Below are 57,671 nucleotides of genomic sequence, written 5' to 3'. Positions count from 1 at the left end.
GAGCTGAGGAGCGAGGGTGACGGCACTTCCGGAACCAGGGCAGCTGCTGACGATTGCCGACTACATGGCGCTCGGAGAAGACGACGAGCGTTGCCGTAGGGAGCTGCAGGAGGGGGTACTCACCATTTCGCCGTCGCCGACGCCGCGACACAACTTGGTTCTTCCCAGGCTCCATGCCCAAGTTGACGCGCAGCTTCCCCCGGAATTGGTTGCCGTGGTCGACATCGACCTCGACCTGCAACTGGTTCCGGCGGATGGCCCCGCCACGGTACGACAGCCCGACCTGTTGGTTGTCGACAACGCCGAGTACGAGCGAGTCGAGGCCGAGCGCGGAATTCTTCGCGCATCCGCTGCCCAGCTCGTCGTCGAAATCGTCTCGCCGGGCTCTCGGCGAACCGATTACGTCATGAAGCGCAGCGAGTACGAAGACGCCGGAATTCCGCACTACTGGATCATCGACTTGAGTCCGCCGCTCAGCTTGGTGGCTTTCCGGCTCACCGAGGAACTCGGCTACGTCGACAACGGCGAGGTGACCGATGTATTCACCACCAACTCCCCATGCCCGCTGACCATCCAGTTGGGTCGATTGGGCTGACCTCGGCTACCGCCGTCATTTCGGTGTTGGACCGCGCACCGTGCGGCAGCCGAGCTTCCGCGCTCAATCCTTCTTCGGCAATTCCTGTACGGCCCACTGGTTCCCGTCGGGATCGGCGAAGTAGGTGAAGTTGCCCCAGCTCAGGGTTTCCACCGGTGTCGCGTCGACACCGACGGCGACCAGCTGCTGGTAGGCCTCCTCAGCACTGGAGACGACGATCTGCATGCCGCGCACGCTGCCCGGCGCGGCGTCGGTGATGCCCTCGCCGATGCAGATCGAGCAGCCGGACCCGGGCGGCGTGAGCTGGACGAAACGCAGATTCTCGTTCACCCGGTGATCGTGGTCGGCGTTGAATCCGATCTTGGTGTAGAAGTCCTTCGCGCGATCCACGTCGGTGACGGGAATCGCGATGAGCTCGATTTTCCAATCCATCGCCCGAGCATCTCATCGGTCGCCGACAAAGTCCGGGGTTCCGGCCTACCCTGGGGACATGCCTGGTAAGGACGTCAACCGGATCAGGGCCCGCTCGGCCCTGGCAACGGTCAAGGAAAGCCCGGTGATCACCGCCATCGCGGTGGCGCCGGTGGTACTCGCACTGGCCGTCGTGTGGTGGCTGCTCGGCGGGTTCGCCGCGTTCGTGCTGCTGGTCGTGCTCGGCGCGGTCGTGGTGGTCGGCGGCAAGTTGCTGCGCTGACCGCGCGCTCAGCGGGGGATGTGGAAACGCACCAGCTCTCCGGTTCCCGGATCGACCTGTGCCCACGGCCGGTCGAACTCGAGCACGGCCAGCGCCGAGGTCGGGAACTTGCGACTGAGCTCGATGGCGGGCGTCGAACTGCGATTGCTCGCCAATTCCCATGCCGTCCACGGCATTCCGGGCGCATGCCCGATCACCAGCAGCGTCGCCACGTCGTCGTCGCTGAGCTGGACCAGCTCGATCAGGCTCTGCGGGGACGCCTCGTAGATGCCCGGCTCGTAGACCACCGGCGCGTCGATCCCGGTGGCGGCGAGCGTTTCCCTGGTGCGCGTCGCGGTGGAACACCGCACCGCATCGATCGGTGGTTGCGTCGTGCGCAACCATTCGCCGGCCAGCCCGGCCTCGCGTTGTCCGCGCGGCGCGAGCGGCCGTTCGTGGTCGCCGACACCGTCGGGATAGGCCGACTTGCCGTGCCGCATGAGGATCAGAGTCCGCACCATGGAGATACCGTAAGGCCTCCGGTCGCATGGCCTCGAACACACTCGAGGCAAACTGAAAGCGGCGTCACATCGCGGTGGTTCCGCGTCGTGCCGTTTTTGTCCACCTCTGCCCACCGGGTGGCCTACAGCCCACGTACATCTTCGAGGATCTGCACAATATGGCCTACGTAATCACGCAGCGTTGTTGCAACGACGCCAGCTGCGTTTCCGAGTGCCCTGTCGATTGCATCCGTCCGACCCCGGATCAGCCGGAGTTCGCGACGACCGAGATGCTCTACATCGACCCTGACACCTGTATCGACTGCGGTGCGTGCGTCGATGCGTGCCCGGTCGAGGCGATCTTCTCCGAAGACGACCTGACCGCATCGCTGGCCAGATACCGCGAGATCAATGCCGCCTATTTCGAACGGCATCCGCTCGAGTCGAACTTCGACCCGATCGTCACCCCGCCCCGGCCGCCGAAGGAACTCGGCACCCTGCGGGTCGCGATCGTCGGGGCTGGCCCGGCGGCCTGCTATGCCGCCGACGAGCTGCTCCGCCGGGCGGACGTGGAGATCGAGATGTTCGACCGGGTGCCGACCCCGTGGGGTCTGGTCCGGGCGGGCGTTGCCCCCGATCACCCCGGCACGAAGACGGTGTCGAGCCTGTTCGAGTCCGCGTTCCGGCGCGAGACCCTGCAGTACTACCTGAATGTCGAGGTGGGCACGCACATCTCGCACGAGGAGCTGCTGAAGCATCACCACGCGGTGATCTACGCGGTCGGCGCGTCGACCGACCGTCGGCTCGACGTGCCGGGCGAGGATCTGCCGGGCAGCCACTCGGCCACCGAGTTCGTCGCCTGGTACAACGGCCACCCCGACTTCGCGGACCGGCAGTTCGACCTGTCCGGCGAGCGGGCGGTGATCGTCGGCAACGGCAACGTCGCGTTGGACGTCGCCCGCGTGCTGACCGTCCACCCGGACCAGCTGGCCAAGACCGACATCGCCGACCACGCGCTGGACGCCCTGCGGCACAGCAATATTCGCGAGGTGGTCGTGCTCGGCCGGCGCGGCCCGCTGCAGGCGGCGTACACGTCGTCGGAGTTCCTGGCGCTGGCTCACCTGGAGGGCATCGACGTCGTCGTGGACGAGTCCGACCTCGCGCTCGATCATGCCAGCCAGGCGCTGCTCGACGACCCGGACATCGAACCGTCGCTGAAGCTCAAGTACACCCTCGCCGAGGAATACGCCGGCGCGCCGCGCGACCCGAGCCACAAGCGGATCGTCTTCCGCTACCTGGCCTCGCCGACCGCGCTCACCGGCACCGAGCACGTCGAGGCGATCGAGTTCGTGCACAACGAATTGTTCGAGGACAACGGCCAATTGGTGGCCCGGGCGACCGAACGCACCGAGCGGATCGAGACCTCGCTGGTGCTGCGTTCCATCGGCTACCGCGGCGCGGCCGTCGCCGACCTACCGTTCGACGAGCGACGCGGCGTCCTGCCCAACGAACACGGCCGGGTGCTCGACACCGACGGCACGCCGCTGCCGGGCGTGTACGCCAGCGGCTGGATCAAGCGCGGCCCGCGCGGCGTCATCGGCTCGAACCGGACCGACGCCGAGGAGACGGTGGAGAACCTGATCGCGGACTTCACCAGCGGCAAACTCGGTGCGCCCGAGGCGAACCGCGCGGCGCTGAAGGCGCTGCTCGGCGAGCGGCAGGCCGATCTGGTGGATCGGGACGGCTGGCGGGCGATCGATCAGGCGGAGAAGGCCGCGGGCAAGTCCGCGGGCCGCCCGCGGGTCAAGTTCACCACGCGGGAGGACCTGCTGAAGGCCGCGCGCGGCTGACCGAGCCGGGCCGACCGGATCCGCGAGGTTCCGGTCGGCCGCCGGCTATTCGGGCGGCAGCGGCATGATGCGGACGACGGTCGTGGTCGTCCCGCCGACCACGAACCACAGCCGAAGCACCGGCCGTCCCGTGCGATCGCCCGGCTCGTACCGGCTGCGGACGGTCACGTGCTGGCGCGCGAGCACCGGCGCGACGTATTCGATGACCGCTCGATGCGGGCCGGCCAGCAGCTTCGGGTACTCGACCATGAACTGTTCCACCGCCTGCCAGTAACAGGCGTTGTTGACGTGGTTGTACTGGTCGATGTCGGTCGCGCGCACCGGAAACGGCATGTCCGTGTCCGACTCGGACGGCGAGGTGTCGGTCAGGTACGGCCGCCAGCGCAGGCGGTGCTCCTGCGTCGTCTGCGCCAGGTAGGCCAGGCCCTCGTCGCTGATCCGCGCGGGCATCCCGGTCGACTCGCTGATATTGATCCAGAAGCCCTCGGTCTCGATCAACCCGCCGTTCGAGCTGGTCACCCGCACCCGCATATTCGTCCAGCGGGTCGACATCGCCGAGCACCAGCGCAGCAGTTGCACCTCGTCCGGCCACAGGATCGGCCGGATCACGTCGATCACCGTGCGCCGCACGATCCAGTTCGGGTCGCTCCGGCTCAGGAACGTCTTGTGCAGGTTTTCCCAGGCGATGTCCTGCAGGTAGCGGGCGACGGCGTCGAAGCGCAGCCGGTCGTAGGGGTCCACATCGCCAGCCCGGATGGGCCACGCCGAAGCAAAGCCCATGCCCTCCTGGGGAAGCGGGGCGAGTGGCTGATCGAGTGACACTGGTGCTCCTCGCGCTGCACGGTGTGCCGCGTTCTTCGTGTGGTGCTGTTGTGAGACGACTTTACGGGTCGTACGTCACACCATCGCGCCGAGTGCGTAGGTAGCCGCCGGTATGTCCGCGAACAACGCCCCTACCAGGCATCATGGACGCCATGAGCGATTCGGATCTGCCTGGCAAACTAGGCAAACCCGCTGAACGTGCCCTGGCCGCGGCGGGCATCCGCGACCTCGACGACCTCACCGCCTGGACCGAGCGCGATCTCGCCGCGCTGCACGGGGTGGGCCCGACCGCCGTCACCAAGCTCCGCGCCGCCCTCGCCGCGCGCAACCAAACCTTCGCCTGACGGCCGCACCGGATTCCGGTCACCGCCAAGACGTGTCACATGTGCACCGGTACGATCCCCCGGAACAGGCACGACAGGGGAGGAATACGGGTGAAGCCGCTCGGCCGACACGACCCGCGCGCGGCCGGCAGGCACCAGCTGATCGCGCTCATCGGTCAGGGGGCGATGGGGCGGGTGCTGCTCGGACGTGCGCCGGACGGGCGTCTGGTCGCGGTCAAGATGATTCACCGTCACCTGGCCGGGAATTCGGAGTTCCGGGCCCGCTTCCGGCTGGAAGTGCAAGCCTCCCAACGTGTTACCGGTGCCTACACCGCCGCCGTGATGGATGCCGACCCGGAGGCCCGAGAACCTTGGCTGGCTTCGGTTTTCGTGCCGGGGCCGTCGCTGCGCGCCGCCGTCGAGCAGTACGGTCCGCTGCCGCTCGCCGGATTGCGCCTGCTGACCGCTGGTCTCGGTTCCGCGCTCGTGGAGATCCACCGCGCGGGCATGATCCACCGGGACCTGAAACCGTCGAATGTTCTTCTCGCGGCGGACGGTCCGCGGGTCATCGACTTCGGCATCGCCCGTGCGCTGGCCGCCGACCCGCAGATCACGAGCACCGGAACTCTCGTCGGCTCGCCTGCCTTCATGTCGCCGGAGCAGGCGTCGGGGCACGAACTCGGCCCGGCCAGTGACGTTTTCTCGGTCGGCGCGATGCTGGTGCTGGCGGCGACCGGGGACAGCCCGTTCCTGGGCGCGTCGGCGCCGCAGACCTTGTACAACGTTGTGCACAACCACGCGGACACGAGTCGCGTGCCCGCGCCGCTGCGACCCCTCGTGGACGCCTGCCTGGACAAGAATCCCGCGCATCGCCCGGACCCGAGGCAGTTGATCGACGCGGTGGCCTCGAGCAGCGGCCGCTCCGGGTGGCCTGCGGACGTTCGGCAGCAGGTCGCCCGGGATCGAGCCGAGGCCGAGCGCTGGGTCGAGACCGGCGGCGTGGCGCCGGATGAATCGCCTCGGCGCACCGGGAGATGGATTGCCGCCGTGGCTGTGCTGGTGCTGGTGGTGGCCGGTTCGGTCACGGCCCTGCTGCTCGGCCGTGGCGACCCACCCGCTGATCCACTGGCGAACCGCACGCTGGAACTGACCGACGAACAGCTGCGGCTCGCCGACGCGTGCGCGTTGCTCGGCAATGATGTCGTCGGGAAACTGGGTCAGCCGGTCAAGCCGGAGCTGGCGGATTCGTCGGTGTGCGGCACGAAATTCGTCGCCGCGGACGGGCGGCAGGCGCGGCTGAGCGTCGCGGTCGGGACCGCGGTGGCCGGCAAGCCACTGGGCGAGCAGGTGGCGGGTCGATCGATGCTGGACACCACGGCCGGCGCGCGATCGTGCGGGCGGGCCGTCGCGGTACGCGATGCACCGGCGCTCGGCGTCGAGGTGCGGATCAGCGAGGCGGACGGGGACACCTGCGCGCAGGCCACCGACGCCCTGACCGCCATCGTCACCAGGCTCGTCACGAATCCGCCGGGCGTGAACCCGCCGAAACAGTCTGTCGTGCGGCTGATTCCGTGCGAGTCGACGGATCGGCGGGTGCTCGACCCGCAGGTGGGCGCGGATGTGCCCGCGGCACCGGTGGACGCGCACACCTGCGCGTGGGCCGGCGCCCCCTTCGCCATCACGGTGCACACCGCCGAGGGCAAACGCGTCGATCTGGACCCGAAATACACCAGATTCCTGGTGAACAGCGGCCCACTGGGTGACTTACCCGCGGCCCGCCGTATAGATTCCGACGGCACGTGTGCGACCTACCATTTGGTGCGGCCGACCATCGAAGATCGAGGAGAACAGATCGCCGTGACCGCGCGACCGACCGCCCCCGGCGCTGCCGAGGCAGCCTGCGCCGCTACCGAATCAGTCCTCGGCGGTGTCGTGGCCCGACTGAGGAGCCTGTGATGGTGACTCCCCTCGACCCCGCCGAGCCCAAGCAGATCGGCAGATACCGGCTGCTGGGCGAGCTCGGCTCCGGCGGCATGGGCCGGGTCCTGCTCGGCGTCGGCCCGGACGGCCGCCTGGTCGCGATCAAACAGGTGCACCAGCACCTGGTGACCGAGGAGGACTTCCTGCCTCGGTTCCGCCGCGAGGTGCGTACCTCGGCTCAGGTCTCGGGCGCCTTCACCGCCGCCGTGGTCGACTTCGACGTCGAATCGGAAAACCCCTGGCTCGCTTCCGTTTTCGTGCCCGGAGTGCCGCTGGACAAGGCGGTGAAGGAGTACGGCCCGCTCACCAAGGACGAACTGCACAAGCTGGCGATCGGACTCGCGTCGGCGCTGCGGGCCATTCACGGCGTCGGGCTCATCCACCGGGATCTCAAGCCCGCCAACGTGATTCTGGCCGAGGACGGCCCGCGGGTGATCGATTTCGGCATCGCGCGCGCGGTCGAGGGCCGCTCCGAACTCACGCACACCGGCTCGATCATCGGGTCGCCCGCGTTCATGTCCCCGGAACAGGCGCAGTCGCAGCCGCTGACCCCGGCCAGCGACATGTTCTCCCTCGGCGCCGTGCTCGCGATGGCGGCGGGCGGTGCGAGCCCGTTCGCCGGATCGTCGCTGCCGCACACCCTCTACAACATCGTGCACACCGATCCCGATCTGAGCGGATTGCCCTCCGAGGTAAGGGAATTGGTGTCGCCGTGCCTGAGCAAGGACCCGAAGGACCGCCCGACGCCCGCCCAGCTGCTCGACTTCCTCGGCCCGCTGCCGCCGCAGCATCGGCCCTGGTCGGCCCAGGTGCACAAGGCGATCGGCGAGCAGGAGGCGCAGATGTCGGCATTGCTCGCCGATCCGGACGCCACGCAGGTCATCGGCGCGGAACCGGCGCGCTTCGCGGAGTCGCCCAGCGTCGACGCCTTCGAGCGGCGGCTGCAAGCGCTCGTCGAGATCCAGCGGGAGAGTTCGCTGCGCAGGCGGCGCAAGCGTGCCCTGATCGGGGTCTCGGCGGTGGCGGCCCTGATCGTCGCCGTGGTCGCGGGAACGGCGCTGTTCGGCGGTGACGACGAGGAGCCGGCCGCGCCGGCGGTGAATCCGCTTGCCGCACTGAACCTCACGAAGCTCAGATCGATCGACCTGTGCGCCGCGGTGCAGGATCCGCTGGTCTCGTCGCCGGGGGAGTGGACGAAGGCGCCGAGCTCTACGCAATGGGGCACGTGCGCGGGCGAGTCGGGCGGATACCGGTTCGACGTCGAGATCAAGCGCCTCGAGGGCTACCGGGATAATGGTAAAAAGGCCGCGGGTGTCCCCGTCCTGGAGGACGTGACCAGCGGCAAAGACAGCTGTGGGCGAGCCTTGCTGCCCGCGAGAACCGATCCGCAATTCGGCATCGCGGTCCGGGTGCAGGGCGCGCAGTCCGACAAGCTGTGCGGCGTCGCGGACGAGGCGGCCACCGAACTCGCCCGTCGGATAGCCGAGGGGGCGCCGCAACTCCCGAACATTCGCAACTCGCTGGCCCGGCAGGACCCGTGCGCGCTGGTCGATTCGATCGTGGTGAAGCTGAATATCGGCGATCAGGTTCGCGGCGCCCCGGATCAGCTGCACACCTGCAAATGGATTTCGACCAGTACGGTCACCGTCGCGCTCGAACGCTCGAAGGCGTTGGCGCCGACCGAGAAGCCGATACCGTTCGACCTCGGCGGCGGCAACTTCGTCTTCCTGGACGAGGCGGAATTGGGCTCGCCGACGTGTGTGCGGCGCGGGCAGTACCGGAGCATCGACGGCGGCGACGCCGAGGTGGTGACGGTGCAGGTCGACAATCCCACCCTCGCCGAACATCCCGAATTCAGATGTCTGGCAGCACAAGTAGTGCTGCAGAACGTCCTGGACAACCTCCCACAGGTGAGTTGATGAACTGGAATCCACGAGTCGCCACGGCACTCCTCGTCGTCCTCGCCACCGTCGGAGCGGGCGGCTGCGCATCGGAAGTGCAGGGAACCAGCGTTTCCAGCGAGATCGACGTGCGCGCGTTGGACACCGGCAAGTTTCCGACCACGCCGCCGAAGATCGCATCGCGCCTGGACGACCTCGGGTACGCGCGTGTGGAGGCTGCGCGACTTGCTGACGCGGTCCTCAGTCCGCATGAGGTGGACGCGAAATACACCGCCGGGGCATCGGCTCGGGTACACACTGACGCCCAGTCGGTGGGCCAGTACCTCGCGGAGCCGGCCATTCCGGTGTTGCTGAATCACGGTTTCGTTCTCGGTTTCTCGACCGGTTCAGCGGACGACGTGCTGCCGCTCACCGAAGCCGCTGTCGGCACTCGCCAGCGCGATGGCCTAACCGTGACCGTGTCACGCTTCCCGGACGCGGCTGCGGCGAAGGCTGCGGCGGCCGAGCTCGATGCCGTCGATTTCGCCATCAACCCGGAAAATGTTGCCGTTACGCTGCCCAAATACCCGGACGCGCGGGCACATTGGCGCCCCGCCTTTCCGACCCTGGGTAGTACGACTCCTCACGGAAACTATGTGATCAGTGTGCTGGCGGATTCGCGGACTACGGATATCAATCGGTTGGTCGACGCGACCCAGAAGTATCTCGACGCAGAGGTAGTCGAACTCGACAAGTTCACCGCGACGCCGATCGGAAAGTTCAATACGTTGCGCCAGGACCCGGATGGCCTGTTGGTCCGAGTCATCCATGACAAGGGCGTCGTCCCTTCGCCGGATGGGCAAGGGGAGGTGGTACTCACATTGCGTGGGTACCTGAATTATGTGTTGGATCAATCGGGCCGCTTTCCCGTTTTACAGCGAGCTGGGGTTGATCGGATCGCGGTGACGCCCAATGCGTTCGGTTTCCGGACCGCGGATGACGCCGCCGCGGCACGATTCGTCACCGAGTCCGCCGAACTCGGCAATGCGGTGGATCGGCGCGCGGTCGATCCACCGGCGGACGTGCCCAGCGCGGCGTGCGTGCAGGACTATGTCGCGCCGAAGGAAGCGCAGTTCAGGTGCTTCGTTTCCTACCGGCGATACGCGGCCCTGGTGCTCGGCAGCCGCCTGTGGGAAACCCAGCAGCGAGCGGCCGCGCAGTACGCCTTGCTCGCCAACGAAAGCGGTGAGCGTTAGTAACCCTGGTATGCGCCACCGGAATTGACCGCGACTACACCGGGCACATTCTTGACCGATCCATACGTATCGATCGAATAGCGAACGCCCGCGATGATGTTGTCCACCGGGTTCCAGATGTCATCGTGACCCGGTGCCTTGTAGGCGTTGAAGGTGCTGTCGATCGTCTGCATCAGCCCCTTCGACGGATGCCCGGCGACCCAGTTACTGTCCCACTGGTTTTCCGCGTACGGGTTACCCGCGGATTCGTGCTCGATGATCATGGCGATGGCGCTCTCATCGATATCCTTGGGGTCGTAGCCCATTTCGATGAGTTTCTGTTTCGCCTCCGCGATCCATTTCGCCATATCCCCGCTTGGCATCGGCCCGGTAGGCGCGGACGAACTGGGACTGCCGGAACCGCTGTAACTTCCGCTGTTGTACGGCGTGCCCGATCCGGAGTTGTGATGGTTCCCCATCGCGTAATTGGGCTTGCTCGACGACGGGCTGTCGTTGCCGCTGTTCACCGCGGCCGGGGAACCGACGCCGGCGGGCACCGTGCTGGCCGGCGGCGCCACGTTCGCGCTCGGGTCGCCGAGCCCGTTGAACGCCTGTTCCAGCTTGGCGACCGCCGTGTCCACCTGCGTCTTCGCTTGGCCGGCCACGGTTTCCGCGGTCTTGAGCGCGTTGGTCAGTTCCCAGGTGCGCGACGCGGCCAGCAGGGACTCCTGGAAAACCAGCCCCTCCACGTTCGCCTTGTCCGAGTGTTCCCGCAGCGCCGCGATCCGGGTGGTGGCGTTGACCTTGCCGTTGGGCTCCACGTCGAACGGCGGCGTCTGGTTGATCGCGTCGTCGCGCAGCTGGATCACCTTGTTCTTCGCCTCGACCAGGTTCTGCGTCTGGGCGGTGAAGGCGGTCTTCAGTTCCAGCAGCGCGGCACTCACCGCGGACGACCGGGTCTTCTCGGTGTCCATCCGCGCGTTCGCGGCGGCGCCCGCCGTTCCGGACCACTTCTTGCCGTCGTCCAGCGACTTCGTCTGCGTGGCACCCTTGCCGACGGCGGCGTCGAGGCCCTGCGACATCGTCCCGGCCTGTTCGCCCGCGGCGGTGAGCTGTTCGGGCTTCCAGTTCTCCACGTCGGGAATGCTGAGGGTCATGCGGTCAATCCGATCGCGCGGAGTTTCGCGGCGAAATCGTCCTCGGCCAGTTCGTATTTCCCGGCGGCATTGTGCAGGTTGTCGGCGATCGTGGTCAGCCGGCCGCCGATCCGCTGCAGGCAGCGGTTGACCACGTCGTTGGCCTGGTTTGCCGCGGTGCCGAATTCGGTGCCGGGCAGGGCGCCCGCCGCGCCCGCCAGCGCACCCCCCGCGTTCAGCCCGGTCACCTCCCCGGCCTCGGTGCCGAGGGTTTGCGCGAACGATCGCAGTGCGCCCGGATCTACCTGCACACTTGTCGACGCCGGTTGATTTCGCTCGACCATGAGTCCCCCTTCACGCCCGACCATAGGTCGCGGTCAGCATAGCAAAACGGAGGCAGCCGAACCGGGGCGTCGGACCGGTCTGGCAGTGCGCGCAAACGTGGACAGAGTGCGCACGGCGAATCGATGCGGGTTACGTTGATCACGGCGGCGCCGGCGTGGACAAGCCGGTGCCACGACAGAGAGGTCGGCAGATGCGCGCAGCCCAGGTCAGCAAGCTGGAGGGACCGGAGTCGGTCGAGATCGTCGATCTCCCTGAGCCCGCGGGGTATCCCGGGGGTGTGGTGATCGACGTGCACGCGGCCGGTGTCGCGTTCCCGGATGTGCTGATGACCCGCGGGCTCTACCAGATGAAGCCGGAACTGCCCTTCGTCGTCGGCGGCGAGGTGGCCGGCCTCGTGCGCGAGGCGCCGGCCGACGCCCACGTCAAGGCCGGCGACCGGGTGGTCGCGCTGACGCTGCTCGGCAATGCCATGGCAGAGGTGGCAGTCGCGCCGACGCAGATGGTGTTCAAACTGCCGGATAATGTCTCGCTCGAGGCCGGCGCCGGCATCCTGTTCAACGACCTGACCGTCCAGTTCTGCCTGCGCAAGCGCGGCAGGCTGGCCGAGGGCGAGACCGTGCTGGTGCACGGCGCCGCCGGCGGCATCGGCACCTCGACGCTGCGGATGGCGGGCGCGCTGGGCGCGGGCCGGGTGATCGCGGTGGTCAGCACCGAGGCGAAGGCCGAGGTGGCCCGCGCCAACGGCGCGACCGACGTGGTGCTGACCGACGGCTGGCTCGCGGCGGTGAAGGAGCTCACCGGCGGTCGCGGCGTGGACATCGTGCTCGACCCGGTCGGCGGCGACCGGTTCACCGACAGCATCCGTTCGCTCGCGTCCGCGGGCCGCCTGCTGGTGGTCGGCTTCACCGCGGGCGAGATCCCGACCGTGAAGGTGAACCGGCTGCTGCTGAAGAACGTCGAGGTGGTCGGCGCGGCCTGGGGTGAATGGGTGATGACGCACCCCGGCTACCTGGCCGAGCAATGGGACGAGGTGGCGCCGCTGCTGGCCGCGGGCAAGATCAAGGCGCCCGAGCCGGTGCTGTATCCGCTGGAGCGGGCCGCCGAGGCGATCGCCTCGCTGGACAACCGCACCGCGACCGGCAAAGTCGTGGTCACCCTGCGCTGACCGGAACATGGAGTTATCCCGTCGAACACTGAACCGCACGCTGCTGGCGCGTCAGCACCTGCTGGAGCGCTCGCGGCTCACGGTGCACGAGATGTGCGACCACCTGGTCGGCCTGCAAGCCCAGGACTCGCCGCCGCCGTTCGTCGCATTGTGGAGCCGCATAACGGATTTCGATCCGTCGACCGTGTCGGACGGACTGGAAGACCGGTCGCTGGTCCGAATCACCCTGATGCGCGGCACCATTCACCTGGTCACCCCGCCGGACGCGCTGCGGATCGCACCGCACATCCAGCCGGAGCTCGAAAAGATCCCCTTCCGTAAGGGTTTCAACTACGGCGCGATGGTCGGTCTCGATGCCGACGAGGTGCGGGCGCACGGCGAGCGGGTACTCGGCGACGAGCCGATGTCCGCCGCCGCGCTGCGCGAGCACGCCGCCGCGATCTATCCCGACCGCAATCCGGGCATGGTCGTGCAGACCTGGCTCTACCAGCTGCCCGTGCTGCAAACGCCGCCGCGCGGCAAGTGGAAGGACAGCAGCAGGCCGATCTGGTCCCGGGTCGAGCCGTGGCTCGGCGCGCCGCTCGACCCGGCGTATCCGTTGAGCGAGTTGCTGATTCGCTATCTGCGCGCGTTCGGACCCGCCTCCACCATGGACATGCAGACCTGGTCGAAGCTGCTCGGCATGAAGCAGGCGATCGAACAGCTCGGCGACCGCGTGCGCACCTACACCGACGAGCGCGGTCGCACCCTCTACGACGCCGCCGATGCCGAGCTGGCCGATCCGGACCTCCCCGCGCCGGTCCGCCTGCTCGGCTGGTACGACAATGCCGTTCTCTCGCACCAGGATCGAACCCGAATCGTGCCCGAGGGCGACGCACCGCAGCTGCGCGCGTTCGCCGCCGCGGTGGCCCCGGTGCTGGTCGACGGCTATCTCGCCGGTCTCTACAAGATCTTCCCGGAGGCCGGCGTCGCGCGCCTGCGGATCAGCCCGACCCGTAGGTGGACGAAGGCGGAGCGGGCCGCCGTGCAGGCCGAAGCGCAGGCTCTGCTCGGTTTCATGGAGGGGGACAAGGAGCCGCGCGTGGAGATCCTGGAGGTGGGCGCCGACCTGCGTCCCTGACGTTTAACCGGGTCGAAATACGGGCTCGGTAGGCTGCCCGGCACGTCGCTCATGGCTGCAACGGGCGACGCGAGCCGCCGGATCGAGCGGGCGAACCAGCCGCATTTCCCAGGAGGAATGCCGCGTGTTCGAGAATCGACCTCATTCCGTCGTCATCGGTGCCGCCACCGTCTATACCCGAGGTGCGTGGCGGTCCGGCTACGACGTCGTCGTCCAGGATGGCGCCGTCGTCGCTGTGGGCCCGTCCGCGCGGGCGGACCATCGGGCGCTTCCGTTCGTCGACGGCAGCGGCGGCTACCTGATTCCCGGCTTCGTCAACACCCACACCCACCTGCAACAGTCGGTGCTGCGCGGGATCGGCGAGGGTCTGCCGCTGCTCGAATGGCTGCGCTGCGTGGGGGAGCGCACGGTCGCCGCGACCCCGGAACAGACGTATCTGTCCGCGCTGGCCGGCGGACTCGAACTATTGCGCGGCGGCGTGACCACCGTGGTCGAGCACATGTGGCCGAACCGCTCGGAGGCCGTGCACGACGCCATGATTCGCGCGCTGGGCGAGCTCGGCATCCGCGTCGTGCTCGGCCGCGGGATCGCCGACCGCGCCGATCCGACCCGGCGCTGGGGTCTCGATCCGCGGTTGATGCAGCCGCTGCCGGACGCGTTCGCGCACATCGATGACCTGGACGGCCGGCTGGCCGGGTCGCGGATCGGCACCGCCCTGGCCGTGCCGAATCCGCGTTGCCTCACCCCGGACGGCATGGCCGCGGCGCGCGAGTACGCCGAGCGGACCGGCAAAACGGTGTCGATACATGTGCTCGAGACCTCGACCGACGAGGAAATGTGCCGATTGCATGCAGGCCGCGGCGCGGTCGACTACCTCGACGCGGGCGGCCTGCTGTGGGATCGCACCCTGGCGGTGCACTGCTGCCGGCTCGACGGCTCCGGCCGTGCGGTGTTCGCCGATCGCGGCGTCTCCGTCTCCTACAACCCCCTGAGCAACATGCGCCTGGGTAGCGGCGTCGCGCCCGTGCTGGAGATGCTGGCGGCGGGGATCGACGTCGGACTCGGCGTCGACGGCGCGGCGAGCAACGACACCCAGGACATGCTGCTGACCCTGCGGATGGGTTCCTACCTGCAGCGGGCCGCTCGAAAACGCGCTGACCTCTTGGGTTTCGACGAGATGCTGCGCATGGCGACCCGGGGTGCGGACCGGGTCCTCGGTCGCGTCACCGCCGAGCCGGGAGTCGCGCTCGGCGATCGCGGCGACCTCACCCTGCTCCGGTTCGACCGGGACTTCGCCTGTCTGCCGGTCCTCGACCCGGGTGCGACCCTGCTGACCGCAGGCTCGCCCCGGGTGGTGGACACGGTGTGGGTGGACGGTGAGGCCGTCATCCGCGACGGCCGCAGTACCCGGGTCGACGCCGAACTGCTCGCACGTCGGTTGAACAACATGCGAGGAAGTTAATCAAACGGAAATCAACCAGCGATTGCATGTAATCACTCTCGATGAAACTGATGCCGTGCACGAGTTGCACGCAATATCGAGAGAAGGTGCGAACCATGACGCGCTCTGTGGAGACATTGCCGGAAGCTGTCGCGAGGAATCGGCTCTCGGCCCCGGCGGTCTCGTTCGTCAACGTGCACAAGCGATTCGGTGGCCCGGCGGGCACCGAGGCACTCGCCGATATCGGGCTCGAGCTGCACGCGGGGGAGTTCGTCGCGGTGGTCGGGCCGTCCGGCTGCGGGAAGTCCACGCTGCTGCGGCTCGCCGCCGGTCTGGCGCGGGCCACATCGGGAACTGTTGCGGTGCGGGCGGATTCGATCGGCTTCATCTTCCAGGAGGCCACGCTGCTGCCGTGGCGCAAGGTGCTGCGCAATGTGGAGCTGTCCGCCGAACTGCGCGGCGTCGATCGAAAGGCCAGGCGGCGGCGCGCACTTCGCGCGCTGGCCGCGGTCGGCCTGGCGGACGTCGCGAGCAGCCTGCCCAGCCAGCTCTCCGGCGGCATGCGGATGCGGGTGTCACTGGCCAGATCCCTCGCGCTCGAGCCGCAACTGCTGCTGCTCGACGAGCCGTTCGGCGCGCTCGATGAGCTGACCAGGCTGAACATGCAGGAGGAGTTGCTCAGGCTGTACGCGGACAACGCGTTCACCGCGCTGTTCATCACGCATTCGGTGTCGGAGGCGGTATTCCTCGCCTCCCGGGTGGTCGTCATGTCCGCGCGGCCGGGCCGGGTGCACGAGGTGATCGACGTGGACCTGCCCTACCCGCGCGACCGGGAGTTGCGCTTCGATCCGGCGTTCACCGAGTTGGTCGCGCGCGCTTCGCATTCCCTGAAGGAGGCCTGCTGATGGTCAGTATCCCGGCACCCGTGGCGCTGGTCCGGCCGATCCGCCGGGTCGCGGTCCGTCCCCGCGCCGCGGTCACCAAACTTGTTGCGCCGGTAGTGTCTTCCGGGCTGGCGATCGCGGCGTGGTACCTGGTTTCGATGGTGCTGCTCGGCCCGGACCGCCGCTTTCTGCTACCGCCCCCGCACGCGGTGTTCACCGAGTCGCTGGCGAATCCGGCCAAGCTCGAGGTGATGCTGCGGGCGCTGGCGGTGACCGCGAAGGTGGCGGTGAGCGGGCTCGTGGTGTCGGCGGTGCTCGGCGTTGCGATCGCGGTGCTGATGAGTCAGGCCAAGCCGATCGAGCGCGTGGTGTATCCCTATGCCGTTGTTATGCAAGCTATTCCGGTGCTGGCCGTGGTCCCGCTGATCGGGCTGTGGTTCGGTTACGGCACCGCAGCGCGGACCATCGTCTGCGTGCTGATCGCCATCCATCCGATCATCGCGATGACCCTGTTCGGGATCCAGTCGGTCGACCGTAATCTCCAGGAGCTGTTCACCCTCGGGCGGGCGGGCCGCTGGCGCCGGCTGTGGGCGTTGCAACTACCCGCCGCGCTGCCGTCGATCATGACCAGCCTGCGCACCGCCGCCGGACTGGCCGTGACCGGCGCGATCATCGGCGACATGTTCTTCGCGCAGGGGCGGCCGGGCATCGGCACCCTGCTCGACAACTACCGCGCGCGACTGCAATCCGAGGATCTGATCGCCGCGCTGCTGCTGGCCGCGCTGTTCGGCGTGCTCGTCTTCGCCCTGTTCACCGCCGCCCAGAAGCTCACCGTAGGCCGCTGGCACGCGTCCGGCCGCTAGTCCATGGAGAATCGCATGAGCACACCCCTTCGCCGGCTCGGCATAGCCGCCCTCGCGACCCTCGTCGTCGCGTCCGGCGCGGCCTGCACCAGCGGCGAATCCGACACCGCCGCGGTGGATCTCCCCGCCGCGCCGGCCGAACAGCAACTGTCCGGCGTCTGCCCGAGCACCGTCGTGGTGCAGTTGCAGTGGGAACCCGAGACCGATTCCGGCCCGATCTTCGGTCTGCTCGGTCCGGGCTACCGGGTCGATTCCGACCACAACAAGGTCACCGGTCCGCTGGTCACCGACGGCAAAGACACCGGCGTACGGCTGGAGATCCGCGCGGGCGGGCCGGCCATCGGCTTCCAGACCGTGCCGTCGCAGATGTATGTCGACCAGAGCATCACCCTCGGCCTGGCGCACTCCGAGCACGCCATCGCCGCCGCGGCAGCGCAGCCGATCGTCGCCGTGACGACCTTGCTGCGCAACAGTCCCCAGCTGCTCATGTGGGATCCGAAGACCCACCCGGACTGGCACGGTATCGCCGATATCGGGAAATCCGGTGCGCCGATAGTGGTTTCGCAGGGCCAGCTCTACCCGGACTGGCTGGTCTCGCGCGGCCTGGTCGACGCGAAGCAGATCGATACGTCCTACGACAACGCGCCGTCGCGCTTCGTCGCCGGACCGTCGTTCGCGCAGCAGGGTTTCCTGAATTCCGAACCGTACGTCTACGAGCACGAGGTGCGCGCCTGGGGCAAGCCGGTGGCCTATCAACTGCTGCGCGACGTCGGTTACGAGGGCTACGCGCGCACCGTGAACGTCCGCGCCGACAAGCTGGCCGAGTTGCGCCCGTGCCTGCGGCGGCTCGTCCCGATGATCCAAAGGGCGACAGCACAATTCCGGGCCGACCCCGGCCACGTCGATGACACGGTCGTCGATGTCGTCGCCAAGAGCGCCAATTTCAACCCCTACAGCGCCGAATTGGCCGCCTACGGCACCAAGGCGCTGATCGACGGCGGCCTGATCGGCAACGACACCGACGGCGTGCTCGGCAGTTTCGACGAGGCCAGGGTGCAGCGCGTCATCGACGAGTTCGCGCCCATCCTGCGCCGCGGCGGCGCAGCCGTCCCCGCCGGACTGACCGCGCGCGATCTCGTCACCAAGGAATTCCTGGACCCGGCGATCAGCGTCGCCGGATGAACTACCCACGCAGACAAGGACGGACATCATGACCGCCAGCTACGACCTGTCCGAGGTTTCCCGCGAGCAGCAGATGGGCGGCCTCGGCCGGGAGACCGACCGGGAGATCCGGGTGATCGACCTGACCGATTTCGCCGGCCGCCGCGCCGAGATCACCGACGAGTTATGGTCGGCCGCCACCGAGATCGGCTTCTTCCAGCTCGCGGGCCACGGGATCCCGCAGGAGCGAATCGACACCGTATTCGAGCTCACCGCAGGGTTTTTCGCGCTCCCCGAGTCGGTGAAGGCCAAATACCCACTGGTCAAAGCGAACAACGCGGGCTGGGAGAGCCTGAGCCAGGTGCGCCCGTCCATCGGTGTCCCGGATCAGAAGGAGTCCTATCAGGTCACCCGTCCGCACATGGCCGAACTGTGGCCGAGCGAGCGGGAACTCGCCGGATTCCGCGGTGCCATCCTGGATTTCGAACATCAGGCCTGGTCGGTCGCGATGCGGGTGCTGTCCTGCTTCGCCGATCGGCTCGCCCTGGACCGGGACCACTTCACCAGGGCGCACGACCCGAGCTCCGCGCAGTACCAGAGCACGCTGCGACTGCTGCACTATTTCGCGGTGCCGGCGGAACTACGCGGCGTCGAGGGCCGCTGGCGGGCCGGCGCGCACACCGACTTCGACTGTCTGACCTTGCTTTTCCAGCGCGACGGGCAGGGCGGCCTGCAGGTGTGCCCCGGCCGGGAGATGGCCGAGCAGGAGTGGACCTCGATCACCCCGTCCTCGAGCCTGATCACCTGCAATATCGGCGACATGCTCACCCGCTGGAGCGACGACCTGCTGCCGTCGAATTTCCATCGCGTGCGCAGCCCGGGCGAGGGGGAGTATCAGGGCGACCGCTACAGCATCGCCTACTTCGCGCAGGCCGACCGCGACGCCGTCATCCAGGGACCGCAGGGCAAGTACCCGCCGGTGACCGCGGCCGACTTCCTCACCCAGCGGGTACAGGCCAACTACCGCCCGCAGGAGTAACTTCAGCTCCGGACACGGAAAGGACCCACGCGATGCCCGACGACGACGCGACGAGCTCCGCCCTGCTCGGCGAGTCCGTGCACCGGCAGGTCAGGCAGCTGGTGCTCACCGGCGAGCTCGAGCCGGGACACCCGCTCAGCGTGCCCGCGCTGGCCGCCCGGCTCGGGGTCAGCCGCAGCCCGGTCCGCGAGGCCGTTCAGCAGCTGATCTACGAGGGGCTGGCGGTCACCGTGCGGCACGCCGGCGCCAGGGTGGCCGCGATCGGCGACGAGCAGGTGCGCGACGTGCTCGCGGTCCGCGCCGTGCTGGACGGGCTGGCCGCCGCCGAGGCGGCGACCCGGCTGTCCGAGGCCGACCTGACCAAGCTGGCGACCATCCTGGCCACCCAGGAGGAAAACCTGCGGACCGGCCCGGACACCGCCCGCGACACCGAACTCGATGTCGAATTCCACACCTTCATCCGCGAGCGGGCGGGCAACCGGCCGCTGGCCGAGGAGCTGGCCCGGCTCGAAGCCCAGACCCACCTCTACCGGGGTGATCTGTGGCGCTCCGACCTCAACCGACGGGTCGCCCTGCGCGAGCATCGGCAGATCGTCGAGGCGCTCGAGTCGGGCCATGCCGAGGCCGCCCGGTCCGCCGCGCAGGCCCATGTGCACGGACTGGTCACCCGCCTGGGCAGGCGATGACCCGTTTACCGCTCGTGCGCCGCCCGATAGGCCGGAGCCTTCGTGTTCCCCGCCGGATCCAGGGTGCGCAGCAGCGGCAGCGTACGGAACGGCACCACGGTCGACAGCACGATCACGCTGTGCGATCGCACCACCGACGAGGTCCGGTCGATGCTCAACAGCACCGACTGCAATCCGGCATGCGAGTCAGCGCCGATCCGGCACCACACGTCGCCCGTGCCGGTGGTCGCGTACGCCTCCAAAACCCCTGGGATCGTTTCCAGTTCGGCCGCGACCGCGTCCAGCGCGCCCTGCGCGATCTCCAGCGTGACGAAGGCCTGCACATCGAAACCCGCTGCGGTGACGTCGATCTGCGGATCGTAGGAGGCGATGACGCCGGACTCCTCCATCCGGCCGATCCTGGACTGCACCGTGGCTCTGGCCACCCGCGTGCGGCGGGACAGTTCGAGAATGCCCGCCTTCTGGTATTCGTGCATCGCGGTCAGGATCGCGAGATCGAGTTCGTCAAGTTTCGCCGGCGTTCGTGACATGGCGGCCTCCGTTCCGAGCACAGGCTGGGATCCCAGCCATGGATAGCACCAGCCAGCTGATGCTATTCAAATTGTCCAGCATTCAACGGCACTTCCTAGCCGAATTCGCCAGAGTGTCTATCGAAAATCGCCGCTGTTGCCTAACCGCCGACCCTGACGATTACTTGGTGCATGACCATCGAGCAGATGCCGAATGCCCGGTCCAGCACGGCGCCAAGTACCGCCCCCACCGACACTGAGCTGCGCAAGCTCGTCGGTCTCGTGGACCATGACACCAGCGTCGACAATTTCCCGGTGACCGGTTGGGACGCCCTCGTGTGGGTCGTCGGCAACGCCACCCAGACCGCGCATTTCCTGGAGTCCGCCTTCGGCATGCGCCTCGAGGCCTACTCGGGTCCGGAGACCGGCAACCGCGACCACAAGTCCTATGTCTTGCGCAGCGGCGGCGCCCGGTTCGTGGTCAAGGGCGCGGTCGACCCGGACAGCCCGCTGGTCGCGCACCACGATCGGCACGGCGACGGCGTCGTCGACATCGCGCTCGAGGTGCCCGATGTGGACCGCTGCATCGAATGGGCGCGCACCCACGGCGCGACCGTCGTCGTCGAACCACACGACGAGACAGACGAATTCGGCACCGTCCGGTCCGCCGCCATCGCCACCTACGGCGAGACCAGGCACACCCTGGTCGACCGTTCCCGCTACAACGGGCCGTACCTGCCCGGCTACATCACCCGCAGCGCCGGCTATCAGCCGCGCGAGGGCGCGCCGAACCGGCTGTTCCAGGCGATCGACCATGTCGTCGGAAACGTGGAGCTCGGCCAGATGGACGAGTGGGTCGAGTTCTACCGCCGCGTCATGGGTTTCACCAACATGGCCGAGTTCGTCGGCGACGACATCGCCACCGAGTACTCCGCGCTGATGAGCAAGGTCGTCGCCAACGGCAACCATCGAGTGAAGTTCCCGCTCAACGAGCCCGCGGTCAGCAAGAAGAAGTCGCAGATCGACGAGTACCTCGAGTTCTACCGCGGTCCCGGCGTGCAGCACATCGCGCTCGCCACCGGCGACATCCTGGCCTGCGTCGACGCGCTGCGCCGCGAGGGCATCGAGTTCCTCGACGCCCCCGACTCCTACTACGAGGACCCGGAACTGCGCGCCCGCATCGGCCACGTTCGCGTTCCGGTCGAGGAATTGCAGCGCCGCGGCATCCTGGTCGACCGCGACGAGGACGGCTATCTGCTGCAGATCTTCACCAAGCCGATCACCGACCGGCCCACCGTCTTCTTCGAGCTCATCGAACGGCACGGCTCACTCGGTTTCGGCAAGGGCAACTTCAAGGCACTCTTCGAGGCGATCGAGCGTGAACAGGAGGCCCGCGGCAACCTGTGATCGGTTGTGGCCCTGAGTATCCGGCAGTACGCTGCTTGGATTCGCCGGATGCTTAGGGGACTGCCGCAGTGCTCGAGAGATCTGCCGCCGCCTTCGCACTGGCCGTCGCGCTCGCCCTCCCACTGAGCGCGACGGCGCACGCGGATCCCCCACCCACCTATTACCCCACCCTCGACGCCTGCCTGGTCGCCATGTCGAAATACAAAACCGGCCCGGCCCAGTGCACATATATCGACGCGATCGGCGGCTACGAATTGCGGGTCCCCGGCGGGTAGCCAGCGGTAATTACCTGCCGGCGTAGAGGGAGTTGGGCCCGGTCCAGTCGTCGGTTTCAGCGTGGCAGTGCCAGTGGCCCGCAAGCGGGCCGGATTCCAGCGCATCACCGGCCTTGAGGCACTCGACGAGCGTTGGATAGAAGCCGATGACGGGATTCGACGCCGTTGCCTGCCCCGCAGCGCCGAGCAAACCGAGCGTGACAGTCACGGCGATAAAAGTCGACTTGGCGACCAGCTTCATGTGCTTCCTCCATGGTCTCTCATCCGGTTACCCAGATGATTCGCAATCGAGGTTCGCGGCTATGGATCGAGAGGCCCGAAGTGATCGGGCATGTTGAATGGCAGACGCCCGTTGTCTGTCGATTCCCCCCATAATGAACCCCCTGTATCGGAGTCGCGACCGTCCGGTCATTTCTCCGACACCGTCAGAATAAACCGGAGACGTACCTGCGGCAAGGGTCGATCCCTGTTGCGCCGCACAGCCTTTGCTGGGCCGACACCGGGGGCCGTTCGGCCTGATCCCGCGTTCCGGCCGACCGTCCCGCCGCGCCGGTAGAGTCTCGGGCATGCGGACCAAGTGGGCGATCGTCACGGGCACGGTCTTCACGCTGCTGCTCTCCGCGTGCGGTTCCGGCGGCGATTCCGACAACACCAGCACTCCGCTGCGGCCGCCGCCGAAGGTCGCCACGCTCGGCCCGTTCGCGGGCGAGTGCGGGCACGTCACCGACGACGAGGTACGCGACCTCGGCGGCCTCGGGCAGGTATCTCAGGTTCAGCGGAATTCCGTCGGGTGCAATTGGCTCTCCGCCGGGGTCGGTTCGATCGGCGTAACCTTCGCGTCCTATCGGGGCAGCCCGATCGCTCGGGAGAAAGCCTGGGTGTCCACCCAGGGACGCAATCCGCAGACGATCGACGTCGGCGGGCGCTCCGGATGGCAGGCGCTCGACCCTAGTGGCGACGTCTGCGACCTGGCGGTGCAGCTCGGTGATGACTTCTTCGAGTGGTCCATGTCCTTTCCGCCCTACTCTTCTCATGACAACCCATGTGACAGAGTTCGCAAAATGGCCGAGTTGACCGTGCAGCGGCTGCAGTAGGAAGGGCGCGGGATGAAACCTTTTCGTGGCTCGATTCGCGGAATACTGTCCACCGTCGCCGTGTTGATGATTGCGGTTGGCTCCTCCGGCTGCGGGCAGACGGTAAGCGGTTCGGCGAAGCCCGCGGGTTCGGGGACGGGCGACACGGTCAATACCAACTTCGACAAGCTCCTGCGCGAATGTGAAATCGTCTCGCTCGCCGACATCGCGGATGCGGTCGGTGCCAAGGGAACCGCCCCGGAGCCGTCGTTTTACGGTGCGGTCTGCATGTGGTACGTGCTCGGCGCACCCGGCGGCGGTGCCATGGTCACCCTGAACTGGTACGAGATCGGCTCGCTGAACAACGAGAAGGCCAACAACGACAGGCTGGGTTACTCGACGAACAACATCACTGTGCAGGGCCGGCGTGGGCTGGAGACGCGGCGGCCGAACGATCCGGACTCCTGCGGCGTCAGTGCCGGCGCGGCGGATCAAGGGGTGATCGGGTTCTGGATCAACTATCGGCAGGGATCGGCGCACCCGGATCCGTGCGCGGGCGCGAAGAAACTCGTAGAGTTGACCCTGAACCTGGCCAGGTAGCGGGGGCGATACCCACCCCGCTTTGACCCTGTGTCGCGACCACGAGTATCGTGGATCGCTGTGCCCGGAAGCATACGGGCAAGTTCGTGCGTGACCGTAGGCCAGCGAAAGCGGCTGACACCTCCAGCGTGCCCGCGATTCGGGCCCTACGCCGCGCGCGACACGCCCGACCTCGGGGCACGTAAAACGTGGCCGGACGTGCGAGTGAAAGCTCGAAGACCAAGACATGAAGTTTCAGACACCGCGTAACTAATAAGGAAAGCCGGTCTATGCCAACCATCAACCAGCTGGTCCGCAAGGGTCGCCGCGACAAGGTCTCCAAGACGAAGACCGCGGCGCTCAAGGGCAGCCCGCAGCGTCGTGGCGTGTGCACTCGCGTGTACACCACGACCCCGAAGAAGCCGAACTCCGCGCTGCGTAAGGTCGCGCGCGTTCGCCTGACCAGCGCGGTCGAGGTCACGGCGTACATCCCCGGCGAGGGCCACAACCTGCAGGAGCACTCGATGGTGCTCGTTCGTGGCGGCCGTGTGAAGGACCTTCCCGGTGTCCGCTACAAGATCATCCGTGGCTCGCTCGACACCCAGGGTGTGAAGAACCGCAAGCAGGCCCGCAGCCGTTACGGCGCCAAGAAGGAGAAGAGCTGATATGCCACGCAAGGGCCCCGCACCCAAGCGTCCGCTGATCAACGACCCGGTCTACGGGTCCCCGCTGGTCACTCAGCTGGTCAACAAGATCCTGCTGGACGGCAAGAAGTCCACCGCCGAGCGCATCGTCTACGGCGCGCTGGAGCAGGCGCGCGACAAGACCGGCACCGACCCGGTCGTCACGCTGAAGCGCGCGCTGGACAACGTCAAGCCCGCCCTCGAGGTGAAGCCCCGCCGCGTCGGTGGCGCCACCTACCAGGTGCCCGTCGAGGTTCGGCCGGGCCGTTCCAACACGCTGGCCCTGCGCTGGCTGGTCAACTACTCCCGCGCTCGCCGCGAGAAGACCATGGTCGAGCGTCTCGCCAACGAGCTGCTCGATGCCAGCAATGGTCTCGGCGCCTCGGTGAAGCGTCGTGAGGACACCCACAAGATGGCCGAGTCGAACCGGGCCTTCGCGCACTACCGCTGGTGACGTCTGCCCGGCCCGGTGTTTCGGGTCGGGAGGCACAGTCGGCCGCGGCACCAACCTGCCGCAGCCGGCGTTGAACAGAGACGACCACAGGGTCGTCCCCGAAAATCCCATCTAGCTACGAGCGGGGAAGATTTCCGTGGCACAGGACGTGCTCACCGACCTGAACAAGGTCCGCAACATCGGCATCATGGCCCACATTGATGCGGGCAAGACGACCACAACTGAACGCATCCTCTTCTACACCGGCATCACCTACAAGATCGGTGAAGTCCACGATGGCGCCGCCACCATGGACTGGATGGAGCAGGAGCAGGAGCGTGGTATCACCATCACCTCCGCGGCTACCACGTGCTTCTGGAAAGACAACCAGATCAACATCATCGACACCCCCGGGCACGTCGACTTCACCGTTGAGGTGGAGCGGTCGCTGCGCGTGCTCGACGGCGCCGTTGCGGTGTTCGACGGCAAGGAAGGCGTCGAGCCGCAGTCCGAGCAGGTGTGGCGTCAGGCCGACAAGTACGACGTGCCGCGAATCTGCTTCGTCAACAAGATGGACAAGCTCGGCGCGGACTTCTACTTCACCGTGCAGACCATCAAGGACCGTCTCGGTGCCAAGCCGCTGGTCATCCAGCTGCCGATCGGCGCGGAGAACGACTTCGAGGGCATCGTCGACCTGGTCGAGATGAACGCGAAGGTCTGGAAGGGCGAGACCAAGCTCGGCGAAGAGTACGAGATCGTCGAGATCCCGGCCGATCTCAAGGACCGCGCGGAGCAGTACCGCCAGGAACTGCTGGAGACCGTCGCCGAGTCCGACGAGGCGCTGCTGGAGAAGTTCTTCGGCGGCGAGGAGCTCTCGATCGAGGAGATCAAGGGCGCCATCCGCAAGATGACGGTCAACTCCGAGCTCTACCCGGTGCTCTGTGGTTCCGCGTTCAAGAACAAGGGCGTTCAGCCCATGCTCGACGCGGTCATCGACTACCTGCCCTCGCCGCTGGACGTGGAGGCCACCACCGGCCACGTTCCCGGCAAGGAAGACGAGCTGCTGACCCGCAAGCCGAGCGTCGACGAGCCGTTCTCGGCCCTGGCGTTCAAGATCGCGGTGCACCCGTTCTTCGGTGAGCTCACCTATGTGCGCGTGTACTCGGGTCAGGTCGCCTCCGGCGCCCAGGTCGTCAACTCGACCAAGGGCAAGAAGGAGCGTCTGGGCAAGCTGTTCCAGATGCACTCCAACAAGGAGATGCCGGTCGCGACCGCGTCCGCCGGTCACATCTACGCCGTGATCGGGCTGAAGGACACCACCACCGGTGACACCCTCAGCGACGCGCAGAACCAGGTCGTGCTCGAGTCCATGACCTTCCCGGACCCGGTCATCGAGGTCTCGATCGAGCCGAAGACCAAGTCCGACCAGGAGAAGCTCGGCACCGCGATCCAGAAGCTGGCGCGCGAAGACCCGACGTTCTCGGTCAAGCTCGACCAGGAGACCGGCCAGACCGTCATCGGCGGCATGGGCGAGCTCCACCTCGACATCCTCGTCGATCGCATGAAGCGCGAGTTCAAGGTCGAGGCGAACGTCGGTAAGCCGCAGGTGGCCTACCGCGAGACGATCACCAAGAAGGTCGAGAAGCTCGAGTTCACCCACAAGAAGCAGACGGGTGGCTCCGGCCAGTTCGCGAAGGTCATCATCGCCCTCGAGCCGTTCGTCGGCGAGGACGGCGCGACCTACGAGTTCGAGAACAAGGTCTCGGGTGGTCGCGTTCCGCGCGAGTACATCCCTTCGGTGGACGCCGGTGCGCAGGATGCCATGCAGTACGGTGTGCTCGCGGGCTACCCGCTGGTGAACCTGAAGCTGATCCTGCTCGACGGCGCTTACCACGACGTCGACTCGTCGGAAATGGCGTTCAAGATCGCCGGTTCCCAGGCCCTGAAGGAAGCGGCTCGTAAGGCCGGTCCGGTGATCCTCGAGCCGCTCATGGCGGTCGAGGTCATCACGCCCGAGGACTACATGGGCGACGTGATCGGCGACCTGAACTCCCGCCGTGGCCAGATTCAGGCCATGGAGGAACGCAGTGGTGCCCGTGTCGTCAAGGCGCTGGTTCCGCTCTCGGAGATGTTCGGCTACATCGGTGACCTGCGGTCGAAGACCCAGGGCCGGGCGAACTACTCCATGGTGTTCAACTCGTACGCGGAGGTTCCGGCCAACGTGTCGAAGGAGATCATCGCCAAGGCGACCGGCGAGTAATACCGATGCCGGGGCAGGTGTAAGACTTGCCCCACATCAGCCGGGAGTCAGCACGACCCCAAGTAATAACCGCACTGCTGCAACTGCACGCACCAACAAGTCCAGGAGGACACCACAGTGGCGAAGGCGAAGTTCGAGCGGACGAAGCCGCACGTCAACATCGGCACCATCGGTCACGTCGACCACGGCAAGACCACGCTGACTGCAGCGATCACCAAGGTGCTGGCTGACAAGTACCCGGATCTGAACGCGGCGTTCGCGTTCGATCAGATCGACAAGGCGCCGGAGGAGAAGGCTCGTGGTATCACGATCAACATCTCCCACGTCGAGTACCAGACGGAAAAGCGCCACTACGCGCACGTCGACGCTCCGGGTCACGCTGACTACATCAAGAACATGATCACCGGTGCGGCGCAGATGGACGGTGCCATCCTCGTGGTCGCCGCAACCGACGGCCCGATGCCGCAGACCCGCGAGCACGTGCTGCTCGCCCGTCAGGTCGGCGTGCCCTACATCCTGGTCGCGCTGAACAAGTCGGACATGGTCGACGACGAGGAAATCCTCGAGCTCGTCGAGATGGAGGTCCGCGAACTGCTGGCCGCCCAGGAGTTCGACGAGGACGCGCCGGTCGTGCGTGTCTCCGGCCTGAAGGCGCTCGAGGGCGACCCGAAGTGGACCGAGTCCATCGTTGAGCTCATGAACGCTGTCGACGAGTCGATCCCGGACCCGGTCCGCGACACCGAGAAGCCGTTCCTGATGCCGGTCGAGGACGTGTTCACCATCACCGGTCGTGGCACCGTCGTCACCGGTCGCGTCGAGCGCGGCATCGTCAACGTGAACGAGGAAGTCGAGATCGTCGGCATCAAGCCGACCTCGACCAAGACCACGGTCACCGGTATCGAAATGTTCCGCAAGCTGCTCGACCAGGGCCAGGCCGGCGACAACGTCGGTCTGCTGGTTCGTGGCATCAAGCGCGAAGATGTCGAGCGTGGCCAGGTCATCGTGAAGCCGGGCACCACCACCCCGCACACCGAGTTCGAGGGCCAGGCCTACATCCTGTCCAAGGACGAGGGCGGCCGGCACACGCCGTTCTTCAACAACTACCGTCCCCAGTTCTACTTCCGTACGACTGACGTGACGGGCGTTGTGACCCTCCCCGAGGGCACCGAGATGGTCATGCCGGGCGACAACACCGAAATGTCGGTCGTGCTGATCCAGCCGATCGCCATGGAAGAGGGCCTGCGTTTCGCGATCCGTGAAGGTGGCCGCACCGTCGGCGCCGGTCGCGTCACGAAGATCATCAAGTGATTCCCTGAATCGCTGACCTGAACGGCGCCGCTCCGAAAGGAGCGGCGCCGTTTGGCATTTCGGGGCCTAGATCTCCTTGCCGGGCTTGATGTAGTCGACGTGCAGGAGGAGGTAGGCGGGTTTCGTGCAGGCGTCCGCGGTGAAGGGTTGGGGAGTGGGGGTGGGCTGGTTCGGGGGAGTGATCAGGAGGAATTGGGCGGGGGTGCGTTCGCAGTCGTAGTTGCCGGCTTGGGAGTAGCGGAGGGTGGCGTGGGCTGATTCGGTGGGGGCGAGGGTGACCGGTTGGGGGGTGGCGGAGGCGGTGTCGGGTTCGGCGGGTGGGCCCAGCGGGGCGGGAGGTGTGCCGGTGGCGAGGGAGACGCCGGGGTAGCCGGCGAGGGTGCAGGGGGCGGGGGCGGTGCTGGTGAAGACGATGGGGAGGTAGATGGAGCCGGCCGCTCCGTTGTTCTTGCCCAGGGAAACCGTGAGATCGGCGGGGGCGCAGGCGGGTACGCCAGTGGGGGCGGCCACCGGGGTGGTGGGCGTGCTGGCGAGCGTCGGCGTTCGATGAGACGGTGACGCCGCCGCGGGCGGGGTGGTGGCCATGGACGATGGGTCCCGCGTGGAGGTGCCGCATGCGGTCATGGGTAGTGCCGCAGCGAGAAGGACCAGTGCAATGCCGCGCATGGAGCAACATTAGACCCGCGCGCCGGGTTCGCGCCGGGTTCGGCGCGGTGTCGCTCAGCAGCTGAAAGCGCGGCCGACGGAGGGATCGCGCTGCGCGTCCGAGAGTTCCCGGAGGCAGCCGAACGGGACGATGCCGTCGTCGCTCATCTGCACGCCGGTGCGGCTGGCCGGGTTGACGCAGGTGAGGCCGCTGGTCGCGATGCGGCACACGTAGTCGCCGAAGGTCAGCTTGCTGTCGTACGGCAGGGTCTGCCCGTCGCCGTGGATGAAAAGGCCTGGGTCGCCACGGAATTGGCCGACCATCAGATTCTGTCCGGAGTAGTTGACGAACCCGCCGTCCCAGTTGCCGAACCCCTCGCCGGGCTTCGGGATCGGGTTCTTCAGCTTGACCGTGCAGCTGAATCCGTCGATGTGGTATTCGGTTCCGGTGATGCAGCTGATCTTTCCGGAGGGACTGACGAAGGCGATATCGCCCTTCAGGTCGGCGGCGGCCCCGGTGCCGGTGCTCGCGGAGTGGTAGCGGTTCACGTCGACCGCGGTGCCGGACTGGGCCCAGGCGATCCGGTCCTTCAGCTGGCTTTCCGGGCTCTGCGAGGTGGTGGCCGGGGCGGTCGAGGTCGTCGTCGCCCGCGGTTGGTCCGCACTGGGCTGAGGTCGACCCGAGGTGGATTGGGAGCAGGCGCTCAGCGCCAGGATTAGGGCAGCGAGTGCCGCGATTCGCATATTCCCCACACTAGTCGTTGTGTCGCAACGCAATCCGGCGGTGGTTCGCCCGCGAGGTGATTCGATGACCTCCGAGGTTATCGCGCCGGAGCGGACCGCTCCGTTAGCGTCGGAAACGAGAACGCGATCAGACGATTCGGAGAACATATGCGTAAGTCCGCCCTCGCCACCGAACTCGGCGTCACCGCGGGCGCGCTGCGCCACGGGATGCCCTACCTGGCGCTGGGTGCCGGCCGCCCGCTGGTGTTCCTGCGCTGGTTCACCCCGGATCACGCGAATCCGCGCGGCTGGATGCGTGACTCCGAGATCAAACTGCTGACTCCGCTGGCCCGGCACTTCCGGGTCTACGCGGTCAACCGCGCGCCGGGGATGCCCGAGGGCACCTCGATGGCCGATATCGCCGCCGAGCACGCGGACGCGCTGCTGGCCGAGTTCGGCGTGCCGGTGGACGTGCTCGGTGTCTCCTCGGGCGGCTCGGTGGCCTTGCAACTCGCGGCCGATCATCCGGCCGCGGTCCGGCGGGTGGTCATCGCCTCGTCCGGCTACCGCTTGGATCCGCTGGCCAAGCAGAGTCAGATCCGCTACGGCGAAGCGGCATTCGCGGGTCGCCGCGCATTGCATCACATGGCGTCGACCACCGTCTCCTCGCCGCTGCTGGCCCGTGCGGCCGGCGCCGCGATGTGGCTGATCGACCCGCTCGCCCGCCCGCGGAACCCCGCGGACACCCTCGCCTTCGTCCGCGCCGAAGACGCTTTCGACCTGTCCGGCCGGCTCGGCGAGATCACCGCACCCACCCTGGTCATCGGCGGCGAACGCGACGCCGCCTACAGCACCGAGAACTTCCGCCGCACCGCCGACGGCATCCCCGACTCCCGCCTGCTCCTCTACCCCGGCACCAGTCACATGGGCGTCCCGAAACACCCCCGCTTCGCCGCCGACGTCACCGAATTCCTCACCGCCGCACACCCGCTCACCCGCTGATCCTGGGGGTCGGCGCCCAGTGCCCGGACCGGCGAACACCACCCGCCGCCTCGCCCGCGGCCCGGATTCGCCCGGCCAGTCGCGCCGGATCGGCGAGGTCGGCCCAGCTCCAGCGGACCACCGACCAGCCGAGGGCCCGCAACCGATCCGCCCGGTTCTGCTCCGCGATGGTCATCGGCAACGGCAGGTGCGGGTCGGGGGATCCATCGCCATATTCGACATCACCGTCGAATTCACCGATCACGCCCATCCCCGCGAACAGGAAATCGACGCGCGCGACACATATTTCGTCATCGGTGAAAATCCGGGCCTGCAATTCGGGCTCGGGTAAACCCGCCCGCTGGAGCAGTACCCGGCTCCGCGACTCCCCGACGCTTTCACTGCGGCCGTCGAGGAATTCGATAACCCGCGTGGCCAGCCGCCACCCGCGCCGCCGGCGCATAACCTGCTCGCGCAATTCGCCCACCGTGGTGTGGCCTTGGCGCAGCGCGCTGTCACCGATCGCAACGGCGGGCTCGAAACCGGCCGACCGCGCGATATCGACGACCGTTCGCGGCACCGTCGTCACCCGAAGACCGTTGACCAGGGTGATCTCGTCCGGCTCCAGCTGCGCCGCGTGCAGGACCAGGTGTTTCTTGATGAACCCGCCGTTGGCCCGGTTGCGCGTCATGTGCGCGCGTTCCAACGGCAGCGACCACGCGGGTAGCCCGTGAATCACCGATGCCGAACAATGGCTCGCCACCGCATCATCGGACATCGCCGCGCAGGTCGCCATGGCGAGCAACAGATGACGTCCGGTAGAAGTGAGCTCTTGTCCCGGCGCAGTCAGATAGTGGCCGGCGCGCACGCGCCGCCACTTCCCGGACCGGCAGAGCCGTTGCAATTCACCGTCGGACATCCCGGCCGCCAGGGCCTGCCGACGCGAGATCAGTTGCGGTGCATCCATACCGCGATCGTGGCTCGAGCCCGAACCCGGCGACACCCCTGGTCCGGCGATTGTGCATAACACGCACCCTGTGGATAACTTCGAACCTCAGCCGAGCTGAGTCATCCCCGCGGCGACCACCTGGGCGACATTGAGCAGATCTTCGGCGGTTGGGATCGGCACGCCGTCCAACGCGTGCAGCCGATCGGTGCTCGCGATGGCGAACATGGCGGACACCCACGCGGCCGCACAGGCCCGCAGCGTCCCCGGTCGCACCGGCACCGTCGCACTCGCCTGCAACACCCGCGCCGTGACATCCAGCAATTGATCGCGCAGTTGCCGCAATTGGCGTCGCACATCGGGATGGGTATCGGCCTCGCGCCACATGATCACCCGCAGCACCGAGGAGTGGTGGTCGCGCAGATTGAGCGCCGCGTCCAGCGCGACCAGACTGGCCGCCGGATCGCCGGGGGCGACCACGGTATCGATGTCATCGATCGGGTGCGCGGGCACCCGCTCGTCCATCAACGCCGACAGAATCGAATCCTTGGTCGGGAAGTAGTAGAAGACAAGACCTTTCGGCACATCCGCGGCACCGGCGATGGCGGCCGTCGCGGTGGCGTCGAATCCCTGTGCCGCGAAGAGCTTTTCGGCGGCGTCCAGGATGAGTTGCCGGGCGTCGCCGTCCACCTTCGCGCTACGCCTGCGCCCGGCCCTCGGTTCCTTCCCCGGTCGCTTGGCGGCTGCCCGGCGACCGGGTTTCGGCATCTGCATCAGTGGTGTGTCGCCGCGCCGTGCAGACGTCCCGACACCGTCGGCAGCGCCGCCACCGCGACCACCGCCGTCACTACCCCGACTACCCATGCGGTCCAGGATGCGCCGCGGTAATCGGTGAAGTCCATTGCCCAGGGGGAAATGAACAGCAAAACGCCGAACAGGCCCATCGCGTAGTCGGCGTTCGCCCCGAGGGCGGGCCGGTACATCTGCGCCAGGCCGGTGAGCGCGATGAGCACGCCGAGCACGACCAGTGACCACATCGCTTTGTCGGTGGTCTCCAGCCACAGGGGTGAGAGCGTGGCGAAGACTCCCAGCACTACGGCCAGGAGATCCTGTGCGCGACTTTCGGTGAACATGGTGTGCCTCCTATGGGCTCAGGAATATGTCCTGTCTTCGGTATAGACCTGATTGACCGCCCGATCAATATCGGAACGGATACGATTGCCCCCCATCGCCGAGTGAGCGGGTTCACTCGAGTACTGAACCAAGCAGACGTTAGGGTGAGCTGCGTGGCACCTTCAGCAACAGATTCCGCGCCGATCGTGATCGTCGGCGCCGGGCTCGCCGGCCTGCGCACCGCCGAGGAATTGCGGCGCGCCGGGTATGCAGGCGAACTCGTTCTGCTCGGCGACGAAGGCCGGTTGCCGTACGACCGGCCGCCGCTGTCCAAGCAATTCGTCCGCGGCGAAACCGACGACACCACCTTGCGTCCCGCCGAGTTCTTCGCCGAGAAGCAGATCGACCTGCGCCTCGACACGGCGGCGACCGGCGTCGACACCGCCGCGCGCGAGGTCTGCCTCGCCGACGGCTCGACCCTCGGTTACGACCAGCTGATCCTCGCCACCGGCCTGCGTCCGCGCCGGCTGCCCGGTCTGCCCGAACTGAAGGGCGTGCACGTGCTGCGCGGCCACGCCGACGCCACCGCGCTGCGCGCCGAATTGGCCAAGGCCACAACGGCACTCGTGGTCGGCGCCGGTTTCATCGGCTGCGAGCTCGCGGCCAGCTTCCGCGCTCGCGGCGTCGAGGTGGTGCTGGTCGAGCCCCAGCCGACCCCGCTCGCCGCGGTGCTCGGCGAACAGGTCGGCGCGCTGGTGGCCGAACTGCACCGCGGCGAGGGCGTCGACCTGCGCTGCGGCACCGGGCTGGACACTCTGCTCGCCGACGGTGATCGGGTGCGCGGCGCGGTCCTGTCCGACGGCACCGAGGTCGCCGCCGACCTGGTGGTGATCGGCATCGGCTCGCGCCCGGTGACCGAATGGCTCGCCGATTCCGGCATCGCCCTGGCCGACCCGGCGCAGGGCGGCGGGGTGGTGGCCGACGAGGTGGGCCGCACCTCGGCCGAACGGGTCTGGGCGGTCGGCGACGTCGCCGCCTGGCTGCACGAGACCGGCCACCGCAAGCGAGTCGAACACTGGACCAGCGCGGGTGAGCAGGCCCGCCTGGTGGCCTGCGCCCTGCTCGGCGCCGCCCCGCCGACCGCGGCCAGGGTCCCGTACTTCTGGAGCGACCAGTACGACGTGAAGATCCAGGCCCTCGGCACGCCGAGCGCCACCGACGACGTGCACGTGGTCGTCGACGACGGTCACAAGTTCCTCGCCTACTACGCCCAGGACGGCAAACTCACCGGTGTCGTCGGCGCGGGTCTGACCGCCCAGGTGATGAAGACCAGAGCCAAGATCGCCGCGGGCGTCCCGGTCGCGGAACTGCTCGCGGCCGGCTGAGTTCGGCCGCTTGGCCGCACTTCTCGACTGCTCGATCCCCGAGTCGAGCCTGGTCGGCCGGTACCGCGGCGCGGCGCGGCCGCCGGTCGAACCGCTGCCGCGCAAATCGCGTCGGAGCACTGTAATACGGTTGTCCCTGTGATCGTCGCGCTCATCGATTCGGGTCTCGGGCTGCTGCCCACATCCGCTTGGCTGCGCAAGCTGCGGCCGGACGTGGATCTGCTGCTGCAATTGGACCCCGACGGCGCACCGTGGGGGCCGAAGCCGGATCAGTGGACCATCGACCGCGTGGTCGAGACCGCCCGCACCTCGATCGAGTTGGGCGCCGAGGTGATCGTGATCCCGTGCAACACCGCGAGCGTCACCGCGCTGGAGCATGTGCGCGTGGAGGTCGGCCCCGACGTGCCGGTCATCGGCACCGTGCCCGCGATCAAACCCGCGGCCGCCGTCTGCCGGTCGGTGGCGGTCTGGGCCACCGCGGCGACCACCGCCAGCCGGTATCAGGCGGATCTGATCGCCAAGTTCGGCGGCGACGCGGACGTGGTCGGCGTGGCCTGCCACGGCCTCGCGGACTCGATCGATCGGGGCGACCTGGTCGCGGCGCGCGAGTCCATCGCCCGCGCCGTGGAGCAGACCCCGGCCGATGTCGAGGGCGTCGTGCTCGGCTGTACCCACTACCCCCTGGTGATCGACTCGATCGTCGCCGCGCTGCCCGACGGCGTCCGCCTCTTCGACAGCGCGCAAGCCGTTGCCGCGCAAACCATTCGGCGGATGGACGCGCTCGGCCGCCCGACGCCGGGCAACGGCGAGGTGATCGTGCGCAACAGCGGACGGCCCGGCGAATTGCCTGCCAGCGCGGCCAGTTTCGAATCCGGCCGAATCCTGGGTGCGCAGGGTTGACGCCACCGCGGCCGAAGGGAGCGGGCAGATGACCGCAGCGGACGTGCAGGCCGCACTACGCGCGGTAGCGAACCCGGCGGACGCGATCCATCTGCAGCGGTTCTTCAAGACCGGTCCTGGGGAGTACGGCGAGGGCGATGTCTTCATCGGCGTGCGCGTGCCCGTCAGCCGGGGCATCGCGAAACGTTATGCGGCACTGTCGCTCGACGAGATCGACGTGCTGCTGGACAGTGCCGTGCACGAGGATCGGTTCGCCGGGCTGATCATCCTCAACGCCAAGTTCGCCAGGGCATCCAAGCCGGGCGCCTTCGACGACGCGGCCCGCGCGGAGATAGTGGAGCGTTATCTCGCCGCGGTGCGCCGTGGCCGGGTGAACAACTGGGATCTGGTCGACGCGTCCGCCGAAAACATCATCGGCCCGTGGTTGTTGGACAAACCGCGCGACCTGCTCTTCGACCTGGCCCGCGCGGATTCGTTGTGGGAGCGCCGGGTTGCCCTGCTCTCCACCTTCGCTTTCATCAAATCCGGTGACGCCACAACCACTTTCGAGCTGTCCGAGCGCCTGCTCGACGACCGCCGCGACCTCATCCAGAAGGCGCTCGGCTGGATGCTGCGCGAAGTCGGCAAGCGCATCGATCAGCGACTGCTGACCGGCTTCCTGGACGAGCACGCGGCGAACCTGGGCCGCACCGCCCTGAGCTACGCCACCGAACACCTCGACGCCGCACTGCGCGCCGGCTATCGCGCGCGGTAGCCCCGGCTCAGAACTGGATCTTCAGGTGATCCGTCACCGGATGTGCCTGGCAGCCAAGGATGTAACCGTTCTCGATGTCCTCCGGGTCGAGGATCTCGGCGTTGTCCATCTCGACCTTGCCCTCGAGCACCGTGCACGCGCACGACCCGCATTCGCCCTCCTGGCAGGAGTACGGCACGTCGAGCCCCTTGGCCAGCATGATGTCCACCAGGGTCTGCTTGCGCGGCCACTTCAGCTCGTGCACCTCGCCGTCGAGTTCCACCTCGACCGTGGCCGCGCCCGCGGCCTCCTCGTCGGACACCTCGACCGGCGCCTGATCCGCGAACGGGTCTCCGGCAAGGGAATTGAACACCTCGGCGTGCGTGCGCGTGCGCGGCACCCCGAGCCGGCCGAGCGCGTCGTGCACCCGGTCCATGAACGGCTTCGGCCCGCACATGAACGCCTCGTACGCCTGATACGGCCCGACCAGGGTGGCGAGCGCGTCGGCGGTCGGCAGGCCCTGCAGGTATTCGAGCCAGTGGATCACGGTCAGCCGCTGCGGGTGCTTGTCCGCCAGCTCGCGCAGCTCGGCGGCGAAGATCACCGACTCGTGGTCCCGGTTGGCGTACACCAGCACGATTCGGCCGTTGCCGCGCGCGAGCGCCGACTTCAGGATCGACATCACCGGCGTGATCCCGCTGCCCGCGCCGAACAGCAGCAGATCCGCGTCGAGATCCTTGGGCGTGAAAACGCCTGAGGGGGGCAGGACTTCGAGCGAGTCGCCCGCTTTCAGGTTGTCGCACAACCAGTTCGAGCCGTACCCATCGACGGTTCGCTTGACCGTGACCTTCGGCCGATCGTCGGTGTACGGCGAGCTGGCCAGCGAGTAGCAGCGCGCCACCGAGCCGGTCCGCTCGCTCGGGATCCGCAGCGTGAGAAACTGGCCGGGCTGGTAGCGGAACCGCTCGGCCAGTTCGTCCGGGATGTCGAAGACCAGTGAGCAGGTATCGGCCGTCTCGGTGATGACCGCGGCTACCCGCAGTACGACCGATCGCGAGCCGTGTGGAACCTCGACTGTGGTCATGTCGTCCTCTCGAACCTGGTACCGGCGCTGCGCGGCGGCAAAACTAGAACGTGTTGCAGTTTTATCGTACGTCGGACTCCGGTTGCCGGACAAGCTGAGCCTCCAGGCCGGAGATCAGCACCTCCATGCCGAAGTCGTAGGCGTACTTACCGCGCAGGTCGGCCATGTACTTGGTGGCGCGCTCGACCGCCTCGGGCAGCGCGACGTCCGACAGCGGCGCGCGATCGCGCGGATTCACCCGGCTGCGGCCGAACAGGTAGGTGTGGATCGTCGCGTACGCGGCCAGCACATTGCGATCGGTGAAGCCCGCCTCGAGCAGGATCTCCATGATGGCCGCGATCAGGTCGAGCTGTTTACCGAGCATCTGCTCGATCAGCACGTCGCCGAGGCCGGGGTGCTTGCGCAGCTTGTCGTCGATCTGGTCGATCAGGTCGCGCAGCCGGCGCTGCCACGGGCCGGATTCCGCTGGTGGCGTGCGCACTCCGGTCAGCGCGGCGGTGGCGACCAGGTCGAGCAGCTCGCGCTTGTCCGCGACGTAGTAGTACGGCGCCATCGGCGAGACCCCGAGCTCGCGGGAGAGTCGCCGCATCGACAGCTTCTCCACGCCGTCTTCGCGGACCACCCGCAGCGCGGCCTCGACGATCTCGGATTCCGAGAGGGTACTGCCGCCTCCGCTCGCCTGCATTCGTCCGACTCCCATGCCACCTCTACCACCGCGGGCGCGTGTCGCCCGTCACGTCCTGTTCAGCTGCTTTCCATCCGAAGTCTAGAGGGCGCGGCTGCCGCGGGTTCGGTGTGCGTGCGACTGGGCGGAACCGCCGAGCAGGGATATTCGATCTCCGTGAGCCCGCGGAAGGCCGGTCGGTAGACATTGGCCAAGTATTCGAGGTGGAACAGGTTCCATTTTGTCAGCGAATGACGTTATCGTGTGACGGCGGCCACCAGCTGGCGGTCGCAGGCACGGATCGCTCGCTCGGAGGTAGAGATGCCGGAATACGGATCCAACGGACACACCGACACCGACCACTCGGGAACGGTCGGCACGGTCGAGGCACACGAGGACACGGCACCGCTGATCGAGGAGACCCTCATCGAAGAGGTATCCATCGACGGCATGTGCGGCGTGTACTGACGAAGGCGGTGGAGACCATGCTCGATCTCGATACCCGATGGCAGTTGCATCCCCGGGTGGCCCTGCGGCCGGAACCGTTCGGTGCGCTGCTCTACCACTTCGGCACCCGCAAGCTCTCCTTCCTGAAGAGCCCGCGGATCGTCGAGATCGTGCGGTCACTGCCGGAGCACGCCTCGGCCCGCACGGCCATGCGCGCGGCGGGCGTCACCGACGCGAATTCCGCGCAATACGTGAAAGCGCTGACCCAGCTGGTCGATTCGGACATGATCGTCGGTGCGCCCGCGGACGCTCCGCTGGCGCCCGCCGCCGTCCGTTCGGCCGCGGCGCCGTCGGCGACGGGGGTGGTCCCGTCGTCCGACCGGGCGGTGCGCCTGATCGATCGGTTCGAAACCGGTCTGGCCGCACCGATTTGCCTGACCTGGGAACTGACCTACGCCTGCAACCTGTCGTGCGTGCACTGCCTGTCCTCGTCCGGCCGCCGGGATCCGCGCGAGCTGAGCACCGAACAGTGCAAGGCGCTGATCGACGAGTTCGAGCGCATGCAGATCTTCTACGTGAACATCGGCGGCGGCGAACCGACCGTGCGCCCGGACTTCTGGGAGCTGGTCGACTACGCGACCGCGCATCACGTCGGAGTGAAGTTCTCTACCAACGGAGTTCGGATCACCCCGGAGGTCGCCGCCCGGCTGGCCGCGAGCGACTATGTCGACGTACAGATTTCGCTGGACGGCGCCGACGCCGCGGTGAACGACGCGGTGCGCGGGCCCGGCTCCTACGACATGGCCATCCGCGCGCTGGAAAACCTTGCGGCGGCGGGCTTCCGGGACGCGAAGCTGTCCGTCGTGGCGACCAGGCACAACATCGGTCAGCTCGACGAGTTCCGGGCGATCGCCGAAAAGTACGGCGCCACCTTGCGATTGACCCGGCTGCGGCCGTCCGGTCGCGGCGCGGACGTCTGGGACGAGCTGCATCCGACCCAGGAGCAGCAGCGGGTGCTCTACGACTGGCTGGTGCGCAACGGCGAGGGGGTGCTCACCGGCGACTCGTTCTTCCACCTGTCCGCGTTCGGCGAGGCGCTGCCCGGGTTGAACATGTGCGGCGCGGGCCGGGTGGTCTGCCTGGTCGACCCGCTGGGCGACGTGTACGCCTGCCCGTTCGCCATCCACGATCGGTTCCATGCCGGAAATGTGGTGTCCGACGGTGGTTTTCGCACGGTCTGGCACGAGTCGGCGCTGTTCGCCGAACTTCGTGAGCCGAGCGGGGGCGGCGCGTGCGCGTCGTGCAGTCACTACGACTCGTGCCGCGGCGGCTGCATGGCGGCCAAGTTCTTCACCGGCCTGCCCGCCGACGGACCGGACCCGGAATGCGTCCAGGGCTACGGCGAGGCCGCGCTGGCCGACACCGCGCGGCTGATCCCGCGCTCGTCGGTCGATCACTCCCGGCGGGTGACGCCGCGCGCCGGCGCGCGCAAGCCCGCGCCGGTTCCGCTCACCCTGTCCGTGACGCGCCCGAGCGTATTTCCGCCTGAACGTCCGCCGGCCCGTGCCTGCGACGAGAGTCCGCTGGCCTGATGCGCGGCAGTAGCCAGTCGTATGCTGCCGCTCGCGCGGCGGAGGTCTTCCGGTCACGACCGGCCGATTGCCGCCGCGTTGCCGGATGCTGGAATCGCGCGGGAGTCGGCGCTTCGCCGTCCGCCGCAACGACTGTCGCGGGGCTCGGCGTGCCGGATTCGTGCGGAATTCTGTCCTTTAAACCGGACGGATGATGCTTGTGCGCGAATCTCCGCCTAGCATGCCAGGAATGCGCCATGATCGCCTGCCCGACGGATTCGGGGTGCGGATTGATCCACGGGTACGCGCATACTCCGGAGGGCGGGTGCTGATCGGCGGCTCGCCGGCTCGGTTGCTGCGACTTGCCCCGGAGGCCGCCGAGATGATCGGCGACGGGTACCTCGAGGTGACCGGCCCGAAGTCCGCGACCGTTGCCAGACGGCTGCTCGACTCCGGAGTTGCCAACCCGCGTCCCCGGCTGCTTCCGTCCCCCGAGGACGTCACCGTCATCGTGCCGCTGCACAACAATCCCGACGGTCTGGCCCGGCTACTCGCGGCACTGCGCGGGCACAACGTCATCGTCGTCGACGACGGCTCGGACCAGCCGGTGCAGATCCCGCGCGACCGGGGCACCCGCTGCCGGGTGACCGTGCTGCGCCACGACGAGAAGCAGGGCCCCGCCGCCGCGCGCAACGCCGGATTGAAGGCCGCGACAACCGACTTCGTCGCGTTCCTCGATTCCGACGTGGTGCCGCGCAGCGGCTGGCTCGAGGTGATGCTCGGGCACTTCAGCGACCCGGAGGTGGCGCTGGTCGCCCCCAGGATCGTCGCGCTGGATCCGGAGTCCAATGCCCTTGCCCGCTACGAGCACACCCGCTCCTCGTTGGACCTGGGCCGGCGCGAGGCCGCCGTGCAGTCGCACGGTCTGGTCTCCTACGTGCCGAGTGCCGCGCTGCTGGTGCGCCGCCGCGCGCTGCTGGCGCAGGACGGCTTCGACGAGTCGATGCTGGTCGCCGAGGACGTCGATCTGTGCTGGCGGCTCGAGCAGGCCGGCTGGCGGCTGCGTTACGAGCCCGCCGCGCACGTCGCGCACGATCACCGGGTCTCCTTCCGCGCCTGGTTCGGCCGAAAGATGTTCTATGGCACGGGCGCCGCGCCGCTCGGCGAGCGCCATCCGGGAATGGTCTCGCCGCTGTCGCTGCCCTCCTGGACGATGCTGGCCGCGTTCCTGTTCGCCACGCTGTCCAGGTGGGGACTGATCGGCGGGGTGATCACCCTGGTCACCGCGCTGGTCCGACTACGCCGGGTCTTCGCCGAGCTGGACAACCCCACGCGGATCGCCGCGATCTACCTGTCCCGCGGCTTCTTCGCCGGGCTGTGGCGGCTGGCCTCGGCGATGTGCAGGCACTACTGGCCGGTGACGCTGGTGGCCATGCTTGCCTCGCGGCGCATCCGGCGCATCGCGATCACCATGGCCGTCGCGGACGGCCTCGCCGACTGGTTCACCCATCGTGATGCCGGTGGCCTCGACCCGGTGCGCTACGTGGCGTACAAGCGGCTCGACGACATCGCCTACGGCACCGGCCTCTGGGTGGGCGCGTTCCGCGCGCGCAGCCCGGAATCGCTGAAACCCACTGCGCCGTCGCACTGATCGGCGCGGTCACATTGATCGGACAGGGTTCGGATGACCGACACGCTCATCGTCGGCGGCGGTACCGCGGGCTGCGTGCTCGCGGCGCGGCTGACTGAGAATCCGGACCACACCGTCCGACTGCTGGAGGCCGGGCCGATGTGGCGCGCGCCGGCGGGATTTCCGGCGGAGCTGCTCGACGCCACCCGCCTGCCGGTCGGCGCGGACGCGTCCTGGCTGTGGCGCTATCCGGTCACGCTGGCCGACGACGGCGTCGCGGTCAGCGCGAACATCGTGCGCGGCAGGGTGATCGGCGGTTCCGGCGCGGTCAACGGCGGTTATTTCGTGCGGGCCACCGCCGCGGACTTCGCGGCGTGGAGCGGCGAGCTCGGTCCGTCGAAGCTGTGGTCGTTCGATGCGGCGCTGCTCGCCTACTGCCGTTCGGAGCGCGACCTGGACTTCGGCGATCGCCCGTGGCACGGGCGATCCGGCCCGATTCCGGTGCGCCGCAGCGCGAATCCCGTTGCGTCCAGTCAGCGGTTCGCGAGTGCCTGTGCCGCACTGGGCTTTCCGGCGATTCCCGATCTGAACGACGCGCAAGGTGCGGTCGTCGGCCTAGGCGCGGTGCCGTGCAATATCGAGGACGGTAAGCGGGTCAGCGCGGCGTCCGGATATCTCCTGCCCGCGTTGTCCAGGCCGAACCTCACCGTTGAGGGCGCGACCTCGGTGCTACGCATCCGTTTTCGCGGCGCACACGCCATCGGCGTCGACGTAGTGCAGGAGAACCGGACCGAAACCATCCTGGCCGACCGCATCGTGCTCAGCGCGGGCGCGATCGAATCCGCCGCGCTGCTCCTGCGTTCCGGTATCGGCACCGCCGACCACCTTCGGGCCCTGGATATCCCGGTGGTCCAGGACGCGCCGGTCGGCGCCTGGTTCACCGACCACCCGGAGATCGGCCTCGAATACCGGCTCGATGTCGGCGAACAGGCAACCGTCCCACTGGAATACGTGCTGGAGCTGGACGACATCGAGATCCGGCCGTACACGGTCGCTTTCCGCGCAGGCGTGCAACGCCTCGGTGTCGCCCTCATGCGCCCACGGTCCGCGGGCGTGCTGCGCCTGCGCTCGGCCGACCCCGCTGTGCCACCGGTGATCGAGCATCGGTACCTCTCGGCCGAGCACGATCGGACCCGGCTGCGTGCCGCCGTCGCGACGGCGGCGCAGGTGCTGCACCGGATGTCCGCGCAACCGGTCACCGATCCGGTGCCGCAGCGGCCGAAAGCCGCCGCCGCCTGGCTGCGCGCGAATCTGGCTACCTCGCAACACCTGTCCGGAACCTGCCGAATGGGGCCCGCCGCCGACGATCGGGCGGTGGTGGACGAGTTGTGCCGGGTGCACGGGGTGACCGGCTTGTCGGTGGTCGATCTCTCCGTCGTTCCGGTGCCGCTGAGCCGCGGGCCGCAGGCGAGCACGGTGATGATCGCGGAAAACGTGGCGGACTACCTCGGGCGGTGATGTGGAAGACGGATAGGTCACATTTGTGCGGGGTACAAACACGGTGTGACCTGGCGGACAAACGCAGGCATCCGCCCTTGTCGCGGTATAGCCGCCGGTACAGTTTGGGTCGGAAAGAAAGGCAAATGGTCAGCAACATTGCAGGTGGGCGGCACCCACAGCACGGCGTCGAGCCCGGCACGCAACTCGGCGCGCTCGAGGCCTATGCCGCGCAAGCCCACGGATACCTTAGCGCGGGTGGCGATCAGCTTACCCAGCTTGCCGGATTGTTGCGCCCTGCCGTGCTCGAATCCTGGTTGCGCAGCGTGCGCGGCGGCGTCGATCCGCTCGATCCGCTGGACGGGCGCGGTCTGCGCGGCGCCGATCTGCAGCGCTATCGCGAGGCGCATCCGATCGCCACGCTGATGCCGCTGATCGACAAACTTCTCGTACAGGACACGGCCAGAACGGGTTTGATCGTCGTGGTCGCCGATCAGTTCGGCCGGGTGCTGTCCGTGCACGGCAATCCGGATCAGGTCGGTGCCGCCGCGGAGATCGGATTGCGGGCCGGCGACGATCTGAGCGAGCGCCGCATCGGCACCAACGCGGTCGGCATGGTGGTGCGCACCGGCCGGGCCGCCTGGATCCACGGTCCCGAGCACTTCCTGCACCGGATGCATCTGATCACCGGAGCCGCCGCGCCGGTCCACGATCCGGACGGCAGGCTGGTCGGCGTGCTGATGATCGCGGGCGGCGTGCGGGTCGCCCAGCCGGAGATCCTCGCCCTGGTCAAGGCCGCCGCGACGGCCGCGGAGATGGATCTGCTGCTGGCCGCCATGCGTTCGACCCGGCACGGCGCGCCGGGCGGCCAGGCGCTGGACGCCCCGGCGTCGGGCCGGCTCGGTCTGGAGGTGCTCGGTCTCGGGCAGCCGCAACTGAGCGTGGCGGGTGACCGGGTTCCGTTGTCGCAGCGGCACGCCGAGATCCTGCTGCTGCTCACCGAACACCTGGAGGGCCTCGGCGCCGATCACCTCGCGCTGCTGCTGGACGACACGGATCTGGACAACGGCACCATCCGGGCCGCGGTGTCCCGCCTGCGCAGCGTGGTCGGCCCGACCGTATTCGGTTCGCGCCCTTACCGTTTGCGCGTCCATGTCGCAACCGATGTGGAGGCGCTGCGGGCCGCGCTCGACTCCGGTGATGTCGATGCGGCATTGCGGCTCTATGCCGGACCGGTACTCCCGCGCTCGACCGCGCCGGGAATTATCGACATTCGCGACGAGCTGCGGGTGCGGCTGCGCACCGCGGTCCTGAGTTCCGGTGATTCCGGCGTGCTGCGCCGTTGGACCGCGGGTGCCGAGGGCCGCGACGACGCCGCCGCGTGGGCCGCCTACCGGGCGACGGTCGATCGTGATTCGCCCCTGTATGCGCAGATCGAGGCCAAGATCCGGGTGCTCGATCGCCGCCTCGGCGCCGATGCAACGTGGATGCAACGTTCCGGCTCATAGTCTGCACTTCCGAACGTGTGGTAGCTCACAAACGCGGCCGTGATGTGGTCGCGCACACACTTCTGTCTGGCCGCGTCGGCGCTGGTAGTAGCACTGGACAAGTGACCAGAAGTTTTTAAGGGAAATAGTTCCTTTTTATTAACCGAGCGCCTAATGTTCGCACTGCACGGATCAGCTTCGTGTGATGTAACCGACATGGCCGCGACGCCCGCCGAGCGGCAGTGAAGTTGGAGGAACGAGCAAGAGTTGGGCCGACGGCGGGAAATCTGTCGGAACTCGCGCTGACGCTTCGCGTTACGCGCATTCACTGAATCGCCTGTGCTGGTCGATGCCATGCATTCGGGCTCGGCCCGCCCTGCCATGGCTTATTCGCGCTGCCCAAAACCATTCGGCCAGCTGTTTTTTCGCCAATCTAGGAGGCTCTGGTGCACGGTACGGAGTTGGGCCGGTTCAGTGCGCGGCCGCCGGCGGCCGCGGTCCCCGCATCGTTTCCGCTCAGCCCCGCTCAGCTCGGCGTCTGGTACGCGCAGCTGCTCGATCCGGACGTGCCGATCAATATCGCGCAGTACGTCGACGTGCGCGGCGAGCTGGATGCCGCCCTGCTGCAACAGGTCTCGGCCGAGGCGGGCCGCGAGTACGAATCGGTGATCGTGCGGCTCGGCGAATCCGGCGGTGTGCCGTATCAATGCGTCGACCCGGCGCTCTCGATCGACATTCCGCTGCTCGACCTGCGCACCCGGCCCGATCCCGAACGCGCCGCGCACGAATGGATGCGCGCCGACGCGAGCACGCCGGTCGACCTGCTGACCGATCGGCTGTTCGCGGGCGCGGTGCTGCGGATCGCCGAGCATCGGTACTTCTGGTATCTGCGGGTGCATCACATCGTGCTGGACGGATACGGCGCCCTGACCAACATGATGCGGATCGCCGAGCTGTACACCGCGCGACTGCGCGGCACCGAACCTGGACCGGTGCGGCCGAGCGCGCTGGTGGACCTGGTCACCGGCGAACTCGACTACCTGGGCAGCGCCCGCCGGGCGGCCGACCGCACGCACTGGGCCGAACGGGTCGCCGGGCTGGACGGTGCGACCAGCCTCGACGGACGCACCGCGGCGCGCGCAGCGAGCAACCTGATCGCCGGTCGGCCACTGTCGCAGACCCAGGTGTCCCGGCTGAATTTGCTTGCCGAAAGCCAGGATTCGACGCCCGCGGTGGTGCTGCTCGCCGCGTTCGCCGGCTACCTCGCCCGGCTGGCCGATCGGGACGAGGCGGTGCTCAGCCTCCCGGTCACCGCGCGCACCACGGCGGCGCTGCGGCGCTCGGCGGGCATGCTGTCGAACATCGTGCCGCTGCGGCTGCCGATCGGCGCGACCACCTGGGGTGCGCTGCTGCGCGCGACCAGGGTCGAGGTGACCGGCGCGCTGCGCCACCAGCGCTACCGCCACGAGGACATCCGGCGCGACGCCGAGCAGGCCGGCGGCTCGGCGGGCCGCGCGCTGTTCGGACCGCTGGCCAACATCATGCTGTTCCGCAACGATCTGACCCTCGGCGATACGGTCGGCTACTACCGCGTGCTGTCCACCGGCCCGGTCGAAGACCTCAGCCTGAACGTCTACTACGGCGAACGCGACGGCGTGCACGTGGATTTCGAGGCCAACCCGAATCTCTACACCGCCGACGACATCGCCAGGCACCACGCCCGCTTCCTCCGCTATCTCGAACGGTTGCTCGTCACCGACGCGACCACGCCGATGAGCGAGGTCCCGGTCGCGACCGAGCTGGAGCTCGAGGTCAGCACCCGAATCTGGAACGCCACCGCCTTCGACGTGGACGCGGTGCTGTCGGATCGCTGCTCGGGCGCCGCGCCCAGGGCCACGCTGGTCGCGATGTTCGAAGCGCAGGCGGCACGCACCCCGGACGCGGTCGCCGTGCGATACCCGGGCGCGGCGGATCTGACCTACGCCGAGTTGTCCGCGCGCAGTAACCAACTGGCGCGGCACCTGATCGCGCGGGGCGCCGGGCCGGAGACCCTGGTCGCGCTGCACATTCGGCGCTCACCCGAACTCGTGGTCGCGATCTACGCGATCCTCGCGGCCGGCGCCGCCTACGTGCCGCTGGACCCGGACCATCCGGCCGAGCGCACCGCGCACATCCTGGACCGCGCCCGCCCGACGTGTGTGCTGATCACCGAGGACGACGTGGTCGCCGCGGCACCGGTGCTCCGGCTGAACGAGCTCGGGGCGACCGGCCCCGCGGGCCGCGTGTGGGATCGCGAGCGCACCGCCGCGCTGCGTTCGGAACACCCCGCGTATGTGATCTTCACCTCCGGCTCCACCGGGCTGCCGAAGGGGGTGGCGATCACCCATCAGGCGATCGTGAACCGGCTCGTCTGGATGCAGAGCACCTACCGGCTGAGCGCCGAAGACGTTGTGTTGCAGAAGACTCCGGCAACCTTCGACGTCTCGGTCTGGGAGTTCTTCTGGCCGTTGCAGATCGGCGCGACACTGGTGCTCGCGCATCCCGAGGGCCACCGCGATCCGGCCTACCTCCGCGCGCTGATCGCCGAGTACGGCGTCACCACAGCGCATTTCGTGCCATCCATGCTGGAGGTGTTCCTGGCGAATCACGACTTCGCCCGCCGGAGCACGCTGCGCTCGGTGTTCGCCTCCGGTGAGGCGCTGCCCGCCGCGCTCGCCCAGCGGCTGCGGGTGTCGACCGGCGCCCGCCTGCACAACCTGTACGGTCCGACCGAGGCCGCGGTCGACGTGACCTTTCACGAAGTGGTCGATGCCGATACCCTCTCGGTGCCGATCGGCGCGCCGGTATTCAATACCCGGCTCTATGTCCTCGATTCGCGGCTGCGGCCGGTTCCGGTCGGGGCGCCGGGTGAGCTGTATCTGTCGGGGGTACAGCTCGCCCGGGGTTACGTGGCACAGCCGGGCCTGACCGCGGCGCGCTTCGTCGCCGATCCGTTCGGCGGGCCCGCGACCGGCGGCCGCATGTACCGCACCGGCGATCTGGTCCGCTGGACCACCCGCGGGCAGCTCGAATACCTGGGCCGCACCGACTTCCAGGTGAAGCTGCGCGGACTGCGCATCGAGCTCGGGGAGATCGAATCCGTGCTCGGCACGGTCGATTCGGTGGTCCGCGCGGTGGTCGTGGTGCGCGACGACGCCGGGGTCGGCGAGCAACTCGTCGCGTACGTCGTCGAATCCGAGCCGGGGACCGTGCATTCCGCGCAGCTGCGCGCGGCCGCGACGCGTGCGCTGCCCGGGTACATGGTGCCCGCGACCTACGTGGTGCTCGACGCCCTGCCGGTCACCGCCTCCGGCAAGCTGGACCGCGCCGCGTTGCCGGCCCCGGCCCGGTCGAGCGCCGAGTATCACGCGCCGACGACGCCCACCGAACAGGCGGTGGCCCGCGTGTTCGGCGAGGTGCTCGGCTGCGCGCGGGTCGGCCGCACCGACGACTTCTTCGCCCTCGGTGGCAACAGCTTGGTGGCGACGCAGGTCGCCGCCCGGCTCGGCACCGACCTCGGCTGCCTGCTCGGGGTTCGCGAGGTGTTCACCGCTACCACGGTGTCCGGCCTCGCCGAACTGATCGAGCGGGCGGGTGGATCCGGCGGCGCGCCTGTGGTCGCGCAGCTGCGGGCACGGCCACGGCCGCCGCTGGTTCCGCTCTCACCCGCGCAGCAACGGATCTGGTTCCTGAACCGATTCGAGCAGGCGGGCGCGGCGTACAACATGCCGCTCGTGGTCCGGCTGCGCGGCGCGGTGGATATCCCGGCGCTGCGTCGCGCGCTCGACGATGTCGTCGCGCGGCATGAGGTGCTGCGCACGATCTTTCCCGCGCTGCTGCCCGGTGAGGCCGCCGGCGCCGCCGCGCGGCAGGTGGTGTTGTCGGTCGCCGCCGTGAGCGCGGCACCCGAATCGATCGGCGCGGCCGAACTCGACGCCGAGCTGGCCGCCTTCGCGGCGCGCGGCTTCGACGTGGAACGCGAGATCCCGATCCGGGCGCGGGTGTTCGTCCTGGACGACGGCAGCTGCGCGTTGGCGCTGGTGCTGCACCATATCGCCGCCGACGGACTTTCGCTGCGGGTGCTCGCGCGCGACGTGATGATCGCTTACACCGCCCGGCAGCAGGGCGTCGCCCCGGATCGGCCGCCGCTGCCCGTGCAGTACGCGGACTACAGCCTCTGGCAGCGGGAGCTGCTCGAATCACCGGCCTATCCCGGCCAGTTGGCGTTCTGGACCGAAACACTGGCCGGCGCGCCGGACCAGCTGGACCTGCCCGCCGACCGGCCGCGCCCCGCGGTGAGTTCCGGGCGGGGCGCGGTGTTCGGCTTCGACCTGCCCGGCCCGGTGCAGGCCGGCCTCGCGGACCTTGCCCGCGCCCACGGTGTTTCGGCGTTCATGGTGCTGCATGCCGCGCTGGCGGCGTTGCTGGCGCGGTTGTCCGGCAGCACCGACATCGTGATCGGCACCCCCGTCGCGGGGCGTGGCGACCGGGCGCTGGACGACCTGGTCGGGATGTTCGTCAACACGCTGGTGCTGCGAACCATGATCGACTTCGCCGACCCCGTCGCGACCCTGCTCGCCCGGGTCCGCGAAGCCGACCTCGCCGCCCTCGGACACGCCGAACTCCCGTTCGAGCAGCTAGTCGAGGCCATCAACCCGGCACGCTCGCAAGCACGGCATCCGTTGTTTCAGGTAATGCTCGCCTTCGACAATGCGGAGGCAATCACGTTCGAACTGCCCGACATGTCGGTGCTGACCAGTACTCTGGATACCGGAGTGACCAAGTTCGACCTCCTGCTGACGGTGACCGAGCAAGCGACGGTGACCGGAAGCTCGGAGGTTGCCGCACGCTCGGCGGTCACGGAAGGCTTCGCCGGTGCCGGACTCAGGGAAGGTTCGGCACCGGCGGGGATCCGGGCGGAATTCACCTACGCCACGGATCTATTCGACGAACCCACCATCGCCGCCTACGCGCAGTGCTTCGTGCGATTTCTGCGGGCGATCATCGACGACCCCGGCATCCGGGTTGGCGATCTGCCGTTGCTCGATGCCGCGGGCGCGCGCCGGGCCATCGACTGCGGGCGCGATACCCGGCAGGCCGGCGACGGCACCCTGCTCATGGCCTTCGAAGCGCAGGTGCGGCGGACGCCGGACGCGATCGCGGTCGTCGAGGGTGCGCGTGCGCTGACGTACGCGGAGCTGGCGGCGGATGTCAACCGGCTGGCGCGGGCGCTGATCGAGGCCGGCGTCGGGCCGGAAGCGCTTGTGGTGCTTGGCCTGCGCCGGTCAACCGAGCTGGTGGTCGCGGCCTACGCGGTGTTGACCGCGGGCGGTGCGTACGTGCCGGTCGATCCGGATCAGCCGAGCGCACGGATCGAGCAGGTCGTCGCGTCGGCTCGGCCGGTCTGCGTGCTGACCCGATCCGTCGACGGGTGGGCGGGGGAGCGGGGTGCCATCGTGGTCGATGCCCTGGACTACTCCGGGTATTCGAGCGCGCCGGTGACCGATGCGGACCGGCGAGCGCCGCTGCGGCCGGCGAACACCGGGTATGTCATCTTCACGTCGGGGTCGACCGGTCGGCCGAAAGGCGTGGCGGTTCAGCACGCTTCGGCGGCGAACCAGATCGCCTGGATCACGGGCGAATACGGCATCGGGCCGCGCGACGTCGTGCTGTTCAAGACGCCCGCGACGTTCGACGTGTCGGTGTGGGAGCTGTTCGCGCCGCTGGCCAGGGGTGCCCGGGTGGTGGTCGCGGAACACGACGGGCATCGGGACAGTGCCTATCTCGCGGATGTCATCGCTACCCACGGGGTCACGATGACGTCGTTCGTGCCGTCGATGCTGTCCGTGTTCGCCGCTGCCGCCCCGGCCGCCGCGCTCCGGTCGTTGCGCACCGTATTCGTTGCCGGTGAGGCGATGACCGGTGCGGCCGCCGCGGCGTTCGCGGCGGTCAGCCGCGCGAAGCTGTACAACCTCTATGGTCCGACGGAATTCACCGTGCATGCCACGCACGCGCCGGTCGACCCGACGGTGCACGGGCCGGTGCCGATCGGTGGCCCGGTGCTCGGCAGCCACGCGCTGGTCCTCGACGCTCGGCTGCGTCCGGTGCCCGACAACGTGATCGGTGAGCTGTATCTGTCGGGTGTCCAGGTGGCGCGCGGCTATCACGGACGCCCGGACCTGAGTGCCGAACGGTTCGTGGCGAATCCGTACGGGCCGGCCGGGGCGCGGATGTATCGCACCGGGGATCTCGTTCGGCGGAACCGTGCCGGCGCGCTGGAGTACTTGGGGCGCAGCGACTTCCAGGTGAAGCTGCGTGGGCAACGGATCGAGCTGGGCGATATCGAGGCCGCGCTGCTGGCCATGGCCGAGGTGCGCGCGGCGGCAGTGCGGGTATTCGCCCACCCGGCAGGTGAATTGCTCGTCGCGTATGTGGTGACGGGGTTGGCTGAGTCGGCGATCGAGGCACGGTTGCGCGCTGTGCTGCCCTCGTACATGGTGCCGACCGCCTACGTGTCGCTGGCCGCGATGCCGTTGACCGCTTCGGGCAAGCTGGATCGGCAGGCGCTGCCGGATCCGGTGCTTGCCGCCAAGGTGTTTCGGGCACCGGTCACCGCTGCCGAACGGATCGTCGCCGAGATCTTCGGTCAGGTACTCGGGCTCGACCAGGTGGGGTTGGACGACGACTTCTTCGCACTCGGCGGGAATTCGCTGGTCGCCACGCAGATCGCGGCCCGCCTCGCCGCGGAGCTGAAGGTCGACGCGCCGGTGCGGATGCTGTTCGAATACCCGGTCGTCGGACCGCTGGCGGCGCACCTGGCCGCTTCGGGTCCGGGCACCGCACGGCGCGAACCGACGGCGTCGGTGCGTCCGGCGCACGTGCCGTTGTCGTACGCGCAGCAGCGGATGTGGTTCCTGCACCAGTTCGACGCAGGCTCGGTGGCGAACAACCTGGTGGCCGCCGTTCGACTGCGTGGCGTGCTCGACTACTCGATATTGGCGGCGGCGGTCAACGATGTGTTCGCCAGGCATGAGGCGTTGCGCACCAGTTATCCGGCGGCCGAAGGCATTCCGCGCCAGGAGGTGTCGGCGGTCGACGAGGTGTCCGTCGTCCTGGAGCCCGAGCGGATCGAGGCGACCGAACTCGCCGGGCGGCTCGACGCCGCCGCGGCGACACCATTCCAGGTGGACCGGGAACCGCCGGTTCGACTGACCCTGTTGCACACCGGTTCCCACGAGCACGTGTTGATCGTCGCGATGCACCACCTCAGTGCCGACGGCTGGTCCATCGCGGTCATGACCCGAGATCTCATGCGGGCCTACGCGGCTCGCCGCGCCGGGACGGAACCGGACTGGGCGCCGCTGCCGGTGCAGTACGCCGACTACACCGTGTGGCAGCGCGAGATATTGGGCGCCGAGGACGATCCGGAGTCGCCGCTGGCCGCTCAGATCCGGTACTGGTCGACCCAGCTCGACGGAGTGCCGGACGTGTTGACCCTGCCCACCGACCGCCCACGTCCGCCGACCGCATCGGGTCGTGGTGCCCGTCATGCCTTCACCATCGATGCGGCGACGCACCGGGGGTTACGGGGGATCGCCGAGGCCGCGAACGCCTCGCTGTTCATGGTGGTGCACGCCGCCTTCGCGACGTTGCTGATGAGACTTGCCGGGCAGCAGGATATTGCGATCGGTACGCCGGTGGCCGGGCGCGGCGCCCGAGCGCTGGACGACCTGGTGGGCATGTTCGTCAACACCCTGGTGCTGCGTGCCCGGGTACGGCCCGAGCTGTCGTTCACGGCGCTGCTCGCCGCTGTTCGGGATGCCGACCTGGCCGCGTTCGCGCACGCCGACGTGCCGTTCGAACGACTGGTGGAGGTGCTGCGGCCGCAACGATCGGCGGCGCGGCACCCGCTGTTCCAGGTCATGCTCGACTTCCGGAACGCCGCGCCGGAGTCCATCGAGCTGGCCGGGCTCGAGGCAGCGCGGATCGAGATCGACACGAACACAGCGAAGTTCGACCTTCAGCTGACCGTGACCGAAGCGGGCACGGACGGCCTCGGCGCGGTGCTCGAATACGCGACGGATCTGTTCGATGCGGCGACGGTCGCGCGGCTCGCGGCCCGCCTGCACCGTGTGCTCGACGCGGTCGTCGCGGACCCGGCGACGGCCGTGGGGGACATCGATCTGCTGATCGCCGGCGAACGGGCACTGCTGAGCACCTGGAACGACACCGCGCATGCGGTGGACGAGTCGGCGACGTTGGTGTCGATGTTCGACGCGCAGGTGGCCCGGACACCGGACGCGGTCGCCGTGACGTTCGAGGGTGTGAGCCGGTCCTACGCCGAGTTCTCGGCTGAGGTCAATCGTCTTGCCCGTCACCTCATTTCGCTGGGCGTCGGACCGGATTCGCTGGTCGCCCTCGGCCTGCGCCGGTCGATCGACCTGGTTGTCGGCATGTACGCGGTGAGCGTCGCCGGTGGTGCCTATGTGCCGTTGGATCCGGATCATCCGGCCGAGCGCACCCGCTACGTGCTCGATACCGCGCGACCGGTGTGTGTGCTGACGACGGGGCGCGACGATGTCGACGCGGGACAGACCGCCGCGGTAGCGATCGACCGTCTCGACCTAGCTCACTACTCGGCGTCGCCGGTGACCGACGCGGATCGTCGTGCGCCGCTGCGTCCGTCGAACGTCGCGTACGTCATTTTCACGTCCGGATCGACCGGTCGGCCGAAGGGTGTCGCGGTCGCGCACGCCGCCATCGTCAACCGTCTCACCTGGATGCAGGCCGAGTATCGCCTGCACGACACCGACGTGGTGTTGCAGAAGACGCCCGCTACCTTCGACGTGTCGGTGTGGGAGTTCTTCTGGCCCTTACAGATCGGTGCCCGCCTGGTTGTCGCCAGACCGGACGGGCATCGTGATCCGGCCTATCTCGCTGGGCTCATCAGCGGTGCGCGGGTGACGGTCGCGCATTTCGTGCCGTCGATGCTGGCGGTGTTCGTCGCCGAACGCGCAGCGGCGCGCTGTGATTCGCTACGCCTGGTGTTCGCTTCGGGGGAGGTGTTGCCGCCGAGGCCCGCGCACCGGTTGCGCGAGTTGACCGGTGCGACGTTGCACAATCTCTACGGGCCGACCGAAGCCGCGGTCGACGTGACGGCGCACGAGGTCGTCGACCTGGACGCGGACACGGTGCCCATCGGCGCGCCCGTATTCAACACCCAGGCGCACGTACTGGATTCGCGCCTTCGTCCGGTGCCGATAGGCGTCGCGGGTGAGCTCTACCTGTCGGGCGGTCAGCTGGCTCGCGGCTATATCGGACGGCCGGATCTGACCGGTGCTCGCTTCGTGGCGAACCCCTTCGCCGCCGGCGCACGGATGTACCGCACGGGTGACCTCGTCACCTGGACGGCGGCCGGAGAGCTGGAATACCTGGGCCGCACCGACTTCCAGGTGAAGCTGCGTGGTCAGCGCATCGAGCTCGGCGAGATCGAGAACGCCCTCATCGGGCTGGCGGAGATCGCACAGGCGGTCGTCGTGCTCCGTGCCGACGACGCGGCGGGCGATCGGCTGGTCGCGTACCTCGTGGCGGCCACGGGCGCGGCCATCGATAGCGCGGCGGTGAAAGCCGCTCTCGCCGAGCGTCTTCCGGCCTACATGGTGCCTGCGGTCTATATCCTGCTCGATGAACTGCCGGTCAACTCGTCCGGCAAGCTGGACCGAACGGCGCTGCCTGCACCGGCATTCGAGATCGCCGAGTTCCGCGCACCGGTTACCCCGGTGCAGCGACTGGTCGCGGGCATCTACGCCGATCTCCTCGGTGCGGAGCGCGTCGGCCTGGACGATGACTTCTTCGCCCTCGGCGGCAACTCGCTGACCGCCACCCGGGTGGCGGCCCGGCTCGGCGTCGCCATGGACGCGGACCTCCCCGTGCGCGCGTTGTTCGACGCGCCGACGGTAGCCGCGCTGGCCGTCCACGCCGAAGCTCAGCGCGGTGCCGGCGGCCGTGCGGCACTACAGCCGCGACCCCGGCCCGCGCGGATCCCGCTCTCGCCTGCCCAGCAGCGCATGTGGTTTCTCAACCGGTTCCTGGCGGACGAGCAGTCCGGTCCCGGCGATGCCGTCGACAACATTCCCGTCGCGCTCCGCCTGACCGGCCCCCTCGATATCGGCGCACTGAACGCCGCGCTCGGCGACGTGGTGCGGCGGCACGAGACGTTGCGCACCGTCTATCCCGACAGCCCCGATGGTCCCGAGCAGGTGATTATCCCGGCGGCCCAGGCGATCCCGGATCTGCAGGCCGAGCGGATCGCCGAGCATGCCGTGGCCGACCGGCTCAGCACGCTGGCGGCTGTCCCCTTCGATCTCACGCGCGAAACTCCGATGCGCGCGGCACTGTTCGCCCTCTCCGCCGATGATCACGTGCTGGCGATTGTGCTGCACCACATTTCAGCGGACGGCTTCTCGCTGGACCCGCTGTCCGGTGATCTGATGACCGCGTACGCGGCCAGGCGGGCAGGCGTACCCTCGACGTGGGACGCGCTGCCGGTGCAGTACGCCGACTACACCCTGTGGCAGGCCGAATTCGCGCACCAGGACTACCAACTCGACTACTGGCGGCAGACCCTCGACGGCCTGCCCGAACAACTCGACCTGCCCGCGGACCGGCCGCGCCCGGCGGTGGCCTCGCATCGCGGTGCCACGCATCGGTTCCGGATCGACTCCGACTTGCACAGCGAGCTCGGCGAATTGGCCCGCAAACGCGAGACCACCCTGTTCAGCACCGTGCACGCCGCACTCGCGGTGCTGCTCGCCCGGCTCTCCGGCAGCACGGACATCGCGATCGGCACCCCGGTGGCCGGTCGCGGCGTCGCCGCGCTGGATCGCCTGGTCGGCCTGTTCGTCAACACCCTTGTGCTGCGCACCCAGGTCGACTCCAGGACCCGGTTCGAGACCCTGCTGGATACCGTCCGGGACCAGGACATCGATGCGTTGTCGCGGGTAGATGTCCCGTTCGAACGCCTCGTGGAAGTGCTCGCCCCGGCCCGTGCCCAGAGCCGCCACCCCCTGTTCCAAGTGGCGCTGACCTTCCAGAACTTCGCCCTGCCCCGGTTGGAGATGGCCGGACTGGGCGCCCAACTCTGCGAATTCGACGCCGCGGCGGCCAAGTTCGATCTGCAATTCACGGTGGTCGAGGCGATCGATCGGGGTGGGCGGGCGGACGGCATGGACATCGAGATCACCTACGCCACCGACCTTTTCGATGCCGAGACGATCGCGGTGCTCGGCCGCCGATTCACGCAGGTGCTGGCCGCGATCGCGGCCGACCCGACCGTGGTGCTCGGCGACATCCAATTGCTCAGTGCCGAGGAGCAGCATCGGGCGCTGTACGAATGGGCGAGCACCGGCGCGGACGCGGCGGCGGTCGGCACGCTCGCGGATCGTTTCGCGCAGGTCGCCGCGGGGGATCCGACGGCGGACGCGGTTCGGGCCGGTGCGCGCACGCTGAGCTACGCCGAACTCGACGAGTGGTCCAATCGTCTGGCGCGCAGGCTGATCGCCGCGGGCGTCGGCCCGGAAACGCTGGTCGCGGTGGCGTTGCCCCGCTCCGCTGAGTTGGTCGTGGCGCTGCTCGCCGTGGTCAAAGCGGGCGCCGGGTATCTCCCGATCGATCCGAACTATCCCGCCGACCGCATCGAGTACATCCTGGACGACGCCCGCCCGATCTGCGCGATCACCGGCGGAGCAACCGAATTGGCGCGCGGCTGGTTCGGCGGGCCGGTGATCGACCTCGACGAGACGCCGTCGACGATCTGCGACGGCTCGGCCGTCACCGATTCCGACCGGCGCGCACCTCTGCATCCCGCCCAGGTCGCCTATGTCATCTACACCTCCGGCTCCACCGGGAAGCCCAAAGGCGTTGTCGTCCCGCATCGCAACGTACTGCGCCTGCTCGACAACACCCGGAGCCAGTTCGATTTCGGCCCGGCGGATGTGTGGACGATGTTCCACTCCTATGCCTTCGACTTCTCGGTGTGGGAACTGTGGGGTGCGCTGCTGCACGGCGGCACCCTCGTCATGGTCGACTACTACACCTCCCGCTCGCCGCAGCAGTTCCGCGAACTGCTGATCGCGGAGCGGATCACCGTGCTCAATCAGACGCCGTCGGCGTTCTATCAGCTGATCGCCGCCGACCTCGCGGCGCAGGACGCCGCCGAATTCGCGCTGCGCCAAGTAATTTTCGGCGGTGAGGCCCTGGAGCCGCAGCGCCTGGCCGGATGGTTCGACCGTCATCCGGACGGTCCGCGCCTGGTCAACATGTACGGCATCACCGAGACCACGGTGCACGTGTCCTACCGCCCCATCCCGGCGGATGCCGGATCGGCCAGCGTAATCGGCGGTGCGATACCGGGATTGGCCATTCGGGTCCTCGACGACCGGCTGCGTCCGGTGCCGGTCGGCGTGCCCGGTGAGATCTATGTCTGCGGTGGGCAACTCGCGCGCGGCTACCTCGGCCGCCCGGCGCTGACCGCCGGCCGATTCATCGCCGACCCCTATTCCGCCAACGGTGCACCGGCCTACCGGTCCGGTGACCTCGCCCGCTGGACCGCAGACGGTGACCTGGAGTACCTCGGTCGCGCCGACCAGCAGGTCAATCTGCGCGGTTTCCGCATCGAACTCGGCGAGATCGAGGCCGCGCTGCTCGACGATCCCGCGATTCGCGAGGTGGCGGTGGTCGTGCGCACCGACCTGGTCGACGAGCCGCGCATCGTCGCCTACGCGGTGACCGACGCAGACCTCGACCTCACCGCACTGCGGCAAGCCCTCGCACATCGGCTGCCGGACCACATGGTGCCCGCCGCGATCGTCCGGGTGGCGCGAATCCCGTTGACGGTCAACGGCAAGCTCGACCGCGCCGCGTTGCCCGCACCGGTCTTCGAGTCGACCGGCTATCGCCGCCCGGCCACCATGGCCGAGCAGGTCGTGGCCACGATCTTCGCCGAGGTGCTCGGTTCGGACGCGACGGTGGGTGCCGATGACGACTTCTTCGCCCTCGGCGGCAGCTCGCTGCTGGCGGCCAAGGCGGTCGCGCGGATCGGTGCCGCGCTGGATCGAACGGTCGGCGTTCGCGCCCTGTTCGAAGCGCCCCGGGTCGCGGATCTCGCCGCCCTCGTGAGCGCCACCGCAGGCACTGCCCGGCCCGCGCTGATGGCCGGCGCCCGCCCGGACGGGATCCCGCTGTCGCCCGCACAGCTGCGCATGTGGTTCCTGAACCGATTCGATCGAAAGTCTGTCGCCTACAACATCCCGCTTGCCCTCCGGCTGTCCGGGGAGCTGGATGTCGCGGCGCTGCGGGCGGCCGTCGGCGACGTGATCGGCCGGCACGAATCGCTGCGCACCCGCTATCCGGAGCGGGACGGCGCGCCGGTGCAGCTGATTCTGCCTGCCGCTCAAGTTGTTCCAGCGTTGCTGCCGGTCGAAGTGGCCGAATCGGTGCTGCCGCAGCGTATCCGGGAGCTGGTCGGCACCGCCTTCGATGTCACGACCGAAGTGCCTGTGCGGATGCGCCTGTTCCGTGTCGCTGACCCGGTCCGCAGCGAT

Annotated in this window: 47 protein-coding genes (1 of these 47 running past the window's edge); 33 read left to right on the top strand and 14 right to left on the bottom strand. The window is 68.3% G+C overall.

The window, feature by feature from the left end; genetic code table 11:
• Window positions 1-16: 16 nt before the first annotated feature.
• Window positions 17-595 carry a Uma2 family endonuclease gene (locus tag ACFQ9K_RS33605; protein ID WP_378726881.1) on the top strand — a complete coding sequence of 193 codons (579 nt, stop codon included), beginning with the start codon at window positions 17-19 and terminating at the stop codon, window positions 593-595.
• A gap of 63 nt (window positions 596-658) precedes the next feature.
• On the opposite strand, the gene ACFQ9K_RS33600 is transcribed toward ACFQ9K_RS33605, so the two are convergent.
• A complete protein-coding gene (locus ACFQ9K_RS33600) occupies window positions 659-1,027 on the bottom strand; it encodes a glyoxalase superfamily protein (RefSeq protein WP_378726883.1) in 369 nt (122 codons plus the stop codon).
• A gap of 58 nt (window positions 1,028-1,085) precedes the next feature.
• On the opposite strand from ACFQ9K_RS33600, the gene ACFQ9K_RS33595 reads away from it, so the two are divergent.
• Window positions 1,086-1,289 (top strand): hypothetical protein, encoded by a 204-nt coding sequence (locus ACFQ9K_RS33595; RefSeq protein ID WP_150399729.1) that lies wholly within the window; start codon window positions 1,086-1,088, stop codon window positions 1,287-1,289.
• An 8-nt stretch (window positions 1,290-1,297) separates the two neighbouring features.
• Here the strand turns inward: ACFQ9K_RS33595 and ACFQ9K_RS33590 are convergent, their stop codons facing one another.
• Window positions 1,298-1,789, bottom strand: a complete 492-nt coding sequence (locus ACFQ9K_RS33590; RefSeq protein ID WP_378726885.1) for a SixA phosphatase family protein — start codon at window positions 1,787-1,789, stop codon at window positions 1,298-1,300.
• A gap of 158 nt (window positions 1,790-1,947) precedes the next feature.
• Here ACFQ9K_RS33590 and ACFQ9K_RS33585 point away from each other — a divergent pair, with 158 nt between their 5' ends.
• A complete protein-coding gene (locus ACFQ9K_RS33585) occupies window positions 1,948-3,618 on the top strand; it encodes an FAD-dependent oxidoreductase (RefSeq protein WP_378984031.1) in 1,671 nt (556 codons plus the stop codon).
• Window positions 3,619-3,663: 45 nt separating this feature from the next.
• Here ACFQ9K_RS33585 and ACFQ9K_RS33580 read toward each other — a convergent pair whose 3' ends face one another.
• A complete protein-coding gene (locus ACFQ9K_RS33580) occupies window positions 3,664-4,440 on the bottom strand; it encodes an acyl-[acyl-carrier-protein] thioesterase (protein WP_378722312.1) in 777 nt (258 codons plus the stop codon).
• A gap of 152 nt (window positions 4,441-4,592) precedes the next feature.
• Between ACFQ9K_RS33580 and ACFQ9K_RS33575 the strand changes: the two genes are divergently transcribed.
• From ACFQ9K_RS33575 to ACFQ9K_RS33560, 4 genes are all read left to right on the top strand, one after another.
• Window positions 4,593-4,784: a hypothetical protein gene (locus tag ACFQ9K_RS33575; protein WP_378722313.1), complete on the top strand. Its 192-nt coding sequence runs from the start codon at window positions 4,593-4,595 to the stop codon at window positions 4,782-4,784.
• A gap of 90 nt (window positions 4,785-4,874) precedes the next feature.
• Window positions 4,875-6,719 carry a serine/threonine-protein kinase gene (locus tag ACFQ9K_RS33570; RefSeq protein ID WP_378722314.1) on the top strand — a complete coding sequence of 615 codons (1,845 nt, stop codon included), beginning with the start codon at window positions 4,875-4,877 and terminating at the stop codon, window positions 6,717-6,719.
• Entirely contained in the window at window positions 6,719-8,662 is a 1,944-nt protein-coding gene (locus tag ACFQ9K_RS33565) for a serine/threonine-protein kinase (RefSeq protein WP_378722315.1), read from the top strand. Before ACFQ9K_RS33570 ends, ACFQ9K_RS33565 begins: the two co-directional genes overlap by 1 nt.
• Complete coding sequence (locus ACFQ9K_RS33560; protein ID WP_378722316.1) at window positions 8,662-9,879, top strand: hypothetical protein; 1,218 nt, start codon at window positions 8,662-8,664, stop codon at window positions 9,877-9,879. Before ACFQ9K_RS33565 ends, ACFQ9K_RS33560 begins: the two co-directional genes overlap by 1 nt.
• On the opposite strand, the gene ACFQ9K_RS33555 is transcribed toward ACFQ9K_RS33560, so the two are convergent.
• Together ACFQ9K_RS33555 and ACFQ9K_RS33550 are read right to left on the bottom strand one after the other, a co-directional pair.
• A complete protein-coding gene (locus ACFQ9K_RS33555; protein WP_378722317.1) occupies window positions 9,876-11,015 on the bottom strand; it encodes a transglycosylase SLT domain-containing protein in 1,140 nt (379 codons plus the stop codon). The two genes, ACFQ9K_RS33560 and ACFQ9K_RS33555, sit on opposite strands and share 4 nt — an antisense overlap.
• Window positions 11,012-11,338, bottom strand: a complete 327-nt coding sequence (locus ACFQ9K_RS33550) for a type VII secretion target (RefSeq protein WP_378722318.1) — start codon at window positions 11,336-11,338, stop codon at window positions 11,012-11,014. The genes ACFQ9K_RS33555 and ACFQ9K_RS33550 overlap by 4 nt, the downstream gene beginning before the upstream one ends.
• A 191-nt stretch (window positions 11,339-11,529) precedes the next feature.
• On the opposite strand from ACFQ9K_RS33550, the gene ACFQ9K_RS33545 reads away from it, so the two are divergent.
• From ACFQ9K_RS33545 to ACFQ9K_RS33510, 8 genes are all read left to right on the top strand, one after another.
• Window positions 11,530-12,504 carry an NADPH:quinone oxidoreductase family protein gene (locus ACFQ9K_RS33545; RefSeq protein ID WP_378722319.1) on the top strand — a complete coding sequence of 325 codons (975 nt, stop codon included), beginning with the start codon at window positions 11,530-11,532 and terminating at the stop codon, window positions 12,502-12,504.
• A 7-nt stretch (window positions 12,505-12,511) separates the two neighbouring features.
• Window positions 12,512-13,624, top strand: coding sequence for a winged helix DNA-binding domain-containing protein (locus ACFQ9K_RS33540; protein ID WP_378722320.1), 1,113 nt, complete (start codon window positions 12,512-12,514; stop codon window positions 13,622-13,624).
• A 124-nt stretch (window positions 13,625-13,748) separates the two neighbouring features.
• On the top strand, window positions 13,749-15,086 hold the full coding sequence (locus ACFQ9K_RS33535) for an amidohydrolase family protein (protein ID WP_378722321.1): 1,338 nt from the start codon (window positions 13,749-13,751) through the stop codon (window positions 15,084-15,086).
• 95 nt (window positions 15,087-15,181) lie between these two features.
• Window positions 15,182-15,970 carry an ABC transporter ATP-binding protein gene (locus ACFQ9K_RS33530; RefSeq protein WP_378722324.1) on the top strand — a complete coding sequence of 263 codons (789 nt, stop codon included), beginning with the start codon at window positions 15,182-15,184 and terminating at the stop codon, window positions 15,968-15,970.
• Window positions 15,970-16,812: an ABC transporter permease gene (locus ACFQ9K_RS33525; protein ID WP_378722325.1), complete on the top strand. Its 843-nt coding sequence runs from the start codon at window positions 15,970-15,972 to the stop codon at window positions 16,810-16,812. Before ACFQ9K_RS33530 ends, ACFQ9K_RS33525 begins: the two co-directional genes overlap by 1 nt.
• A 15-nt stretch (window positions 16,813-16,827) precedes the next feature.
• Entirely contained in the window at window positions 16,828-17,994 is a 1,167-nt protein-coding gene (locus tag ACFQ9K_RS33520; protein ID WP_378722326.1) for a nitrate ABC transporter substrate-binding protein, read from the top strand.
• Window positions 17,995-18,022: 28 nt separating this feature from the next.
• Window positions 18,023-19,012, top strand: coding sequence for an isopenicillin N synthase family dioxygenase (locus tag ACFQ9K_RS33515; RefSeq protein WP_378722327.1), 990 nt, complete (start codon window positions 18,023-18,025; stop codon window positions 19,010-19,012).
• 32 nt (window positions 19,013-19,044) lie between these two features.
• Window positions 19,045-19,698 carry a GntR family transcriptional regulator gene (locus ACFQ9K_RS33510; RefSeq protein WP_378722328.1) on the top strand — a complete coding sequence of 218 codons (654 nt, stop codon included), beginning with the start codon at window positions 19,045-19,047 and terminating at the stop codon, window positions 19,696-19,698.
• A gap of 5 nt (window positions 19,699-19,703) precedes the next feature.
• On the opposite strand, the gene ACFQ9K_RS33505 is transcribed toward ACFQ9K_RS33510, so the two are convergent.
• On the bottom strand, window positions 19,704-20,228 hold the full coding sequence (locus tag ACFQ9K_RS33505; protein WP_357385651.1) for an Lrp/AsnC ligand binding domain-containing protein: 525 nt from the start codon (window positions 20,226-20,228) through the stop codon (window positions 19,704-19,706).
• A gap of 186 nt (window positions 20,229-20,414) precedes the next feature.
• Here ACFQ9K_RS33505 and hppD point away from each other — a divergent pair, with 186 nt between their 5' ends.
• Window positions 20,415-21,614 (top strand): 4-hydroxyphenylpyruvate dioxygenase, encoded by a 1,200-nt coding sequence (gene hppD, locus ACFQ9K_RS33500; protein WP_378722334.1) that lies wholly within the window; start codon window positions 20,415-20,417, stop codon window positions 21,612-21,614.
• 68 nt (window positions 21,615-21,682) lie between these two features.
• Window positions 21,683-21,889: a hypothetical protein gene (locus ACFQ9K_RS33495; protein ID WP_378722329.1), complete on the top strand. Its 207-nt coding sequence runs from the start codon at window positions 21,683-21,685 to the stop codon at window positions 21,887-21,889.
• A gap of 10 nt (window positions 21,890-21,899) precedes the next feature.
• Here the strand turns inward: ACFQ9K_RS33495 and ACFQ9K_RS33490 are convergent, their stop codons facing one another.
• Window positions 21,900-22,130, bottom strand: coding sequence for a hypothetical protein (locus ACFQ9K_RS33490; protein WP_378722330.1), 231 nt, complete (start codon window positions 22,128-22,130; stop codon window positions 21,900-21,902).
• Window positions 22,131-22,455: 325 nt separating this feature from the next.
• On the opposite strand from ACFQ9K_RS33490, the gene ACFQ9K_RS33485 reads away from it, so the two are divergent.
• The 6 genes from ACFQ9K_RS33485 to tuf all read left to right on the top strand — a co-directional run bounded on the left by ACFQ9K_RS33485 (window position 22,456) and on the right by tuf (window position 28,225).
• Window positions 22,456-22,983, top strand: coding sequence for a DUF3558 domain-containing protein (locus ACFQ9K_RS33485; protein WP_378722331.1), 528 nt, complete (start codon window positions 22,456-22,458; stop codon window positions 22,981-22,983).
• A 66-nt stretch (window positions 22,984-23,049) separates the two neighbouring features.
• On the top strand, window positions 23,050-23,562 hold the full coding sequence (locus ACFQ9K_RS33480; protein WP_378722335.1) for a DUF3558 domain-containing protein: 513 nt from the start codon (window positions 23,050-23,052) through the stop codon (window positions 23,560-23,562).
• Window positions 23,563-23,831: 269 nt separating this feature from the next.
• Window positions 23,832-24,206, top strand: coding sequence for a 30S ribosomal protein S12 (gene rpsL, locus ACFQ9K_RS33475; RefSeq protein ID WP_019049359.1), 375 nt, complete (start codon window positions 23,832-23,834; stop codon window positions 24,204-24,206).
• A gap of 1 nt (window position 24,207) precedes the next feature.
• Window positions 24,208-24,678: a 30S ribosomal protein S7 gene (rpsG, locus tag ACFQ9K_RS33470; RefSeq protein ID WP_150399709.1), complete on the top strand. Its 471-nt coding sequence runs from the start codon at window positions 24,208-24,210 to the stop codon at window positions 24,676-24,678.
• 136 nt (window positions 24,679-24,814) lie between these two features.
• Complete coding sequence (gene fusA / locus ACFQ9K_RS33465; protein WP_378722332.1) at window positions 24,815-26,917, top strand: elongation factor G; 2,103 nt, start codon at window positions 24,815-24,817, stop codon at window positions 26,915-26,917.
• A gap of 117 nt (window positions 26,918-27,034) precedes the next feature.
• The gene (gene tuf, locus ACFQ9K_RS33460; RefSeq protein WP_107659457.1) at window positions 27,035-28,225 is read left to right on the top strand and encodes an elongation factor Tu; all 1,191 of its coding nucleotides are present in this window, start codon (window positions 27,035-27,037) and stop codon (window positions 28,223-28,225) included.
• A gap of 66 nt (window positions 28,226-28,291) precedes the next feature.
• Here the strand turns inward: tuf and ACFQ9K_RS33455 are convergent, their stop codons facing one another.
• Window positions 28,292-28,810 carry a DUF4232 domain-containing protein gene (locus ACFQ9K_RS33455; protein WP_378713709.1) on the bottom strand — a complete coding sequence of 173 codons (519 nt, stop codon included), beginning with the start codon at window positions 28,808-28,810 and terminating at the stop codon, window positions 28,292-28,294.
• A gap of 135 nt (window positions 28,811-28,945) precedes the next feature.
• A complete protein-coding gene (locus tag ACFQ9K_RS33450) occupies window positions 28,946-29,614 on the bottom strand; it encodes a hypothetical protein (protein ID WP_378713707.1) in 669 nt (222 codons plus the stop codon).
• A gap of 147 nt (window positions 29,615-29,761) precedes the next feature.
• Between ACFQ9K_RS33450 and ACFQ9K_RS33445 the strand changes: the two genes are divergently transcribed.
• Window positions 29,762-30,595 carry an alpha/beta fold hydrolase gene (locus ACFQ9K_RS33445; RefSeq protein WP_378713705.1) on the top strand — a complete coding sequence of 278 codons (834 nt, stop codon included), beginning with the start codon at window positions 29,762-29,764 and terminating at the stop codon, window positions 30,593-30,595.
• Here ACFQ9K_RS33445 and ACFQ9K_RS33440 read toward each other — a convergent pair.
• From ACFQ9K_RS33440 to ACFQ9K_RS33430, 3 genes are all read right to left on the bottom strand, one after another.
• Window positions 30,585-31,541, bottom strand: coding sequence for a hypothetical protein (locus ACFQ9K_RS33440; protein ID WP_378713703.1), 957 nt, complete (start codon window positions 31,539-31,541; stop codon window positions 30,585-30,587). The genes ACFQ9K_RS33445 and ACFQ9K_RS33440 overlap by 11 nt on opposite strands.
• An 87-nt stretch (window positions 31,542-31,628) precedes the next feature.
• Window positions 31,629-32,288, bottom strand: coding sequence for a TetR/AcrR family transcriptional regulator (locus tag ACFQ9K_RS33435; RefSeq protein ID WP_378713701.1), 660 nt, complete (start codon window positions 32,286-32,288; stop codon window positions 31,629-31,631).
• Window positions 32,289-32,293: 5 nt separating this feature from the next.
• Entirely contained in the window at window positions 32,294-32,653 is a 360-nt protein-coding gene (locus tag ACFQ9K_RS33430) for an SPW repeat protein (protein WP_378713699.1), read from the bottom strand.
• Between the two features lie 153 nt (window positions 32,654-32,806).
• On the opposite strand from ACFQ9K_RS33430, the gene ACFQ9K_RS33425 reads away from it, so the two are divergent.
• From ACFQ9K_RS33425 to ACFQ9K_RS33415, 3 genes are all read left to right on the top strand, one after another.
• Complete coding sequence (locus ACFQ9K_RS33425) at window positions 32,807-34,018, top strand: NAD(P)/FAD-dependent oxidoreductase (protein WP_378713697.1); 1,212 nt, start codon at window positions 32,807-32,809, stop codon at window positions 34,016-34,018.
• A gap of 138 nt (window positions 34,019-34,156) precedes the next feature.
• Window positions 34,157-34,918 (top strand): glutamate racemase, encoded by a 762-nt coding sequence (locus ACFQ9K_RS33420; RefSeq protein WP_378713695.1) that lies wholly within the window; start codon window positions 34,157-34,159, stop codon window positions 34,916-34,918.
• 28 nt (window positions 34,919-34,946) lie between these two features.
• Window positions 34,947-35,672 (top strand): DNA alkylation repair protein, encoded by a 726-nt coding sequence (locus ACFQ9K_RS33415; protein WP_378713693.1) that lies wholly within the window; start codon window positions 34,947-34,949, stop codon window positions 35,670-35,672.
• Window positions 35,673-35,679: 7 nt separating this feature from the next.
• On the opposite strand, the gene ACFQ9K_RS33410 is transcribed toward ACFQ9K_RS33415, so the two are convergent.
• Window positions 35,680-36,735: a 2Fe-2S iron-sulfur cluster-binding protein gene (locus tag ACFQ9K_RS33410; RefSeq protein WP_378713691.1), complete on the bottom strand. Its 1,056-nt coding sequence runs from the start codon at window positions 36,733-36,735 to the stop codon at window positions 35,680-35,682.
• Window positions 36,736-36,796: 61 nt separating this feature from the next.
• A complete protein-coding gene (gene mftR2 / locus ACFQ9K_RS33405; protein WP_378713689.1) occupies window positions 36,797-37,420 on the bottom strand; it encodes a mycofactocin system transcriptional regulator MftR2 in 624 nt (207 codons plus the stop codon).
• Window positions 37,421-37,720: 300 nt separating this feature from the next.
• On the opposite strand from mftR2, the gene mftA reads away from it, so the two are divergent.
• The 6 genes from mftA to ACFQ9K_RS33375 form a co-directional block, all read left to right on the top strand.
• Window positions 37,721-37,867, top strand: a complete 147-nt coding sequence (mftA, locus tag ACFQ9K_RS33400; protein ID WP_378713687.1) for a mycofactocin precursor MftA — start codon at window positions 37,721-37,723, stop codon at window positions 37,865-37,867.
• A gap of 17 nt (window positions 37,868-37,884) precedes the next feature.
• The gene (gene mftC, locus ACFQ9K_RS33395) at window positions 37,885-39,438 is read left to right on the top strand and encodes a mycofactocin radical SAM maturase (protein WP_378713713.1); all 1,554 of its coding nucleotides are present in this window, start codon (window positions 37,885-37,887) and stop codon (window positions 39,436-39,438) included.
• A gap of 229 nt (window positions 39,439-39,667) precedes the next feature.
• Window positions 39,668-41,068 carry a mycofactocin biosynthesis glycosyltransferase MftF gene (mftF, locus tag ACFQ9K_RS33390; RefSeq protein ID WP_378713685.1) on the top strand — a complete coding sequence of 467 codons (1,401 nt, stop codon included), beginning with the start codon at window positions 39,668-39,670 and terminating at the stop codon, window positions 41,066-41,068.
• A 33-nt stretch (window positions 41,069-41,101) separates the two neighbouring features.
• Window positions 41,102-42,565, top strand: coding sequence for a mycofactocin system GMC family oxidoreductase MftG (gene mftG / locus ACFQ9K_RS33385; protein WP_378713683.1), 1,464 nt, complete (start codon window positions 41,102-41,104; stop codon window positions 42,563-42,565).
• Between the two features lie 125 nt (window positions 42,566-42,690).
• Window positions 42,691-44,052: a GAF domain-containing protein gene (locus tag ACFQ9K_RS33380; RefSeq protein WP_378713681.1), complete on the top strand. Its 1,362-nt coding sequence runs from the start codon at window positions 42,691-42,693 to the stop codon at window positions 44,050-44,052.
• 425 nt (window positions 44,053-44,477) lie between these two features.
• A protein-coding gene (locus ACFQ9K_RS33375) for a non-ribosomal peptide synthase/polyketide synthase (RefSeq protein ID WP_378713679.1) crosses the window boundary here: on the top strand, window positions 44,478-57,671 show its 5' portion. Its footprint extends 4,512 nt past the window's final position; 13,194 of the gene's 17,706 nt are visible here — the first part of the coding sequence; it begins with the start codon at window positions 44,478-44,480; its stop codon lies beyond the right edge, outside the window.

It is taken from the genome of Nocardia sp. NPDC056564, assembly GCF_042793755.1.
Taxonomy (GTDB): Bacteria; Actinomycetota; Actinomycetes; order Mycobacteriales; family Mycobacteriaceae; genus Nocardia.
This window is presented reverse-complemented; position numbering and strand designations above follow the sequence as displayed.

Bases quoted from the DNA above. Each gene is read 5' to 3' on its own strand.
- ACFQ9K_RS33575 (WP_378722313.1), top strand. From the start codon at position 4,593: ATGAGCGATTCGGATCTGCCTGGCAAACTAGGCAAACCCGCTGAACGT.
- ACFQ9K_RS33540 (WP_378722320.1), top strand. From the start codon at position 12,512: ATGGAGTTATCCCGTCGAACACTGAACCGCACGCTGCTGGCGCGTCAG.
- ACFQ9K_RS33530 (WP_378722324.1), top strand. From the start codon at position 15,182: ATGACGCGCTCTGTGGAGACATTGCCGGAAGCTGTCGCGAGGAATCGG.
- ACFQ9K_RS33410 (WP_378713691.1), bottom strand. From the start codon at position 36,735: ATGACCACAGTCGAGGTTCCACACGGCTCGCGATCGGTCGTACTGCGG.
- ACFQ9K_RS33415 (WP_378713693.1), top strand. From the start codon at position 34,947: ATGACCGCAGCGGACGTGCAGGCCGCACTACGCGCGGTAGCGAACCCG.
- mftA (WP_378713687.1), top strand. From the start codon at position 37,721: ATGCCGGAATACGGATCCAACGGACACACCGACACCGACCACTCGGGA.
- ACFQ9K_RS33440 (WP_378713703.1), bottom strand. From the start codon at position 31,541: ATGGATGCACCGCAACTGATCTCGCGTCGGCAGGCCCTGGCGGCCGGG.
- hppD (WP_378722334.1), top strand. From the start codon at position 20,415: ATGCCGAATGCCCGGTCCAGCACGGCGCCAAGTACCGCCCCCACCGAC.
- ACFQ9K_RS33490 (WP_378722330.1), bottom strand. From the start codon at position 22,130: ATGAAGCTGGTCGCCAAGTCGACTTTTATCGCCGTGACTGTCACGCTC.
- ACFQ9K_RS33595 (WP_150399729.1), top strand. From the start codon at position 1,086: ATGCCTGGTAAGGACGTCAACCGGATCAGGGCCCGCTCGGCCCTGGCA.
- rpsG (WP_150399709.1), top strand. From the start codon at position 24,208: ATGCCACGCAAGGGCCCCGCACCCAAGCGTCCGCTGATCAACGACCCG.
- ACFQ9K_RS33510 (WP_378722328.1), top strand. From the start codon at position 19,045: ATGCCCGACGACGACGCGACGAGCTCCGCCCTGCTCGGCGAGTCCGTG.
- ACFQ9K_RS33600 (WP_378726883.1), bottom strand. From the start codon at position 1,027: ATGGATTGGAAAATCGAGCTCATCGCGATTCCCGTCACCGACGTGGAT.
- ACFQ9K_RS33525 (WP_378722325.1), top strand. From the start codon at position 15,970: ATGGTCAGTATCCCGGCACCCGTGGCGCTGGTCCGGCCGATCCGCCGG.
- ACFQ9K_RS33515 (WP_378722327.1), top strand. From the start codon at position 18,023: ATGACCGCCAGCTACGACCTGTCCGAGGTTTCCCGCGAGCAGCAGATG.
- ACFQ9K_RS33445 (WP_378713705.1), top strand. From the start codon at position 29,762: ATGCGTAAGTCCGCCCTCGCCACCGAACTCGGCGTCACCGCGGGCGCG.
- ACFQ9K_RS33485 (WP_378722331.1), top strand. From the start codon at position 22,456: ATGCGGACCAAGTGGGCGATCGTCACGGGCACGGTCTTCACGCTGCTG.
- ACFQ9K_RS33430 (WP_378713699.1), bottom strand. From the start codon at position 32,653: ATGTTCACCGAAAGTCGCGCACAGGATCTCCTGGCCGTAGTGCTGGGA.
- ACFQ9K_RS33380 (WP_378713681.1), top strand. From the start codon at position 42,691: ATGGTCAGCAACATTGCAGGTGGGCGGCACCCACAGCACGGCGTCGAG.
- ACFQ9K_RS33545 (WP_378722319.1), top strand. From the start codon at position 11,530: ATGCGCGCAGCCCAGGTCAGCAAGCTGGAGGGACCGGAGTCGGTCGAG.
- mftG (WP_378713683.1), top strand. From the start codon at position 41,102: ATGACCGACACGCTCATCGTCGGCGGCGGTACCGCGGGCTGCGTGCTC.
- ACFQ9K_RS33565 (WP_378722315.1), top strand. From the start codon at position 6,719: ATGGTGACTCCCCTCGACCCCGCCGAGCCCAAGCAGATCGGCAGATAC.
- rpsL (WP_019049359.1), top strand. From the start codon at position 23,832: ATGCCAACCATCAACCAGCTGGTCCGCAAGGGTCGCCGCGACAAGGTC.
- ACFQ9K_RS33560 (WP_378722316.1), top strand. From the start codon at position 8,662: ATGAACTGGAATCCACGAGTCGCCACGGCACTCCTCGTCGTCCTCGCC.
- ACFQ9K_RS33455 (WP_378713709.1), bottom strand. From the start codon at position 28,810: ATGGCCACCACCCCGCCCGCGGCGGCGTCACCGTCTCATCGAACGCCG.
- ACFQ9K_RS33520 (WP_378722326.1), top strand. From the start codon at position 16,828: ATGAGCACACCCCTTCGCCGGCTCGGCATAGCCGCCCTCGCGACCCTC.
- ACFQ9K_RS33585 (WP_378984031.1), top strand. From the start codon at position 1,948: ATGGCCTACGTAATCACGCAGCGTTGTTGCAACGACGCCAGCTGCGTT.
- ACFQ9K_RS33590 (WP_378726885.1), bottom strand. From the start codon at position 1,789: ATGGTGCGGACTCTGATCCTCATGCGGCACGGCAAGTCGGCCTATCCC.
- ACFQ9K_RS33555 (WP_378722317.1), bottom strand. From the start codon at position 11,015: ATGACCCTCAGCATTCCCGACGTGGAGAACTGGAAGCCCGAACAGCTC.
- mftF (WP_378713685.1), top strand. From the start codon at position 39,668: ATGCGCCATGATCGCCTGCCCGACGGATTCGGGGTGCGGATTGATCCA.
- ACFQ9K_RS33550 (WP_378722318.1), bottom strand. From the start codon at position 11,338: ATGGTCGAGCGAAATCAACCGGCGTCGACAAGTGTGCAGGTAGATCCG.
- ACFQ9K_RS33505 (WP_357385651.1), bottom strand. From the start codon at position 20,228: ATGTCACGAACGCCGGCGAAACTTGACGAACTCGATCTCGCGATCCTG.
- ACFQ9K_RS33450 (WP_378713707.1), bottom strand. From the start codon at position 29,614: ATGCGAATCGCGGCACTCGCTGCCCTAATCCTGGCGCTGAGCGCCTGC.
- ACFQ9K_RS33480 (WP_378722335.1), top strand. From the start codon at position 23,050: ATGATTGCGGTTGGCTCCTCCGGCTGCGGGCAGACGGTAAGCGGTTCG.
- ACFQ9K_RS33435 (WP_378713701.1), bottom strand. From the start codon at position 32,288: ATGCCGAAACCCGGTCGCCGGGCAGCCGCCAAGCGACCGGGGAAGGAA.
- mftR2 (WP_378713689.1), bottom strand. From the start codon at position 37,420: ATGCAGGCGAGCGGAGGCGGCAGTACCCTCTCGGAATCCGAGATCGTC.
- mftC (WP_378713713.1), top strand. From the start codon at position 37,885: ATGCTCGATCTCGATACCCGATGGCAGTTGCATCCCCGGGTGGCCCTG.